Raw genomic sequence first — 56,681 nt, 5'->3', positions numbered from 1 at the left:
GTTCCTCCTCCCCTGACCAAAACGCTCCAGTCGCATACGACAGATACGGTGCTGCACTGCAAGCCGACTCAACCTCTTCGTTGTAATCAACTCGACGCACTAAGGTGGGAACATTCATCGCCCATGCCTCAGCTAGGGCAATCCCCTGACTCTCGCTTCCACCAACAACAATACACACCTTGGCTCGGTCTAGCGCAGACCTATACTGCTCCGCACTATACGCACCATAGCGAATTATTTCATAATCATTGCCAGAAGCCAGAATAACTTCTGCGATCCGAGCAGACAATTCTGGTTCACGCTTATCGTATATAAGAACTTTGCTCCGCAAGCTGCCGGACGGCGACCACTGCGATACGTCGACGCCAGCGGGCCAGACTTCGATTTTCCCGCGCAGTCGAGGCTCATCAGCCTCATACATACATTTGACCCACTCGCTAGGAACTAGGACAACATCGATTTCCGGGGAGGCAAGCAGGCTATCTTGCTCGAAAGCGCGCACCACTATGTTTGGTCCAACAATGAGCCTCTGACAGAGCCCTTGGCGCTTCGCTTGAATGCCAACGCGAACCGATACATGCCCGCTTACGGCATGGAAAATTTTGGCAGTCTGATTTCCGTAGTTCCGCGGATAAAGCCATTTGACCGAAGGCAGGCTGTTAAGACCATCCACCAAACTGCGAGTAACAGCGCTGTGCCCTCCATATTTTGGATGCTCAACACCCCTCAGCCACTCCTTAAGCAACAAAACCCAATGGTTTAGCGAAGGACGCTGCTTTTCGGCCGTAAATATAATAACGTCGTAATTTGCCATCGCGCCTGCTTTTCGGGACGTTATTTCAATAGAACCAATGGGGCGAAGGAGCAGCAAACCCTCTCATTTCCCAGCTTTCGAACTCGGCCCTTTTCCGCCTCTTTTCTCTAAATTTCCGAAGCACAGACAGCCCCCAAATTTTCAATGCGCGCAGTCATATCGACGTGTTCACCAGCTGTCAGCAAACGAACGAACAATAGCCGAAATGCAGACTATTTACGCCGCCATTCTTCCCAAACGAACTTGTAACACCACTGACACTCGTGAGTGGTCGAAAGCGCGCGGCGTATGGCATCACGTGCAACTTCATCTTTTCTACTATACCGATGGAACTGAACCTGAATAATATCGATTCCTGAAATAATTCCGGTCGAAATTAGATGAGGCAGTATTTCATACTCTCCGCCCTCGATATTAATCTTGAGAAGCGCAATATGCCTGACACCTATCTGATTCAGATATGCCACAGCCTCCACGCTTCGGCAGGTTACAATTGGGCCTGCTGTCGTGGTTGAACTGGATGCATCACCATCATCTGAAAGAGTAAAGCTTCCCTGATTGGACGCGAGAGCAACGGGATGAATGAACACATTGTCCCATCCTGCAAACCTGTCTTGTACAGCACGGGCAAACTTTGGGTGGGCCTCGAAAATGTGCATCTGCACATTATATTTTTCCAGGATGCCGGCAGCCCATTTCCCTTCGTAGCCCCCTAAATCGACTACGACATCACTTGCCGTAAACTCCGGGAAAAAATAGCGGCGTTCTTCGCCTCTGTCGTCAAGCCAACGCTGGTGTTCCGAGCTGTGAAGCTTCTGGTAGCTGTGGGCTCCAGAAAGACGCTTCGTTATTGACTTCCACAGTCCCATTTTGAACTTTCCGAATGAATCTGCACGCCTCTACATCAGTGTCGTATCACTTGATAAGATCAGCAGGGACAGGCTTCCGGGACCTGTCTGTCGCGATAACAACACCGCACAGCGTTGCCAGTTTTGACAAGGTTTTGAGTTCTTTGGCGATCCCGACAGGATTCGAACCTGTGACCATCGGCTTAGAAGGCCGGTGCTCTATCCAGCTGAGCTACGGGACCGCTGGCCAGCCCTTGTCGAGCCGGCATGATGTTGGTTCTGGACGTCAGTGAGTCCAAGGCGTCCGGCGGTCATACCGGAAATTGTCCGAGTAGGAAATCTGCCGGCGCTTGGCTTCCTTGGGCTCCTGCACGCGGAAGGCGATGCCTTCCTTTTCGGCATAGGCGACGGCTTCTTCGCGGGTCTCGAAGGTCAGCCTGATCTGGGTCTTCATGTCGCCGGAGCTGGTGTAGCCCATCAGCGGGTCGATCTTCTTCGGCTTCTCGGCGTCGAATTCGAGCACCCAGTGCCCCGTCTTGGCTTTGCCCGACTGCATTGCGGTCTTGGCAGGGCTGAAAATTCGCGCGGACATAACTACCTCACTCGTGAGTCCGCCGCTCGGGCAGACATCCAGATGGGCCGTCAATACTGCGCAATGCCCCCCTCTGCAAGGCTCGTGGCCACAAGCAAGCCGAGATAGGACAGGATGGATGTCAGATTCAGCTTTTTTGCCCTTGCCTTGTCGAACGGAAGCCACTAGGCACAGCCACACAAGGCGGTCCGGAGTGTAGCGCAGCCTGGTAGCGCACCTGATTTGGGATCAGGGGGTCGCAGGTTCGAATCCTGCCACTCCGACCAGCCTCGTCAAGATGACGACAGCGTCTCTTACCCCCCCACCGCGTCCGGTCGCTTCGCCCGCCTGGCAGCGGCGCCTTTCTCCCAAAGATATCCGGCAACGCCCAGCGTCGCAGCTGCGCGCGTCAAGATTACGCTTTTGCGCCGCGTGTCATGCTGCCTTATATGTCCTGCATGAGCTGGCGAAGCACTGCTTCGACTTTGCCAGTTCAAGTCCGGGATGGGAGGGACGAAGCATTGTCGGAGCTTTCTGAACAATTCATCGATCAACTCTATGAAGCCTCGTTCATACCGGAAAAGTGGCCGGCGTTGCTTGCCGACTTGTCCGAAGCCGTCGAAGCAATGGGCGGATGCCTTTTCACGCTGGCGCGCAGCAACAGTGCTTATCTCGGCTCAAAGTCGATCTCCGCCTATCTCGACGAGTTCATGCAGGATGGCTGGCTGGCCATCAACACGCGCACCACCCGCGCAGCCGCCCTGGCGCATCCGGGATTCCTGACGGATCACGACCTGTACAGTGACGAGGAACTCGAAAAAGAGCAGATCTATCGCGAGTTCCTCAGGCCGCGCGGCATGGGCTGGGTGGCGGGTACGCTTGTGCCGCTGCCGTCGGGCGACGTCCTGGCTTTCAGCCTGGAACGACAGACCTGGCGCGGACCGTTCGAACGGCACTATGTCGAGGCGCTCGACAGGCTGCGGCCGCACATCGCGCGCGCCGCCATGGTCAGCGCCCGCCTCGGACTGGAGAGGGCGCGCGCCGGCGCGGCGGCACTCGAGGCCTTGGGGCTTCCGGCGGCGGTGCTGAGCGGGCGTGGCCAATTGCTGGCCTGCAACGACCTGATGCACGGGCTGATCCCGACTGTCGTCCTCGACGGGGCGACACGCGTCCAGCTTGTCGAGCGGCGGGCCGACTGCATGCTGGAAAACGCCCTGGACGGCATGGCGGGCGGCGTAAGGCGCGGCATCGTGCAGTCGTTTCCGATCGCCGGCGCCGACGAAAAGACGCAAAGCGTCGCCCATCTCCTGCCGGTGCGCGGTTCGGTCAACGACCTGTTCAGCCGGATGCACAGCATCCTCGTCATCATGCCGATGCCCGGCGCCAGCGCACCGCCGACAAGCGTGCTGCAGTCGCTGTTCGACCTCACGCCGAGCGAAGCGCGCATCGCCGCCGCCCTGGTCGCGGGCCGTTCGATCGACGCCATAGGCAAGGATTTCGGCATCTCGCGCGAGACCGTGCGGACGCATCTGCGCGCGATCTTCGCCAAGTCGGGCGTGTCCAAGCAGTCGTCGCTGGTGCGTCTGCTGCTGGGGGTGACACTGCCGCGTGCGGCGCTGTGATGCTAGACCATCGGCCTACTCGACAGGCTGCCGCCGGGATGCGCATCTAGCGCCGGGAGGACGACACTTGCCATATCTCGACATCTATCTCGCGCAGCTCATCGACCCGTTCCGCATCGGCTTGCTGGTTGCGCTGGTGCTCACCGCCGCCAGTACGGCGCAGACGCTCAACCGCTGGATCCCGATCGCGCTCGGCGTCGTCTTCGTTGCAGTGCTGATACCGTTCAGCATCGGCGCAAGCTCGACCGTCGACACCACGACAGCCGTGCTTGTCGGCCTGGTTTCCAACGTGACGATTGCCGCCGTGCTCGTCGGTGCGAAAGCGGCCTATTCGCGGCTCACCTGAGACGCGCCATCAAAGGTCCAGTTCGCTCTGGCCCGCATCCAGCGCGTTGACCGTTTCGGCGGCCAGCGAGCGGGTGATGCGCACCTGCTGCTCAAGCGCCGCCCTGTCGAGACGCTCGACAACACGGATCGCAGTCGACAGCGAACGCTCGATGCGGCGCACCAGGAACTGCACGACATGCGGCTCGACCTCGACCTGGCGGTCGGCGAACAGCTTGGTGATGACGCCGGCCAGAAGCAGGTCGTCCGGCTCCTCGATCTCGACGGTCGCCGCGGCCTTGAGGCGTGAAGCGAGGTCGGCAAGCGTCACGCCCCAGGCGCTGGGAAAGCTTCGGGCGGTCAGCAACAGGGTGGATCCGGCCCCGCGAACCGTGTTGATCAGGTGAAACAGACCGTCCTGGTCGAGCCTGCCCTGATCGGCGTCGTCGATCAGCACGGGCGCGGCTCCGATCTCGCCCAGATGCGCGGAGATGTCGTTGGCGCGCAGTTGCAAGGCGCCCGAATGCTCACGCCAGATCGCGGCGAGATGCGACTTGCCCGAACCGGAAGGGCCGGCCAGCAACACCACCGGCGCCGGCCATTCCGGCCAGCGGTCGATCAGTGCGGCGGCTTGCGCGTTGGCCTCTGAGACCACGAGATGGTCACGCGAAAACCCTGGCGAGTGGCCAAGATCGAGCGGCAACTGGCGCGGGGTCTCAGGCTCGCGCATCGCTGTCACTTTTTTGGGCCGGCGTCGCCGGACGTCTCGGCCGGGGCATGCTTCGAGTGGCCGTTGTAGAGCGGCGACTCGAGATAACGCGAAATGGCGAAGCGCACGAGCACGGCCACCGCCGCCGCCGAGGGAACCGCGACCAGCAAGCCGACGAAGCCGAACATGGCGCCGAAGGCAACCAGCGCAAACATCAGCCAGACCGGGTGGAGACCGACGCTCTTGCCGACCAGACGCGGCTGCAGGATGTTGCCCTCGATGAACTGGCCGACGAAGAACACGCACGCGACTGCCACGACCATGGTCCAATCGGGCCAGAACTGCACGATGGCGACGCCGACCGAAAGCACCAGCCCGAGCAGCGAGCCGACATAGGGTATGAAGCTGACGAGCCCAGCAAAAAGCCCGATCAGCACGCCGAAATTCAGGCCGGTCAAGGTCAGGCCGGCGGCGTACATGATGCCGAGCACGATGCACAGCGTGCCCTGCCCGCGAACAAAACCGGCGACGGCCACGTTGATGTCGCGAGCGATCTGCCTGACCGTCTGGACGTGATCGCGCGGGACCCAGCTGTCCACCACCGACACCATGCGGTCCCAGTCGAGCAGCATGTAGAAAGCGACAACCGGCGTCACGATGAACAAGCTGGCCACGGAAAACAGTGCCACGCCCGAGCTCCAGATCGACTGGAAGATGGTCGAGAGAAAGCCGAAGCCCGCCGTTACGACCGAGTTGAGCGCCTGGCGCAGGCCACTTGCATCGACGCCGAAGCGCTGCTCGAGCCATTGCGGATTGAAGTCGGTGACCAGTTGCTGGAGCTTTTCGAGATAACCCGGAACCTTGGCTGCGAAATCGGCCATCTGCGAGGCGAGCACCGGAACGATGATGACCAGCGCGAGGACCAGGAAGATCAGGAAGCAGACAAGGATGACGACAGTGGCCATCAGGCGCGACAGCCCGAACCGCTGCAGGCGGTCAGCGACGGGATCAAGGAAATAGGCGAGCGTCATGCCCGCCACGAAAGGCAGCAGGATGTTGCTGAACAGGTAGAGAAAGCCGACGAACAAGACAGCCGAAATCAGCCAGAATCGGATCTGCTTGCGGAATGCCGCTGCCGCTGCAGCGTCAGCCGCTTCATCGTCCATGGGAGGGGTCGCTTTCGCCATAACCGTTCATATGCCTAAGCCAAGCCACGAGATAGGCCGCCGCCGAAGCGACGGTCAAGAGCCCGGAGACTGTTATCAACGCCGGACGAACAGGACCCATCTCGAAGCCAAAGGCAAGTTCGGCAAGCACAATTGCCGCCAGAACGATCTGCGCGGCCGTGTTGGCCTTCGAAACCAGAAGCGGTTTCACGGCCACCGGATTGCCCATCACCGACGACAGCAGAACGGCGCAGACAATCAACGCGTCGCGCGAAACGGCGAGCACCACAAGCCACAACGGCAAGTGACCGACCATGCCGAGCACCACAAACACGCTGACCAGCAGCAGCTTGTCGGCCATCGGGTCGAGATAGGCGCCGAGCTTGGTCTGCTGGTTGAAATGACGAGCGATGAAACCGTCGACGCCATCCGAAACGCCGGCAATGACAAAACCGGCGAAGGCCCAATCCCATTGGGCCGAAAGCATGGCGTAGATCACGCATGGCACGAGGACCAGCCTCATGACCGTGATCATGTTCGCAACAGTCACAACCACATCCCGTCTTGGTGTTTTCCGATACATGGGCGAGACTGACGGCAGCCGCAAGGGACAGCCTCGGCGGCCTGTCCACTGCTTTGGCTGCCCATCGGGTCGCAGGCGGCCTCATTCGCTTGCGGGAACCGGCTGTTCATGCGAATAGCGCGCAAAAGGCGCACGACATCAGGATGTGACGATGAGCGAAGGCAGCAAGGGTCTCACCTACGCGCAGGCGGGCGTCGATATCGACGCTGGAAACCTGATGGTTGAAAAGATCAAGCCGCTGGTGCGTTCGACGCGCCGGCCCGGCGCCGATGGCGAAATCGGTGGCTTCGGCGGCCTGTTCGACCTCAAGGCGGCCGGTTTCAGCGACCCGATCCTGGTCGCGGCGAATGACGGCGTCGGCACCAAGCTGAAGATCGCCATCGACGCAGGAAAGCATGACACGATCGGCATCGACCTCGTCGCCATGTGCGTCAACGACATCGTCGTCCAGGGCGCCGAGCCACTCCTGTTCCTCGACTATTTCGCCACCGGCAAGCTCGACCCCAACCAGGGCGCCGACATCGTCTCGGGCATCGCCGAAGGCTGCCGCCAGGCCGGCTGCGCGCTGATCGGCGGTGAAACAGCCGAGATGCCCGGCATGTATCACGGTAACGACTACGATCTCGCCGGCTTTGCGGTCGGAGCTGCCGAGCGCGGCCAGTTGCTGCCGACCGACGACGTGGTCGAAGGCGACGTGCTGCTCGCGCTTGCCTCGTCGGGCGTTCACTCCAACGGCTATTCGCTGGTTCGCCGCATCGTCGAGAAGTCCGGACTGAAATGGAGCGACCGCGCCCCGTTCGCCGATGGCCCGACCCTTGCCGAAGCGCTGCTCGAGCCAACCCGTATCTATGTGAAGTCCCTGCTCAAGGCGATCCGCGAGACGCACGGCATCAAGGCGCTGGCACACATCACCGGCGGCGGTTTCCCCGAAAACATCCCAAGGGTCCTGCCGAAGGAGTTTTCGGCCGAGCTCGACCTGTCGGCAATCGAAGCGCCTGCGGTATTCTCGTGGCTTTCGCGCACCGGCGGGGTCGCGCCCGAGGAAATGATGCGCACCTTCAACTGCGGCGTCGGCATGATCGCCGTCGTCGCGGCCGGCCAGGCAGCCCAGGTAGCGGCCGTGCTGCAGGAAGCAGGCGAAACCGTCACGCCGATCGGCCGCATCGTGCCGCGCCGCGACACCGGTGTCATCTACCGCGGGTCGCTCGCCCTATGAGCATTCAGCGCAAACGCACCGTCATCTTGATTTCGGGGCGCGGCTCCAACATGGCCGCGCTGATCGACGCCGCTGCCGTCCCGGACTTTCCGGCCGAAATCGTCGGCGTTATCGCCGACAAGGCCAACGCTCAGGGCCTTGGCATCGCCGCCAGCCGCGGCATTGCCACCAAGGTGGTGACGCGCGGCGAGCACCCGAGCAAGGACGCCCATGACGCGGCAATCGACGAGGCGCTGGCAACCTTCGGCGCCGAGATCGTGGCGCTTGCCGGCTACATGCGGCTTTTGACCGCCGGTTTCGTCGAAAAGTGGCAGGGGCGGATGATCAACATCCATCCGGCGCTGCTGCCCTCCTTCAAGGGCCTCGACACTCACCAGCGTGCGCTCGACGCCGGGATTCGCGTCCATGGCTGCACGGTGCATTTCGTGACGCCCGCGATGGACGATGGCCCGATCATCGCCCAGGCGGCGGTGCCGGTGCTGATCGACGACGACGAGCCAACGCTGTCGGCGCGCGTGCTCAAGGCCGAGCATCGCCTCTATCCGCTCGCCCTCAAGCTTTTCGCCGAGGGCAAGGTGCGCATGGACGGCAACCGCACGACCTTCTCCGGCTTCGCCGATACGGCCAGCCGTGACGCAATCGCGGCCCCCAATCCGGCCCGCGAAGAGATCGACCTCGAACAGCTGGCGCGCATCACGCCCTGACGGAGGCGGCCATGGCAAGGGCAAGGCATCTGCTGCTCCTGCGCCACGCCAAGTCGAGCTGGGCCGATCCGGCGCTCGCCGATTTCGACCGGCTGCTTGCCCCACGGGGCGAGAGGGGCGCATCGCGAATGGGCGCGGAAATCGCCCGCCGCGGCTGGCTGCCGGATCTGGTCCTGGTTTCGCCCGCTACCCGCACGCTCCAGACCTGGCGGCTTGCCTCTGCTGGCTGGCCGCAGCCCCTGCCCCCACTAGATTGCCCGCATGCCCTCTACGCGGCCGCAGCGCGCGCCATTCTGGCGGAAGCGCGGGCTGTGGAGGCAGGCGTGCGGTGCCTGCTGATCGTCGGCCACAATCCCGGCCTTGAAGACCTTTCCGCAGGACTTGCCGGTCCCGGTTCGGACGGCAGGGCCTTGCTGTCAATTGCGGAGAAGTTTCCGACGGCGGCGCTCGCCCGCTTCGAAATCGAATCCCCCTGGGACGCGCTGCAGTTCGGAACGGCGCGGCTGACCCATTTCATCCGTCCCAGGGACCTCGCCTGACGGCAGGCTCAGTGGATCGTTTCCACCGGCGCGCAGTTCTCGCGTTCCATCTGCAGCGTGGTGTGATGCAGGTCGAACTTCTGCTGCAGCTGCGCCTCGATGGCGCGACGCACCGCCTCCGCGTCGCCACCGGGCGCGAGCACGACATGGGCGCTCAGCGACGCCTTGCTCTGGGTGATCGCCCACAGATGCAGGTCATGCACGGACTCCACGCCAGGAACGGCCGTGAATGCGGCCTCGACGTCTGGCAGATGAATGCCGGGCGGTACGCCTTCGAGCAGAATGTTGATGCACTCCTTGAGCAGCGTCCAGGTGCGTGGAAAGACCATGAAGCCGATGCCGACGGCGACCAGGGAATCGATCCACTGCCAGCCGGTCAGCCAGATCAGGCCAGCGCCGACGATAACACCGATGGAGCCGAGCATGTCGGCCCAGACCTCGAGGTAGGCGCCCTTGACGTTGAGGCTCTTGTCCTTGTGCCCGGCAAGTACCCGCATCGACACGACATTGACCACAAGTCCCAGCGCCGCAACGGTCATCATGCCGAGCGAGGCGATCTGCTCGGGTTCGTAGAGGCGAACATAGGCCTCGTAGAGGATGTACAAGGCAACCGCGAGCAGCAGCAATGCATTGAAGGCCGCCGCCAATATCTCGAAGCGGGCATAGCCGTAGGTGCGCAACAGATCGGCCGGTCTGCGCCCGATATTGATCGCCAGCAGAGCGAGCGCCAGCGCCATCGTGTCGGTCAGCATGTGGGCGGCGTCGGAAATCAGCGCCAGGCTTCCGGTGAAGATGCCGCCAGCCACCTCGATCAGCATGTAGGCGGCGCTCAGGCCGAGCGCGATCCACAGCCGCGGCACGGGCGTATCACTGACGTCGGCGTGCTGGTGATCCCCGCTCATCGCATGCTCCCGGATCGCTCTGGATTATCGCGCGGCGCGCACCCACACCTTGTTGTCGTGGACGGCAGCGCCGCCATAGGGCGCCGGTGCATCGGCCCCGGTCAGCACATTGATGCCTTCGCCGCGCTCGTGGTCGGAATTTGGCCAGATGCCCTCGGCAATGACCACACCACGCTTGATCTTGTCGAACAGCCTGGCATGCAGCACGACTTCGCCGCGGGTGTTGCCGATCTCGACGCGATCGCCCGTGGCGATGCCAAGCGCGGTTGCATCTTCGGAATGGATCAGCAGTTCGGGCCGCCCTTCCTTCTCGCGCGACACCGGCGTTTCGGCGAAGGTGGAGTTGAGGAAGTTGCGCGCCGGCGAAGTCGCCAGGCGGAACGGATGCTCGGCGTCCGCCACCTCGATCAGATCGACATGGTCGGGAAAAACAGGCAGTTCGGCGACGGGGCCGAAAATGCCCATGCTCTTCGGCGGCTTGTTGGGGGCGATGCCGCCGTTCCACTGCGGCTTGAAGCGGAACTTGCCGTCGGGGTGGCCGAAACCGTTGAGGAAATGGGCATCCTCGAATTCCGGCTGCATGTCGGCCCAGCGCTGCTCCTTGAAGGAATCGAAATTGCCGAGCCCCTTCTTCTCGAGGATGACGTCGATATGCTGGCGTTCGGTCAGGCCGAAGCCCGGCATACCAGAGACTCCCAGCCGCTTGGCCAATTCCTCGATGACATAGTGGTTGGTGCGCGGCCCCTCCGGTGGGTCGATCAGCTTCGGCCCCAGCGTGATGTGCTGGTTGCCGCCACCCTTGTAGATATCGTCATGCTCGAGGAACATGGTCGCCGGCAGCACGACGTCGGCGAGCTTGGCGGTGTCGGTCATGAACTGCTCGTGCACGCAGCTAAACAGATCATCGCGCAGGAAGCCCTTGACCACCAGCCGCTGCTCGGGCGCGACATTTGCCGGGTTGGTGTTCTGGATCAGCATCGCGGTGACGGGCGGGCCGCCATAAAGCGCGTCCTGCGCATTGGTCAGCACAGGCCCGATGCGCGAATGGTCGAGATAGCGGATGCTGGGATCACGAAACTTCGTTCCCTCGAGCAACTCGCCGTTGAGCTTGAAGATGCCTGAATTGGAGTGGAAGGCGCCGCCGCCCTCATACTGCCACGCCCCCGTCACCGCCGGGATCGACAGCGCCGCATGCATGTTGACCGAGCCGTTGCGCTGGCGCGAGAAGCCGTAGCCGAGGCGGAAGAAGGATTTCTTGGTGGTGCCGACCAGCCGGGCAAAGGCCTCGATCTCCGCGACCGACAGTCCCGTGATGGCAGCCGCCCATTCAGGCGTCTTGTCGCCCAAATGTGCTTCGAGGCCTTTCGGATCGTCGGTGAATCGTTCGAGATAGGCGCGGTCGGCGAAACCTCGCTTGAACAGCACGTGCATGACAGCGCAAGCCAGCGCGCCGTCGGTGCCGGGCTTCAGCACCAGCGCCATGTCGGCCTGCTTCATGGTCGCCGTCTCGTAGATGTCGACGACGACGATCTTGGCACCGCGCTCCTTGCGCGCCTTGATGGCATGGGTCATCACGTTGACCTGGGTGACCACCGCATTGGTGCCCCATATGACGACACAGTCGGACTTGGCCATCTCGCGCGGGTCGGAACCGCGCAGCACGCCGGTGCCCATGACATAGCCGGTCCAGGCCAGATTGGTGCAGATCGAGCCGAAGAAGCCGGAATACTTCTTGGCGTGACGCAGCCGCTCGATGCCGTCGCGCTGCACCAGCCCCATCGTGCCGGCGTAGAAATAGGGCCAGACGGTCTCCGAGCCGTATTTTTCCTCCGCCGCGATGAATTTCTCCGCGACGAGGTCGAGGGCCGCTTCCCAGCTCGCCTCTTTCCAGACGCCTTCGCCTTTCGCGCCGGCGCGGACCAGCGGCTTCAGCAAGCGGTCGGGATGGTGAACGCGGTCGGCGTAGCGGGCGACCTTGGCGCAGATGACACCGGCCGTGTAGCTGTTGGTCTTGGCGCCATGGACGCGGCCGATGCGCTTGTCGTCGAGCAGCTCGACGTCGAGTGCGCATGTCGACGGGCAATCGTGCGGGCAGGCCGAGTGGCCGATCCTGATCTTGGCATGCTGGTTCATGGCGCCAAACTACAAGCTTTCGGTTGCAAGGTGTAGGGCCAGCGCGGACCGTTGACTTACCCTCCCCCTTGTGGGGAGGGTCGGCGAGCGAGCCTTGTGAAGCAAGGCGAGGTGGGGATGATCTCAATCACCGGTCGAATACCCCTACCCCGGACCTTTGGTCCGACCCTCCCCACAAGGGGGAGGGTGAAATACCCTACTCGGCGATGCCTTCTTCGTATTCGGCCGACATGGTCAGCCACTTTTCCTCATGGCCGCTGAGCTGAGCGGCGAGTTGCGAGCGTTCCTTGGCTAGCTGCGTCGCCGTGGTCGGGTCCTTCTCGTACAGCCGGGGATCGGCCAGCTGGTCCTCGATGCCGTCGATACGCTTGCGGATGCGGTCCATCAGCGCTTCGGTGGCTCGGATCTCCTTGGCCAGCGGCTCCATCGCCGCGCGCCGCGCCGCGGCCTCGCGGCGCTTGTCGGCCTTCGACGCCTTGTCGGCCTCGCGCTCCTTGCGCCGGTCGCCCGACACGCCCGTCACCAGCGTCTTGTAGTCCTCAAGGTCGCCGTCATACGGGTTGACCGAGCCGTCCTTGACCAGCCACAGCCGGTCCGCCGTCGCCTCGAGCAGATGGCGGTCGTGGGAGATCAGGATCACCGCGCCCGGGAAGTCGTTGAGCGCCATGATCAGCGCCTCGCGGCTGTCGATGTCGAGGTGGTTGGTCGGTTCGTCGAGGATGAACAGGTTCGGCCCGTCAAAGGCCGACAGGCCCATCAAAAGCCGCGCCTTCTCGCCACCGGAAAGATCCTTGGCGGCGGTGTTCATCTTCTCGGTTGGCAGGCCGAACTGGGCGACGCGGGCACGCACCTTCGATTCCGGCGCCTCCGGCATCAGCCGGCGCACATGCTCGTAAGCGTTTTCCTCGGGCCTGAGATCGTCAAGCTGATGCTGGGCGAAGATCGCCACCTTGAGCCCCGGCGCAATCGTCACCGAGCCGGTCTCGGCCTTCAGCCGGCCGGCAAGCAGCTTGGCGAAGGTCGACTTGCCGTTGCCATTGGCGCCGAGCAGCGCGATGCGGTCGTCGGCATCGATGCGCAGCGTCATCTTCTTGAGGATCGGCTTGTCGGCCTGATAGCCGACATTGACGCGATCGAGCGCGACGATCGGCGAGGCAACGGTCTTCACCGGCTCGGGGAAACTGAACGGGCGCACGTTGTCCTCGATCAGTGCCGCGATCGGCTTCATCTTTTCGAGCGCCTTGATGCGCGACTGGGCCTGGCGCGCCTTGGAGGCCTTGGCGCGGAAGCGGTCGACGAAGGACTGCAGGTGCTTGCGCGCCGCCTCCTGCTTGACGCGGCCCTTTTCCTGCAACTCGCGCTGCTCGGCGATCTGGCGCTCGAACTGGTCATAGCCGCCGCGCCAGAAGGTCATCTTCTTCTGGTCGAGATGGACGATCGAGTTGACCGCGCGGTTGAGCAGGTCGCGGTCGTGGCTGATCAGGAGAACCGTGTGCGGGTATTTCGACACGTAGTTCTCGAGCCACAATGTGCCTTCGAGATCGAGATAGTTGGTCGGCTCGTCGAGCAGCAGAAGATCGGGTTCCGAAAACAGCACAGCCGCAAGCGCCACGCGCATGCGCCAGCCGCCCGAGAAGGACGAAGCCGGACGCCGCTGCGCCTCGTCGTCGAAGCCGAGGCCGGCAAGGATCGTCGCTGCGCGCGACTCGGCCGAATGGGCGTCGATGTCGGCAAGGCGGATGTGGATCTCGGCGATGCGGTGCGGGTCGGTGGCCGTCTGCTCCTCGGCGAGAAGTGCGGTGCGCTCGACATCGGCCTTGAGCACGATGTCGATCAGCGGCTCCTCGGTGCCGGGCGCTTCCTGCGCGACCTGGCCGATGCGCGTGTTCCTGGGCAGGCTGATGCTGCCGGTTTCCGAACTGAAATCGCCGGTGATCGCCTTGAACAGCGTGGTCTTGCCCGTGCCGTTGCGGCCGACGAGGCCAGCCTTGGTGCCGGCAGGCAGGGTCAACGACGCGTGGTCGAGCAAAAGGCGGCCGGCAATGCGGAGGGAGAGGTCATTGATGATAAGCATGGCGTGGCGGTTTTGGAGGAGAGTTGCGGCATTGGCAAGGGCGCGCAGCCCCAATCAGCCACAACGCGTGATCGAAAGGCAAATGCCCCACCTCTTTCAGGCGAAAACCTTTCAGGCGAAAACCGGCCTGTGGCTACGGTGCAGGGCTTCCCCGGCAATCTCGCCGCCGACGCCCACCGCTTCACCGTCAACCGAAGCCGGCGGCGGCGACGCGTGACCGATGGCAAACAGGACAGCGCTGCCGGCGGCCAGTATTGCAAAGAGCATGAACATACCCTGCCCGCCAAACGCCCCGAGCGCCAATCCGCCGAGCAGAGGCCCAAAGAAATTGCCGACGGCACTCAGTGAATGGGCGCCGAAATAGGCGCCGCGGTTGCCGTCGTTGGAAATCCGGTCGACCAGAACATATTCTGCCGGCACGACCAGCACCTCGCCGATGGTGAACACCACCATGAAGCCGATCAGCATGGTCGCATCCATCGAGATGGCAAAGCCGAGTTCACCGGCGAGGAACAGCACGCACCCCAGGACCATCGCCTTCAGCGGCCCGACCCGTTCGATCAGCATGCGGGCGGGCGCAGTGGCAAGCACGACAACTGTCGCGTTGGTTGTCACCAGCAGGGCAAATACCTTCATGCCGTCGGCGAGATTTGTGGTCAGGTACTGCGACAATGTCACAGACCACTGGCCATAGACTGCCAGCAGCAGTATTCCGCCACCGACATAAAAGAGCAGCCGGCGATCGCGCAGCGCTGCACTCAGCCGGCGAAGGCCCGGCGAGGACGCGGCCTTCGCCTGCGAACTGCTGGCCAGAACGGCGGGCACGACGATGAAAATCGATGCGGCGAAGACGAAGTGGACCGCGCCCGCAATGACAAACGGAAGTGGCGAATTGGCGCCGATGGCCAGCCCGATCATCGGGCCGACGGCCCAACCGGCGTTGATGACCAGATAGCGCCAGGAAAACATCTTCAGCCTGAGGTTTTCGGGCGCGGCGTCGCTCATCAGCGCGCGCGACACCGGCTCATAGACCGCTGCTGCGACAGACGACACGACATGAGCAAGTGCAAAAGCCATCACCGACTGAGCCAGGCCGAGCCCGACCAGCCCCAGACCGGCAAACAGCAATGCAGCAGTCAATACAACCCTGCGGCCGATGCGGTCGGAGATGGTTCCGGCAAACGGGCTGACAGCCGCGCCAAGCAACGGCCCGATGCCGATCAGCACGCCGATCAGCGCAGGGCTCAGGCCGAAATCACCCTGCAGGCGGATCGCCAGAAAGGTCAGGCTCATGCCGCGGGCGATCGCCACCATGCCCGAACCGGCAATGAGCAGCAGCACGATGGCCTGCCCGGTCTTCGCACCCAATGCGCGCACTGAACGTTCTCCTGCGTAGCCACCGCCGGCGGCAGCCGAAGCGCCAGCATGTGTCGCAAGCGCTCACCAAAGACAAGCGGCCGCGGCGGTGAGTTCCAATGATCCAGACACACTCATGACATCTGGCCCGTGGACTGGAGACGCGAGCCAGAAACGCAAAACGGCCCGCCGAAGCGGGCCGTCCAACAATCTCATGTCACTGCGGAGCTCAGCGGCTGGCCATGCGCAGCAGCTTGCACAGTTCGCGGAGATCGCTCTCGAAGGCCATCGGGTTCGAAAGAACCATCTTGCAGCGCTTCACATAGGCAGCCACCTGAGCGGACGACATGCCGCCGATGACGCCTGGATTGATGCCAGGTCCGCCGGGGCCACCAGGACCGCCAGGCCCGCCAGGGCCTCCAGGTCCGCCGGGTCCACCAGTGCCAGGCCCACCAATATTGATGCCGATATCGGCGAGCGTGTTGCCACCAAGACCGACATTGGCCTTGACGTCAGCCAGCCCCTTGCTGCCGCCAACGTTGGCGCTGACATTGGTGGTGAGCCCTTTGTTGCCGCCGACTGAAGCCTTGGCGTTGGCGTCCACGAGGCCTTTGCTGCCTGCGACGCCGGCATCGACATTGGCGTTTATCCCCTTCGAACCGCCGACGCTGGCACTGACATTGGCACTCGCGAGACCTTTGCTGCCACCGGAGCCAAGCCCAACATCAGCATTGACGCCGCCCGAACCGCCCACTGTCGCGCCGATGCCTTTGGAATCGATCGAAACACCGAGACCTTTGCTGCGGTCACCGATCTCCAAGGCGCTGGCCGGTGCCATAAGTGCCCCAAATACGATTCCACCGGCCAGCGTCGCTGCTAATGACTTCGAAAAACCAGTCATGGATGTCTCCCTGTGGTTGCCAAACTCAACAACCAGTTACCTGAAACCGGCTGCGCACCTAGTAACGTATTCCATGCGAAATAAGTTTCAGCTCATATTCTATGATCAGAGCTCTTTTTACACATGGTCACTTTACGCTACTTGAACCAGCAAACACACGAATCCTTTCAATCATATTTTTCTAAAATATATCATTTTAATCGAATTCGACTTTATCAGGCGAATGCCCTGCCATCCTCGGTTCTTTGAAAATAAATCAGATCGAGCCCTACGGACGGGCGCCCGAGAACTGTCAGGATCATATGGGCCTGCCCTCGATGATGCGTCTGGTGGTTGAAGAAATGAACCAGCGCCGGCGCCAGCCGTTGCGAAATGGTACGCATGTCGGTGACGGTCATGTAGGTGAAGCGGCCGGCGAATGCCTTGTCGCTCAGTCCGTCGATCCATTCGACGATGCGGCGGTCTTCAGCTTGCCGCGTCGCCTTCAGCCTGGCGAGGTCAGCATGTATGACGGCGTCGAGGTTCGCCGGTGCTTCCCCCTGCCCGGTGAAGCGCTTGAGCCAGATGCGGTCGGCAGCCAGCAAATGGTTGAGCGTTCCGCGCATCGATTTGAAGAACGCCCCGGTGTCCCGACCGAATTCTTCCTCGCTCAGGTCTCCGGCGGCGGCGTATATCCTGTCGTTGGCCCATTGATTATAGGCCGCCATCATCATGAAATGCTGTTTCATCTGTTACCCTTGTGCTTCGAAGCTTTCCGCCATTCCTACGTGCAGCGGAAACCATCGCCAATGACCAATCTGCCCTTCCGGCAGCATTGCGCGGACGCCGAGCGCCGCAGTCAGCCCCTTGGCAATGCTGCGGGCGGCCTGTATAGAGCCCGCCACACCGCATTTCCCCTATCTCACAAGGAATTATCATGGCGATCGAACGCACATTCTCGATGATCAAGCCGGACGCAACCAAGCGCAACCTGACCGGCGCCATCACCAAGATGCTCGAGGATGCCGGCCTGCGCGTCGTGGCCTCCCGCCGCGTGTGGATGAGCCGCCGCGAAGCAGAAGGTTTCTACGCTGTCCACAAGGAACGCCCCTTCTTCGGCGAACTGGTTGACTCCATGTCGTCGGGCCCGACGGTCGTCCAGGTCCTCGAAGGCGAAGGCGCTATCGCCAAGAACCGCGAAGTGATGGGCGCCACCAACCCGGCAAACGCCGCCGAAGGCACCATCCGCAAGGTTCACGCCCTGTCGATCGGCGAAAACTCGGTTCACGGCTCGGACGCTCCGGAGACCGCCGCAGAAGAGATCGCCTACTGGTTCTCGGGCACCGAAGTCGTCGGCTGATCTAGCCGCGGCTCTCAAGCCACCGATCAAGAATCGAAAAGCCGGGGCTCAAACCCCGGCTTTTTGTTTGGCTATCGCGCTGCAGTCAGGTCGGCGAATCAAGCTTTCCAAGGACTTGATCCAATTTCCGGCAAAACTGATTCAATCAGCCGGCGGCTGCGAAGCGGAGGATGTCCTTGCCATCCTTGTCGGTCAGCACCAACTTGCCCTGCTCGATGCGGAAGCTTGCGGCGCCGTCCAGCGCCTGATGGAACTTGTGTTCCTGGTCCATGACTTGCTGCTCGCAAGCCATCTGTGTCGAGCCCATCTGGCCGAACTCGACCTTGCTGCCATCGACCTTGGCGCTGCCGAAGAAACCGTTGCAGCCGCCACGGCCCGAGACCTTGCCATCTACCGCAACGCGCAGGGTCGGCTTGGCCTTTTCGTTTACAGCCGCCCCATTGATGTCTTCGGCAACCCAGTCGCGGTCAAACAGCGAAACCTCTTCGGCGCCGCCCTGCTGGCGCACCATCTTGACCAGGATGGTCTGCGGCCCGGCAGTCAGCGGATCGAGCGCATGGCGCGTGTCATTGATGAACCAGAGCTTGTCGTCGACGCTGATGCGTGCCTGCAGGGCATAGCTCATGTTCGGCTTGACCGCCGCGGGATCGAACGGAATCGAGAATTTGATCGGCACCTGGCCGGCGGGGTCGATGGTCTGCTCGCCAAGCACCTTGGCGGGCGCATCGGCCAGCGAAACGTCGGCAAGCTGCACCGAAAGCACCGCGTTTGGCGGCAAGGCAATGCGCTCGCGGTAAAACACCTCGCCCGTCACCGCCGTCTCGTCCGCCGTCGCAATCGCAGGAATGGCGAGCATTCCGACCACCAGCGGCGCCAAGCCGAACACCAGAAATTCCGCAAGCTTGCCGATCAAAGCAGCCTCCCCATTTGTCGTTGCCAAAACCACATACGGCACCGCGCCGCGCATCGGACACCGAAGGTACAAACGAATAAGGTGGTTCCGTGGCCGCCTGAGCAGATCGCGACCGCCATGGTCAGGACTTCGCCCAGCGGGCAGCGGCGGCGTCGTCACTTTCCTTGGCGTCGACCCAGCTGCCTTCGCTGCCGTCGACAAGGTGCTCCTTCTTCCAGAAGGGTGCGCGCGACTTGAGATAGTCCATCAGGAAATTTGCGGCTTCGAAGGCAGCTTGCCTGTGCTTCGAGGCTGCGACCACCAAAACGATGTTTTCACCTGGCCTGATCTTACCGAAGCGATGGATAGCGGTGATGCCAGAGAGCGGCCAGCGCTCGCTGGCCTCTTGCGCGATGCGGGCAATCTCCGCCTCGGCCATGCCGGGATAGTGCTCGAGCTCGAGCGCCGACAGGCTGCCATTCTCGTCGCGGCACAGGCCGGTAAAGGTGACGACCGCCCCGACATCCGTCCTGCCTTGCGTCATCAGGGCAATTTCAGCGGCGACGTCGAAATCCGCCGCCTGGATGCGTACCATGGGTGCCGCCGCGGCGATCATGGCATCAACCGCCCGTCATCGGCGGGAACAGGGCAATCTCGCGGGCGCCAGCCACTGTCTCGCGATGCTCGACATGTTCCTGGTTGATGGCGACGCGGATCACTTCGGGATGTTGCAGGGCGCTTTCGAATTCCTCGCCGCGCGACTTGAGCCAAAGCAGGAGATCGGACACCGTCTTCACCTCGGCAGGCAGGTCGACGTCTTCTTCCGCCTTGCCGATGCGCTCGCGAACCCAGGCGAAGTAGATGAGCTTGGTCATGCCGCTCACTCGTCCATGATGTGCTTGAGGCCGGCGCGGAAATAATCATAGCCGGTGTAGAGCGTCACAATCGCTGCGATCCACAGCAGCACGAGGCCGATCTGGGTCGTCAGCGGGAAGATCTTGTCGCCTGCCGGGCCTGCCAGCAGGAAGGCGATCGCGACCATCTGGATCGCGGTCTTCCACTTGGCGAGCTGCGTCACCGGAACGCTTACCTTCAGCGCAGCGAGATATTCGCGCAGGCCCGAAACCAGGATTTCGCGGCAGAGAATGATGATCGCCGCCCACAGCGACCAGCCTGCGATGCCGCCGCGGTGATCGGTATCTGCGGCCAGCAGCAACAGGCAGGTGGCTACCAGAAGCTTGTCGGCGATCGGGTCGAGCATCTTGCCGATGTTCGAGGTCTGCTTCCAGGCGCGCGCCAGATAGCCGTCGAGATAGTCGGTGACGCTCGCGGCAATGAAGATTGCCAGAGCGCTCCAGCGGGCGAAATCGCTCGACTTCAGGCTGCCTTCGAGAAAGAAGCAGATGACCACCAGCGGCACGGCCACGATACGCGCGTAGGTCAGCATGTTGGGCAGGTTGAATGCGCGCTTGGCCATGGTCTCTAATGCTCTTTCCGTCTGCCGTAGTGAAATCAGAAGCGGGCGTAAGGGGTCAACTGCCTATCGATAGTCCAGGCGGCGCTAGAACGCCAATCCCTGTGATCACCCATTATCGTGAAAATGGTTGTAAACAAGGCGCGCGATCGACTCCGATATGCCTTCTACCGCCATCAGGTCTTCTACTGCCGCCCGGCTGACCGCCTTGGCCGTGCCAAAGGCGTGAAGCAGCGCTCGCTTGCGCGCCGGGCCAATGCCGCCGATTTCATCGAGCGGATTCTTGACCATTTCCTTCTTGCGGCGCGCCCTGTGCGAGCCGATGGCGAAGCGGTGCGCCTCGTCGCGCATGCGCTGCACGAAGTAGAGCACCGGGTCGCGCACCGGCAGGGAAAACGAATCCTTGCCCCTGACGAAGAAGCGCTCGCGCCCGGCCTCGCGGTCCTGCCCCTTGGCGACGCCGATGGCGACGACGCGGTCCTCGACACCCAATTCGGCAAGCATGGCACGTACGGCCGTCATCTGCCCCTGACCACCGTCTATCAGGATGACGTCGGGCCAGGCCGGGAACGCGCCATTGTCGTCCAGTGCTTGCTCGGCTTCCGGCTGTTCGCCGCCATGTTCCTTAAGCAACCGCGAGAAGCGGCGCGTCATCACCTCGCGCATCATGCCGAAGTCGTCGCCGGGGGTGATTTCGGTCGAGCGGATATTGAACTTGCGATACTGGTTCTTGACGAAGCCCTCGGGCCCGGCGACCACCATGCCGCCGACGGCATTGGTGCCCATGATGTGGGAGTTGTCGTAGATCTCGATGCGAACAGGCGGCTTCTCCAGCCCGAATGTCTGGGCAAAGCCCTCGAGAAGCCGCGCCTGCGTCGATGTCTCGGCAAGCCGGCGGCCAAGCGCTTCGCGGGCGTTCTGCGCGGCGTGGTCGACCATGTCCTTCTTCTCGCCGCGCTGGGGAACCGAAATCGCGACCTTGTGGCCCGCGCGGGTGGACAGCGCCTCGGCAAGCAGCGCCTGTTCCTCGACCGCATGCGACAGCAGGATCGCCCGTGGCGAGGGCTTGTCATCGTAGAACTGCGCCAGGAACGAGCCGAGCACCTCGGCCGCTTCCAGGGAGGGGTCGGCCTTCGGGAAGTAGGCTCGGTTGCCCCAGTTCTGGCCGGTGCGGAAGAAGAACACCTGGATGCAGGTCTGGCCGCCCTCCTGGTAGATCGCAAAGACATCGGCCTCCTCGATCCCTTGCGGGTTGATGCCCTGGTGGCTCTGCACGTGCGACAGCGCCGCCAGCCTGTCGCGGTAGACCGCGGCGCGTTCGAAATCGAGCTCCTCGGCGGCCTGCTGCATCTGGGCCGAAATCTCGGTCTTCACCTTCTGGCTACGGCCAGAAAGGAAATCCTTGGCCTCGCTCACCAATTCGGCATAGCCCTCGCGCGAGATCTCGCCGGTGCAGGGCCCGGCGCAGCGCTTGATCTGGAACAGCAGGCACGGGCGCGTGCGGTTGTCGAAGAAGCTGTCGGTGCAACTGCGCAGCAGGAAGGCACGCTGCAACGAATTGATGGTGCGGCCGACCGCCTGAGCCGACGCGAAGGGGCCGAAATAGTCGCCGCCCTTGCGCGAGCGCGCGCCGCGATGCTTGTAGATACCCGGTGCCGTGTGGTCACTGGTCAGCATGATGTAGGGGAACGACTTGTCGTCCCGCATCAGCACGTTGAAGCGCGGCCTGAGGCGCTTGATGAGGTTCGCCTCGAGCAGCAACGCCTCGATTTCGGTGCGGGTGACGACGAATTCCATCGTCGCCGTCTCGCGCACCATCTTGCCGATGCGGTTGGTGTGGAAGCGCCCCTGCGCGTAGTTGGTGACGCGCTTCTTCAGGCTGCGCGCCTTGCCGACATAGAGCACGTCGCCGGCACCATTCATCATGCGATAGACGCCCGGCGCATTGGGCAGGCGCTTGACGAGGGTCTGGATTACCTCGGCGCCGACCATGCCGTCGGCATCGCCGGCATGTGCGGTCCAGTCGATGGCGGTGAACGGCAGATCGGGGCCCGAAGGCGCAATTTCCTCGTCCGCCGCCTCGTCATCAAGGTCGATGTCGGGCATGTCTTCCGCCGGGCCTGCACCCTTGGCGCTGCCTGGCCTGCTATCGGATTCGCGTGAACTCATTCCACCATGCCTGTCACGTCCGGCGTCTCCCAGGCAAGATGCTGCCCTCCATCCAGGGCAATCATTTGGCCGGTGACCGAGCGGGCGTCCCACAGGTAGCGGATCGTCGCGCCGAATTCCGAAAGCGCCGGACCATGATTGAGGATCAGGCTGTCGACCTGGGCATTGAAGGCGGCATCGTCCTGGCGCGAACTCGGCAATGTCGGACCCGGACCGATGGCGTTGACGCGGATGCGCGGCGCCAGCGCCTGTGCCATCGTCTTGGTCGCCGCCCAGAGTGCCGCCTTCGACAGCGAATAGGAAAAATACAAGGGCGTCGGCTTCAGCACGCGCTGGTCGACCATGTTGACGATCAGCCCCTCGCCCTCCTTCGGCAGTGCCGCCTGGAAATTGCGGGCGAGAAGCGCCGGCGCCTTGACGTGCAGGGCAAAATGCCTGTCCCAGGCATCCCATTCGAAATCGGTCACCAGGTCCGCTTCGAAGATCGAGGCGTTGTTGACCAGGATCGAAAGCTTGCCAAGCGTCGCCTCGGCTTGCGCCACCAGGCCGTCGACGGCCACCATGTCGGCGAGGTCGGCTTGCACAACGGCTGCCCGGCCGCCACGATCGTTGATCCGCGCGGCCAGTTGATCGGCCTCGTCGCGCGCGCGATTGCAGTGGATGGCGACGCCGAACCCATGAGCAGCAAGATCCTCCACGATTGCGCGGCCGATCCGCTTGGCTCCCCCGGTTACCAGCACATTGCCTGCCACGCTTGCCATCCAGTGTCCTTTCGCTTTCACGTCCTTGCAGACAAGGTTCGGTTACCTTCCGGTAACTTCGGTAAAAAGCCGTTCAATCATGGGGCAGCAATGTGACCGCCGACAGAAGATGCTGTCCGGGTCGGCTGTGCAAATCAGTCCGGCTCCAGACATATAGAATGCTCAACCCCTTGCTCCAAGCGGCTCGCAGCGAATGCCGCGCAAAGCTGCTGACACCTCTGTTGCATTAGCGCAACGTCATGTTCCAGCCTCATTTGCGCCAGGGAATGACCCCACTTCAGGTTCGGTTCAGCCGCATTTCGACACGACATTCGGAACCGTTCGGCGCCCAGTCCGTTTCTCCCCCCGGACGGGCAAAAAGGGCGCCATTTGGAAAGAAAGCCAGTGTTTCGTTGGCTTAAGGAGTAAAACAATGACTGCCATTCTAAAGCACGCCCGTCCGCTCGCGGCAGCGTTCGGCCTGGTCGCTCTGGCGGCAATGCCTGCATTCGCGGCTGACGTCGTCATGGAAGAGCCGCCGGCACCTGTCGCGCCGATGGAGCAGCCCCCGCTCAACACCTGGTCCGGCCCCTACGCCGGTGTGACGATCGGCTACGGCTTCTCGGGTGAAGCGCATGACAAGACTGCCGGCAACGAGATCGGCACGAGCGGTTTCCTTGGTGGCGCCTTCGTCGGCTACAACTACCAGATGGAAAACTTCGTGGTCGGCGCTGAAGGCGATATCGGCTACAGCGGCATCGACGGCGACAACGCCGGCACCAACGTCAAGACCGGTGTCGACGGCTCGCTGCGCGCCCGTCTCGGCTATGTCGTGACGCCTGACATCCTCGTCTACGGTACGGCCGGTGGCGCTGGTTCGCGCGTCAAGGTTTCGGACGGCGTCAACAGCGATTCGAACACCGCTCTCGGCTGGACGGCCGGCGCTGGCGCCGACATCAAGCTGACCGAGTCGGTCTTCGGCCGCGTCGAGTACCGCTACACCGACCTCGGCACCGACAACTACGACCTCGGTGGCGTTGGCCATGACGTGTCGGTCAAGGATCATCGCATCCAGTTCGGCGTTGGTATGAAGTTCTGATCCCAGCGATCAGTTTCACGGAAAAGCCGGGCCTTGTGCCCGGCTTTTTTGTTGTTTGGCTGTTTGCTTTCTTGGGCGCGCGCTGGCACTACGCGCCTGAAGTATCGAGCATGCAGCAAGCAAAATGACCCGACAGATTGTCAGCCAGATCTACGGTGGCTTGGGCAACCAGCTATTCCAGTTCGCCATGGGACGAGCCATGGCGCTGCGCAGCCAAAGCACCTTGCTGCTCGACAAGCGCTATTTCGCGAACAACGTCACCTACCGGCTTGGACACTTCAATACGGAGCAAGCTCTGACCGCGGGTCGGCTGCCTCCCCTGCGCGAGCATGAAAGGCTGCGCTACCGACTGTGGCGGCGCTTGAAACTGAAGCCGCACCTTCTCAAGGAGAACGGTCTCGCCTTCCACCCGCACCTGCTCGAACCGACAACGAATGTCTGGCTCCACGGCTACTGGCAATCGGAGCGCTATTTCGCCGATGTCGCAGACACGATCCGCACCGATCTTCGCATAGTTACGCCGGCCTCCGACGAAAACCGGAGGCATCTGGCCATGATCGCCGAAACTCCGGCCATTTCCCTGCATGTCAGGCGAGGCGATTATCTGCTGCCGGAAAATCAGACGCTTTTTGCCGCTTGCACGGAGAGCTACTACGCCCGAGCCCTGGAGCTGATCGCTTCCGAGATGCGGGCCGAACCGCTCGTCTATGTCTTTTCAGACGATCCGGCATGGGCCCGCGACAACCTTTCGCTGCCTTTCGAGAAACGGGTCATGGGCCACAACGGCCGCGACGACGACTATGAAGACATGCGCCTGATGAGCGCATGCCAACACCACATCATCGCCAATTCCACCTTTTCGTGGTGGGGGGCCTGGCTCAATCCGGCGCCGGACAAGATTGTCGTCGCACCCGCGACCTGGTTCATCGACCCCAAGGCCGCCAACCCCGACATCATTCCGGAGCACTGGCGTCGAATCGCCAACCACGGCTGACGACGACAGTTGCGGGGTATCGCAATTCCGGACGCGTCCGGCCTATCCCTGAGGGATCACCGACTTCAATTCCGGGAACTTTTCATCGAACCGTGCAGCCCAGCGCTTGAGGCGCGGGCGGCCCTTCTCCCACTTGCCGGCAAAGCGCAGGTCGAGGTAGCCGATCGTCGCGCGGAGCGCGATCTGGCCGGCGGTGATCGTCTTCGGCAGCTTCGGCGGATTGGCGTTCAACACGTCGAGCGCCCTGACGACCTTCGACCATTGCTTGTCAATCCACGGCTGGTGGACGATTTCTTCGGGCCGCCCGCGACGTTCATAAACAATCGCCAACAGGCTGTCGCAAACGCCGTCGGCCAAAGCCTCGAGACGCTCCGCGTCGAGCCGCTTCTGGGCATTGCGCGGGAACAGCTTGTTGCCCGATTGCCGGTTCAGATACTGGGTGATGACGCGGCTGTCATAAATGCTGTCGCCGTCGTCAGCGATCCAGACCGGGATCTTGCCGAGCGGATTGGCGTCGGTCAGCATCGCCGGCTGCGGTCCGGTGTCGACGGTAACAGACTCCACCGGTATCCCGGCATAGGCCGCCGCCATGCGCACCTTGGCGCTGTAGGGCGAAGCGGGAGAGAAAAACAGCTTTGGCATTGCGAGATCCCCTTTTCGGGGTGGACCTTATTCAGCGAGGTCCTGTCGGGCAACGCGCAGATCGACGAAATCAGCGGTCACGCACAGGCGGCATCACGACCTTGTCGAGCCGGCAGGCACGACGGTCCACCTCGGGACAGGCGCGAAATTCGAGCCCCTTGGTCATGCAGATGCGTATCTCGCGGAGATAGCGCCGGTCGCATGTCACCGCGACCGAATCGGCCGTCATTGTCGGATTGGATTGCAGGAACGCCCGCTCGGCCTGCGCCGGTGCCAAAGTCTTGTAAGCCTCCAGCCGTCGGAATTCGGCCGGGACTTCGATCTTTTGCCGGGCCGCGCGCAGAACCTCGAAATAGTCCTGCTGGTTCAGGCCGGAACAGGCCCCGTGCTTTCGCCATTGATAGCGGATCAGCCCGGCCGAGGGCATCAGGTCGTAGAGGCCGCGGAGCGTATCGGACGAAACATCGCTGTTTCCGGTCGGACAATTCTCGGGATAGCCGCGTTCGAATTGCGGCCACAGCCCATGCACCACGAACGCATAGGGCCGCCCTGCCTTGCATTGCTGGCCGTTTGCCCGCTCGCCTTCCGCCTCGCAATAACTAGGCGACCAGGAAAGCGCCAACACGTAGAAATCGAAGCCCTGCCCCACAGGCACGCCCGCATGCCGCGTCTTGTCAGCACTGTCGCCGGGCTGTTCCTGTGAACAGGCCGCAAGCAAGACCATCGCGGCGATAGCCCAGGCCACCGCACGCACGCCCGCAAGATACCTCATGGCCTGGTTCGGCAAGCCTCAGCGCAGGACGCGGCAGTGACCGTTATAGACATACCAGCGGTCGAAGCCCGAAACGCAGAATTCGACATTGTTGCCGATCGAAGCGAAGCCCATGCCCTCCTCGACCAGATACCAGATGCTGCGATCGCTGCCGTCGGAGAGCAGGACGGTCGCGCCGCAATAGGTGCGGCCGATCGGACGGTCCTCGCTCGCCGGCAGATAGCGGTTTTCGTGGATGCCCTGGAAATCGCTGATCGCCACCTGCGGCAAGTTCGGCACGTGGCGGACCTGATAGGCGAAACGGCTGGTGATGCGGTTGAGCACCGAGGCATTGCTGCACATGCCGGAGTAGCCGGAATTGTCGGAGTACACGGCGAGGTCAGCAGCCTGCGTGGAGGCAGTTCCGAGCCCGGCCGCTCCAAGTCCGATCAGGGCGGCGAATAGGGTACTGGCGACGCGACTCATGGTTCCCTCTCCAAAGCTGGCACAACCCAGTTTGCGGTTTCGCCGGGCTGCGGTCAAGAAGCCTGCTACTCGTCCGCCAGCCACTCGACCGACCAGCGCGCGCCCGCGGTCTCAGCAAGGACTTTGTTCAGTGCCGGCAGCAGTATCTTGAGCTCGCTTTCCAGCGAATAGGGTGGATTGACCACCACCATGCCGGTTCCGTCGAGGCGCGGTTCCGACGACGGCGGACGGATGTAGAACTCGATATCCATGATCTTGGGAATGCCAGCGCCAGCCAGCGCTTCGCGGAACGCGCCGACTGCCTTGCGATCCTTGACCGGATACCACAGCGCAAAGATCCCGCCCGGCCAGCGCTTGTGCGCCCTTGCCAGGCCATCGACCAGACGATCGAATTCGCCGCCGACCTCGAAAGGTGGATCGACCAGCACAAGCCCGCGCTTTTCCTTGGGCGGCAGATGCGCGCCGAGCGCCAGCCAGCCGTCAAGCTGCGTCACCCTGGCCTGGAAATCGCCTTCGAACTGACTGGCCAGCGCCCTGGCGTCGTCGGGGTGCAATTCGATTGCGGACAGCCTGTCCTGCTTGCGCAGCAAGTGCCGGGCGATGAGCGGCGACCCGGGATAGTATCCGATCCCGCCTTGCGGGTTCACAGCGCGCACGGCTTCGAGGTAGGGCGCGAGCAATTCCTGCGCCTCGGCAGGCGGGCTGGCGTCAACAAGCCGGCCAATGCCGTCGTGCCACTCCCCGGTCTTCTGCGCCTCTTCCGACGACAGATCGTAAAGACCAATGCCGGCATGCGTGTCGACGACGCGAAAGGCCTTGTCCTTGCGCTTGAGATAGTCGATCAGCCGCGCCAGCACGGCATGCTTGACGACGTCGGCGAAATTCCCGGCATGGTAGGCGTGGCGATAGTTCATGACTGGTCCGCACCCCTGCCCCACCTTCGCGCGGGCGGTTGCGAGTTCGGGTTCTGCGGTCGGTTGCGGCCGCTCCTCAACGACAACACCAAACCGATGAAGCCGATGGCCATCAGTGAAAGACCGATCGGCTGGGCACGTCCGTCGGCCTCGATGCCACCGGCGCGCAAGATGAGATCGACGCTCTTGATCTGGACGTTGTCGGCATCACCCTTGTCGATGCTGAAGCGATAGGTTCCGGGCTGGACTTCACGAATCAGACCGGCATCGTCGCGAAAAATCGGGTCCGGCAGCTGCGGGCTGCGCTCGCGCGGCGTGGTGTCATAGAAATTCAGCGCCTCCGCCAGAACGGTCTGGCCACGCGTCGAGGCCGTGATCGTCAGAATCGCACGCGCCGGCTTGACCACCGGCGGCGCGTGCGTCGTCAGATCGACCAGCACGCGCACCGGGGCGTCGGCGCTGGCCAGGGCGACGTCGACGGGTCGAAAGGCGCCACCCCGGTCGTAGACGCGATACAGGCCGATCTCGCGGCCGGAGAAATTCGTCGCCGCCCAGGGGTAGACGATGCCGAGGCCGGTGCCGGCAAGCAGGATAAGAAGAAACAAAGACCGCATGGCGCTCGAGCTCTGGGGTCGGCGGCGAATGCCGGCCGAATGGATCGTTGCTCCCTACTAGGGCTTTTGCCGGTCAACGCAAAGTCCGGGCGCGAAACTGGACGTGGCCATCGAGCCGGAGACGAGTGCGGCAGATGGCGGAGCGCTTATGGCGAAAGGTTGCGGACCACCGTCTCCCCGAACTACCGGCAGATGACGAGCTGAACATTAGAAATATGCAATAAATGCCTTCCAACCCTGAAAACACGTTACTTTGCAATCTCGTCCCACCATGCAGGCATCATGCAAAGCAAAACCAAGACGTTGAATCTGGAGAATACAGTTTCTGATTTGCACCTTGACCGGGAAAGAGCAGATTTTTTGACGTTGACGCAGCGAAAACATTGCCTCATCTCTGCGCGACACTGCATCCGGGGTACGCCAGAACATGCACAGAAAATTGCGCCTTTTGAGCCGCATGGCGACGCTTTGCCTGTCGACATCGCTTCTCACCATCGGCGCAGCGTCGGCGTCCGGCGACCCCCGGGATCCCAATTTCTGGCGTACGCCGGAATTTTTGGCGCAGTACGGACTGGACTGGATAGGGGCGCAATATGCCTACGCCCGAGGGCTAGACGGCAGCGGAGTGACCATCGGGATCGTCGATTCCGGCATCGACATGGGCCATCCGGAATTTGCAGGCAGCAACTTCAACGGGCTCGGATGGGACGGCGTCAGCTGGGCGACGGACCTCATGGGGCACGGAACGCCAGTGGCCGCCGTGATCGCAGCCAAGCGCGACGGCAAGGGCATGCATGGCGTCGCCCCTGGTGCGACGGTCCTCGAGGCAATCTACACGGATCGCAACGGCGAAATCGATTCGGCCGCTGTGCCTGGAGCAATCGACTGGTTGCTAGGCAAGAAAGCGCCATTCATCCTGTTCGAACTGGGTTACACGTTTGCCGTTACCGAAACGAGTGCCGAAGAATACGAACTTTATGTAGGAGCGCGGTTGGCGGCCTTCCGCCGTGCTTTCGACGCGGGCACGCTGATGATCGTACCAACCCACAATCAGGGCTTGGACAATGCCAATCCGGAATCGGGGCTCCCCTATCTGTTTCCCGAACTGGAGGCGGGGTGGCTGGCCGTCACAGGCTACGCCTACGAAGATGCGAACAAGTGCGGCGTCGCCAAGAACTGGTGCCTCGCCGCCCCGGCAAGCCAGATCTACACGGCTGTTCCCGGCGGCGGCTATGACGAGGTCTGGGGCACTTCCTTTGCCGGCCCGCATGTCGCCGGCGCAGCCGCCTTGGTGCAGCAGCTCTTTCCCTACATGACACCATTCCAGATCAAGCAGGTGCTGCTTGGCACCGCCAACGACATCGGCGACCCCGGCGTCGACGACGTCTACGGCTATGGATTCCTGGACGTCAGCGTGGCCATACTTGGTCCGGGCAAGTTCGACTGGGGTGATTTCCGCGCAGTGCAGACGACGGCTGACAGCCGCTGGTTCAACGACATCACTGGCGCAGGCGGCCTGATCAAGGCGGGCGGCGGCGTGCTGTCGCTGTTTGGCAACAGCACCTATTCCGGCGCAACGCGGGTTGAAGACGGCACGCTGGCAATCGCCGGCAGCATCGCTTCGGACACCTATGTCGAGGCCGGCGGCCTTCTCAGCGGCGATGGAACGATCGTCGGCGACGTCGACAACCGGGGCGCCATCTACGCCGGATGGGGTGGCGACGGCGGCACGCTTGCGCTCGACGGCCACTATGCGCAATCCGATGGCGCGACGATGACCGTCATGCTCGGCGCGCGAGACGGCACCAGCCTGCTCGACGTGTCCGGAACAGCTTTGATCGATGGGCAGCTTGATGTGCGACTGGCGTCGGGCGGTTACACCGGCGACATGCGCCACACCATCCTGGCGGCCGGCGACGTTACAGGCATGTTCGATACGCTGTTGGCCTCTTTCGCGTTTCTCGACGTGGGCGTCGATTATGACCCCGGCCACGTCTATCTCGACGTCAACCGCAATTCGACGGCCTTCACCGCTCTCGCGGCAAGCGACAATGGTGCTGCCGCAGCGGCGGCCATCGAACAGCTGGGCATCGGAAACTCCGTGTTTGACGGCGTCATCGGTCTGAGCGCCAGCGGGGCGCCGGCCGCATTCAACCAATTGACCGGCGAAATGCATGCCGCGCTTGCCGGCTCACTCATCGAGACAGGCAGCTTCGTGCGCGACGCGGCCACCGCTCGCCTGCGCTCGGCCTTCGCCGATGTCAGCTCCCCTGCCTTGCCAATCATGGCCTACGGTCCCGGCGGGATGGAACTTGCCGCCGCCGACACCGACCGTTTCGCCGTCTGGTCGCAGGCGCTGGGCGGATGGGGCTGGAGCAACGGCAAGACGTCCGATATCGAGCGCTCGACCGGCGGCCTGCTGTTCGGCGGCGATGCGGAAGTGGGCGATGACTGGCGCCTCGGCCTGATCGGCGGCTACAGCAACAGCTCGTTCCACGCAGACGGCGCTTCCGGCTCGTCGCAGAACATCCATCTGGGTGCATATGGCGGCGCCGCCTTCGGCGCGCTCAACTTGCGCGCGGCGGTTGGCTATACCTGGCATGACATCGGCACCGCGCGCGACGTCAGCCTTCCAGCCCAGAGCGTCCTGCGTGCCGCCTACGATGCGGCAACCGCGCAGGCATCCGGCGAAATCGGCTATCGTATGGAGGCAGGCCGCTTCCGGCTCGAGCCGTTCGGCGGGCTGGGATATGCCAGCATCCGTACCGAAGGCTTCAGCGAACGAGGCGGGGCGGCGGCGCTGTCGAGTGCGGCCTCGACCTTCGACACCACCACCTCAACGCTTGGCCTTCACACCGCCACCGATGTCTCGTTCGGGTCGATCTCAGCCACGGCGCGCGGCACCTTGGGCTGGCGTCATGCCTTTGGCGACGTGACGCCGACCTCCAGCATGGCTTTTGCCGGCGGCGCGGCCTTCGACATTGAGGGACTGCCGATCGCCAGGGACGCACTCATCCTGGAAGCGGGAATCGATGCGACGCTCAGCGCTACGGCCCGGCTCGGCCTGTCTTATGCCGGGCAGCTAGCCGGCACAGCGCAGGACCATGCGTTCAGCGCCGATCTGAGCATCAGGTTCTGACGACAGGCCATGCGGCGCGGTCAGGCCTTGCGCTCCCAGCGTCGGTCCGCCGTCTGCTGCCAGTAGGTAACGGTGTGGCCTGCAGCCTTCATCGTTTTCCAATGTTCGCGCGCGCCCTCCAACTGAGCCGCATCATGACCGTCGAACAGGAACACCGCGCGCTGGTAGGGACCGATGTCAGGAGGCGAAGCGCCATCGACGAGAAAACGGATCTCGGCGGCGTTTGGATTGCCCTCGCCGGTCGTCAGCACAACCGGTTGGTCGGGCGCATGCGGCTCACGGTCGGAGCCATGCGCCAGAAACGATTCGTCACGGAACGTCCACAAATGCGCGTCCAGCGCATCGCGCCGTTCCTCTGAACCGGTCTGGACGACAGCCTTCCAGCCGCGCTGCAGGGAGCGTTCGAGCAGGCCCGGCAGAGCGTCTTCGAGGGTCGATTCCGTCAAATGGTAGAAAAGAACTTCGGCCATCGGGCAATGCTATGCCCCAATTCGTGGCGCCGGTGAAGCGCCGAGATGCCGCCGCGCCGAAAGGTTCGACGCGGCGGATTGGTCGATCAGCCTTCGTAGTGGTCGCGCACCAGCCTGTCGAGCAAGCGCACGCCGTAGCCCGAACCCCAGGACTGGTTGATCTCGTTGGTCGGCGAGCCCATCGCGGTGCCGGCGATGTCGAGATGCGCCCAGGGCGTATCCTTGACGAAGCGCTGCAGGAACTGCGCGGCGGTGATCGAACCGCCATAGCGGCCGCCGATGTTCTTCATGTCGGCGTTCTTGGAATCGATCAGCTTGTCGTAGTCCGAACCCAGCGGCATGCGCCACAGCTTCTCCTGCGTCGCCGTGCCCGATGCGGTCAGGCGTTCGGCAAGCTCGTCATTGTTGGAGAACAGGCCGGCATGCGTCTGACCGAGCGCGACCATGACCGCGCCGGTCAGCGTCGCCAGGTCGATCATGAATTTCGGCTCGAAACGCTGGTTGCAGTACCACAGCGCATCGGCCAGCACGAGGCGACCCTCGGCGTCGGTGTTCAGGACCTCGATGGTCTGGCCCGACATCGAGGTGACAATGTCGCCGGGACGCTGGGCGTTGCCATCGACCATGTTTTCAACCAGGCCGATGATGCCGACCACGTTTGCCTTGGCCTTGCGCGCAGCGAGCACATGCACCAGGCCGGTGACGGCGGCGGCTCCGCCCATGTCGCCTTTCATGTCTTCCATGCCTGCCGCCGGCTTGATCGAGACACCGCCCGAATCGAAGACGACGCCCTTGCCGACGAAGGCGATGGGCTTGTCCTTGGCCTTGCCGCCATTCCACTGCATCACCGCCAGGCGGGGCGGACGCACCGACCCTTGGGCAACGCCAAGAAGCGCGCCCATGCCGAGCTTCTTCATTTCCTTTTCGGTGAGAATCTCGACCTTGACACCGAGCTTCTCAAGTTCCTTGGCCTGCGCGGCGAACTCTACCGGGCCGAGCACGTTGGCCGGCTCGTTGACGAGGTCGCGGGCAAGCACGACGCCGCCAACGATGGCTTCGGCGTCGGCAAAGGCCTTCTTCGCCGCCGCCGGATCGGCGCAATGGATCGTGACCTTGGCTGCCTTCTTGTCGTCGGCCTTGTCGCCGTTGTCCTTCTTCGTCTTGTACTTGTCGAAGCCATACGACCTGAGAAGCACGCCCGCAGCGACGCCGGCCGCAGCCGCGCCATCAACGCTCGCGCCGGCGAGATCGAGTATGACGGCCACTTCGGCGGACTTGCGCAACTGGGAGGCAATGACGCCGCCAAGCTTCAGCCAGGCATAGTCGTCAAGCGCCGAAACCTTGCCGACTCCGACGGCAACCAGGCGATCGATGCCGGTGCCCTCAGGCGCGAGCACTTCGAGCGTGCTGCCGAACTTGCCCGTGAAATCCGCCACGGGAAACGCCCGATCCATCGTCTTGCCAGGGTCGTTGGCCCGCGCCGCATCGCTCAATGCGCCATCTTCGGCGCAAAACACGATGACGCTGCCTTTTTTCGGCGTGCCTGGCTTGGCGAAACTGATCGACGGTGTGGAAGTCATGATTTCCTGCTTTCGGGTCCCGTTCAGATGGTGCGCGACATTTCGTCGTTTTGGCCGTTTTGGCAAGTCTCCCGTCAATTACGGCAGCTATGCGTAAAAGTGAAATTTCCGTAGAAACCCTTGGTTAACCATCTCCCTTCGGCCTTTCTTAGCCATTGCCGCCGAGAGTCCGGACAGCAAGGAGATGGTGTTGGAATGACCCCGGCTTGAAAGGGCCAGTTGTGCCGGCTTGCCTTGGACTATAATTAGAAGCCCACCGGCCCTGCGGATCTCGCAAGGCAGCCATCTCGGAAACACGGAATCCTGGTCATCTATGAAGGTCGTCGAACGCTATATCTTGCGTCGTGCGTTCGCGGTTTTCATCGCGGCGCTGACCTGGACGTTGGCCATCGTCTGGACGACCCAGGTGCTAGGTCGAATCGACCTGGTCACGGATAGCGGGCAGTCGGCACTGACCTTCTTCGAGGTCGCGGCGCTGATCCTGCCGACGATCATCCCGATTGTCGTGCCCTTCGCGCTGGTCATCGCCGTAGCGCAGACGCTGAGCACGATGAACGCAGATTCCGAACTGGTGGTCGTAAATGCCGCCGGCGCCTCGCGCATGACGGTGATCCGGCCGATCATGATCCTGGCGATCGGCGCCAGCCTGTTTTCGTTCGTCATCGACAATGTCGCCGACCCGGTGGCGCGCCAGCGCAACCGCGAACTGATCGCCACATCGCGTGCCGATCTTCTGTCGCTGATCATCCAGGAAGGCACATTCCGCAAGATCGACGAAGGTCTGTTCGTGCAGGTCGGCGAACGGCTTCCCAATGGCGGGCTGGGCGGCATTTTCGTTGCGGATTCGCGCGAGCCGAACATCGACCTGGTCTACTACGCCAAGGATGGCTCGTTCATCGAGCACAACGACAAGCAGATGCTGGTGATGAACGACGGTGTCATCCACCGGAAGGCGCCCGGCGGCGAAGTCTCGGTCATCAGCTTCGATTCCTATGCATTCGACCTCAGCGAGTTCACCGCGGCGGCCAACGAAGTCACCATGCGTCCGAAGGACCGCTCGACCCCGTACCTGATGAACCCACCGGGGAACGACAAGCTGTTCCAGCGAAATCCGCTGCAATTCAAGGCCGAGCTAGACCGCCGCTTCACCGAATGGCTGTACCCGATCGCGTTCGCCCTGATCGCCCTCGCGGTCGCCGGAGACGCCCGTTCGCACCGCGAGGCGCGAGTCCATCCGCTCATAACGACGGTAGCGATCGCCCTGTTCTTCCGCTGGATCGGCTTCTTCGTCGACAGCAAGGCCGAGACGATCGCCTGGGCCGGCTACCTGGTCTACCTCGTGCCGATACTCACCTCGGCGCTGGCCATCTGGTTCATCGCGACACATCGCACGATGGAACTGCCGACCGTTTGGTCGGACCGGCTGGCCAACCAGTTCGTACGCCTCAACGACTGGCTCACCGCCTTGCGTATGCGCGTCAATGGTGGTCCCTCCGGACGGGGAGCCGCGTGATGGGCTGGACACTGGGCCGATATTTCTTCTTCCGCTACGCGACGATCACGGCGTGGTTTTTCGTTGGTATCTACGCGCTGATCTTCATCATCGACGTCACCGAATTCTCAAGCAATGTCGGCGACCTGCCGGGTTTCAAATTCAGCATCGCATTGACCGTTTCGGCGCTACGGGTGCCGATGATCATGCAGCAGACAGTGCCTTTCGTGGCGCTGTTCAGCGCCATGGCAACGCTCATCTCGCTCAACAGGCGCTACGAACTGGTCATCGCACGCGCCGCCGGCATCTCCGCCTGGCAGTTCCTGATGCCCTTCTGCGTCGGCGCGCTGCTGTTCGGCATGATCACCGTCGGCGTGCTCAACCCCATCGCGGCTTACGGATTTTCGCATTCCGAAACGCTCGAATCGGAACTGCGCTCGCGCCAGTCGAACTCGGTTTCGGCATTCTCGGCGCCCTGGCTGCGCCAGAAGGCCAACGGAACCGAGGTCATCATCGGTGCGCGCGCCGTCCTGAACCAGGGGCTTGAGCTGTCCGACGCCGTGTTCTTCATCTTCGATGGCGACGGCAACATGGTCGAGCGCAAGGATGCCGAACGCGCCTATCTGCGCGATGGCCACTGGGAACTGGTCAACGTGCGCAGCATGAAGGGAGGCGAGAACTTCACGGCCTCGCCAAAGGACCAGGTGGCGACGAACCTGAAGCCCGCGTTCGTGCAGGAGCGGCTGGCGCGACCCGAGACGATCCCCTTCTTCGAACTGCCGGCAAAGATCGAAGTGGCGCGTTCGTTCGGTCTGAGGGCCAATGCGTTCGCGATGCAGTTTCACTCGCTCGTCGCCCTGCCCTTTCTACTGGTTGCAATGACGCTCATTGCTGCAACAGTGTCGATGCGATTTGCGAGGATGGGCCAGTCAGCAACGATGATTCTGGGTGGCGTCCTGGCCGGCTTTCTGCTTTATGTCGTTTCGGTTCTGGTCAAGGCATTTGGTAATGCGGGATTCGTGCCGACTTATATTGCGGCGTGGCTCCCAGTTGTCGTAGCAATGTTTTTCGGGGTGACTTTCCTGCTTTACAGGGAGGACGGTTAGTGAGGGGCGTAATGGCCAGCCGCAAGACGGCCCAGTACAGGGCGCGCCTTTTTGCTGCGACTGCGCTCGCATGCCTTTTTGCGTTCGCGATTCCCCTGAGTACCCCGGCTGCCGCGCAGACGATCGCCGACCTCGCGCCTGACGTGCCGGAAGGCACGCAGATGCTGCTTGAGGCCGACACCCTCGTTTATGACAACGACGCCAGCACGGTGACCGCCGTCGGAGGCGTACAGATCGACTACGCAGGCAATCGCCTCGTTGCGCAGCGCGTCACCTATGATCGCAAGACCTCGCGCTTGGTGGCCAGCGGCAATGTCGAGATCGTCGATTCCAGCGGCACCAAGATCAATTCGCAGGAAATCGACATCACCGACGATTTCGCCGACGGTTTTGTCAACACGCTGCGTCTCGAGACGGTCGACAAGACCTATTTCGCCGCAGAGAGCGCCAAGCGCGAAGGCGGCATCCTGACCACCTTCAACAACGGCGTCTACACCGCCTGCGAACCGTGCGAACAGAAGCCTGACAAGGCGCCGATCTGGCGCGTCAAGGCGCAGAAGATCATCTGGAACGGCGAGAAGAAGACGATTCGATTCGAGAACTCCAATTTCGAGTTCTTCGGTTTCCCGATCGCCTTCCTGCCAGCCTTCGAAATCGCCGACCCGACTGTGAAGCGCAAGAGCGGCTTCCTGATGCCATCGGTGACCTACAAGAGCGAACTCGGCGTCGGCGTTGGGATTCCCTACTATTTCGCGCTGTCGCCAACCTATGACCTGACGATCAAGGGCACCGGCTTCACCAAGCAGGGCTTCCTTGGCGAAGCCGAATGGCGCCAGCGCTTCAACAACGGCGAATACAACCTCAAGATAGCGGGCATTCACCAGCAGAACCCCGACAAGTTCGACCTTAACACTGTCGACCGCGGACCAGCAGGCGACCCCAACAAGCTGCGCGGCATGGTCGGCACCAAGGGGCGCTTCGACCTTAATCCGCGCTGGGCTTTCGGCTGGGATGTCATGGTCCAGTCGGACAAGAACTTCTCCCGGACCTACAACATCGAGGGGTTCCAGGACTCGGTGCATCGCTCCGAAGTCTACCTGACGGGCCTCAACGATCGTAATTACTTCGACCTCCGTGCCATGCGCTTCCAGGTCCAGGAAGAGGCTCTCGACAGCGACCCGAATTCGCGTGCCGACAAGCAGCCTTGGGTACTGCCGTCGCTCGACTACGCCTACATTCCCGACATGCCCCTGGCCGGTGGGCAGCTTTCGTTCAACGTCAACACGCGCGTTATCCAGCGCGACGAGTTGGATGAGACTCTGACGAACCTGGCTGTTCCTTCATCCACCTACAGGGTCCCCGGTATTGCGGGTTCGTCCGGGCGCGTGACCGCCGAGGGCGAGTGGAAGCGTACGCTGATCACCGATGGCGGCCTGCTGGTCACGCCGTTGATGGCGTTCCGCGCCGACGGCAGCTATCTCAACGCCGACAATGAATCGCTCAACGCGATCAACAACATGGCGAACAACCTCGGCGTCCAGGACGACGTTCGCTCTTCGCTGTTCCGCTACATGGCGACGCTCGGGCTGGAGCTACGCTGGCCGGTTCTGTTCTCGTCGACGAGCGCGACCCATGTGCTTGAACCGGTAGCTCAGGTCTTTGCCCGTCCGAGCGAAGGTGATATCGGCGGGCTGGGCATTGCCAATGAGGATGCACAAAGCTTCGTCTTCGATGCGGCATCGCTGTTCGAGCGCGATAAGTTCTCCGGCTACGACCGGATGGAAGGTGGCACGCGCGCCAACCTCGGCCTGCGCTATTCCGGCAGCTACGGCAATGGCTGGACCACCAACGCGCTGGTCGGCCAGTCCTATCATCTCGCCGGCGACAACTCGTTCGCAGCACCGGACCTCGTCAATGCGGGCGCCTACTCGGGTCTCGAAACCGATACGTCCGACTATGTCGCCCTGGCCGGCATCGCCAGCCCGAATGGCTTCTCGGCCTCGGTCAGCGGTCGCTTCGATGAACGGACGTTCGACGTTCGACGCGCCGAGATGAAGGTCGGCCTGGACGCCCGCCCGATCGCGGTGTCGGCGCGCTACGCCTATATCGAAGCGCAGCCTCTCTACGGCTTCAGCTACGACCGCCACGAGGTTTCGCTCGGTGCCACTGCGCGTTTCAACGACGAATGGCGCGTCTTCGGTTCCGGCACCTACGACATCCAGAACGAAATTCTGGTCAACAACGGCGTTGGCTTTGCCTATGACGACGAATGCTTCACCTACATGATGACCTATTCGGAATCCCGCGAACTTGACAACCGGGACGACGTATCTCGCAAGGTGGGCTTCAACATCTCGTTCCGCACGCTTGGCGGTTTCGGCAACTCCAGCAGTACGTTCTGACATCTCTAGCTCAGCGTCGGGGGCCGCCTGACATCGTTTTGCCGCATAACGCGGCCATGGACGAGGCAACGTTTATCCGGGCCACGCTTGGATTTGGGGTTTGAACGGGACTTATTCGATGCGGAAGTACCTTTTCTCGGCTAGCTTCGCGCTGCTCGTTGCAGCGACGTCATTTTCGGTGACGTCCTACGCGCCACCTGCGCAGGCGAGCGAAATCAAGTACATCGTCAACGATGTGCCGATCACGAGCTACGACATCCAGCGCCGCGCGGCGTTCCTCAAGCTGCAGAAGCGCAAGGGCGACGCCAAGGAAGAGATGATCGAGCAAACGCTGCGCCAGGCGGAAATGAAGCGGCTCAACATCCGCGTTTCCGACAAACAGGTCGACGACGCCTATGCGCGCTTTGCCGGCTCGAACAAGCTGAAGCCCGAGCAGATGGACCAGATCCTGTCGCAGGCCGGCGTGACCGCCAGCCACTTCAAGGACTACATCCGCACCCAGATCGGCTGGAATCAGGCGCTTGGTTCTCGCTTCCGCGCCGAAACCGGCGGATCTGGCGGTACGAGCGAGCAGGATGCGGTTCGACGCATGTTGCAGCAGGGCGGCGCAAAGCCGTCTGCCACCGAGTACATGCTGCAGCAGGTCATCTTCGTCGTGCCTGCCTCCGAGCGCGGCTCGATCGGCAAGCGCAAACGCGAGGCGGATGCCATGCGTGGACGTTTCAACGGTTGCGAACAGACCCGCGAATTCGCCAGGGGCCTGCTCGACGTGACGGTTCGCGACCTCGGCCGTGTTCTGGCACCGCAGCTGCCGCCGGAATGGGCCGACCAGATCAAGAAGCTCAAGGCCGGCGGCGTAACGCCGGTTCGCGAAACCGAGCGTGGCGTCGAGTTCATCGGCGTTTGCAGCGCCCGCGAAGTCTCCGACGACAAGGTCGCCCAGATGGTCTTCCAGGCTGAAGGCGCCGGCAAGGGCGATAATGCCCAGGCGGACGAACTCAACAAGAAGTACCTGGCCGAACTGCGGGCCAAAGCTCGCATCGTCAACCGGTAAGCCGTGCGTGCCTCCGGCGCGCCGCTTGCGCTGACATCAGGCGATCCCTCCGGCATCGGCCCCGAAATCGCCGCCGCTGCATGGCGATTGCGCAAGGAATTCGACGTGCCGGCGTTCTACCTGCTCGGCGACGCCAGCCTTGTCGCGACGCGGGCCAGGCAGGCCGGCATAAACGTCGATATCGTTGAAACCGATCCGGCCGGTGCTTCCGCACTGTTTGCGTCTGCCTTGCCGGTCGTCCCGCTTGCGACGGCCTTTGTCGACGCGCCTGGCAAGCCACAGAGCGGCAACGCCGCCGGCATCATCGAGGCAATCGACCGTGCGGTCGCGGACACGATCGAAGGCCGCGCCGCAGCAGTCGTCACCTGCCCGATCGCCAAGAAGCCGCTCTACGATGCCGGCTTCCGCTTTCCGGGCCATACCGAGTATCTGGCGCATTTGGCATCTCAGTGGACCGGAGCGCCCGTCACGCCGGTGATGATGCTGGCTGGTCCGGAACTACGAGCGGTGCCCGTGACCATCCACATAGCGCTCGCCGAGGTTCCGCAGGCCCTCACCCTCGAGGCGATCGTCGAGACCGCCCGCATCACAGCAAGAGACCTGCGCAAGCGGTTTGGCATCGCCAGCCCACGCATCGCCGTTTCGGGCCTCAATCCGCACGCAGGAGAAGGCGGGGCGATGGGGCGCGAGGACGAAGACATCATCCGCCCCGCAATCGACCTGCTTCGGGCCGAGGGTATCGATGCGTTCGGCCCCCTGCCCGCCGACACGATGTTCCATGGGCGTGCGCGGGCCGGATACGACGCCGCAATCTGCATGTATCACGATCAGGCGCTGATCCCGGCCAAGGCGCTGGCCTTCGACGAAACCGTCAACGTCACGCTCGGGCTTCCCTTCGTCCGCACTTCGCCCGATCACGGCACCGCCTTCGACATCGCCGGCAAGGGCATTGCGCGCCCCGACAGCCTGATCGCAGCGCTGAAACTGGCGCGGCAACTGGCCGACGTCGAAGCAAAGGCATCATGAGCACGAACACCAGCATCGACGGCCTGCCGCCGCTCCGCGACGTTATCGAGCGCCATGGCCTGCAGGCCAAGAAGGCGCTGGGACAGAACTTCCTGCTCGACCTCAACCTGACCAGCAAGGTGGCGCGCGCCGCCGGCGATCTGTCTGGCGTGACGGTGGTCGAGGTTGGCCCGGGTCCGGGTGGCCTGACGCGCGCACTGTTGATGAACGGCGCCAAGCGAGTCGTCGCCATCGAGCGCGACGAACGCTGCCTGGCCGCGCTCGCCGAGGTTTCCGCGCACTATCCGGGGCGGCTGGAGATCATACCCGGCGACGCGCTGAAGACCGATTTCACCGAGCTTGCAGAAGGGCCGATCAAGATCGTCGCCAACCTGCCCTACAATATCGGCACCGAGCTCCTGGTGCGCTGGCTGACGGTGGCGGACTGGCCGCCATTCTATGAGTCGTTGACGTTGATGTTCCAGCGCGAGGTCGCCGAGCGCATCGTTGCTGACCCGGCAAGCTCGGCCTATGGCCGTCTCGGCGTCCTGGCAGGTTGGCGCACGCAAGCGAGGATCGCCTTCGACGTGCCGCCGCAGGCATTCACCCCGCCACCCAAGGTGACGTCGTCTGTCGTGCATCTCGAGCCGCGCAAGCAGCCCTTGCCGGCGGATGTGAAAATCCTTGGCCGCGTGACCGAGGCCGCCTTTGGACAGCGCCGCAAGATGCTGCGCCAGAGCCTGAAGAGCCTGGGCGGCGAAAAGCTGCTGGAAGCGGTGGGCATCGACCCGACGCGACGCGCCGAAACGCTCAGCATCGAGGAATTTGTCTCGCTGGCCATCGCCGTGTGAACGCGACGTTCCAACGAAAGAGCTCTCCCCTTCGGGGAAAGCTGCGCTTCAGATCTTCTCGTCGAGCAACCTCGAAACGAAATCGAACAGGCCGGGCCGGCGGTCGCGGCGCAGCCGCTCGGCGGTGACGATCGAACGGACCTCGGCGAAAGCGCGGTTGAGGTCGTCATTGACGACGACATAGTCGTACTCGCCCCAGTGCTCGATTTCGTCGCGGGCGTTCTTCAGCCGCGTTTCGATCACTGCGTCCTGGTCCTCGGCGCGGCGCTTGAGGCGCGCCTTCAGCTCGCCCATCGACGGCGGCAGGATGAAGATAGAGACGATATCGCCGCGCATCTTTTCCTTGAGCTGCTTGGCGCCCTGCCAGTCGATGTCGAACAGCATGTCGCGGCCCTGCGCCATCGCGAGCTCAACCGGCTCGCGCGGAGTCGCATAGAAGTTTCCGTGCACCTCGGCCCATTCGAGCAGCGCGTCATTGTCGCGCAGAAGCTCGAAGTCGCGCTTCGAGGTGAAGTGATAGTGCGCGCCGTCGATCTCGCTGCCGCGGCGGGGACGGGTCGTCACGCTGACCGACAGCTTCAGCTCCGGATCGGTCTCGATCAGGTTGCGCGAGATTGTCGACTTGCCCGCACCCGAGGGCGACGACAGCACCAGCATCAATCCACGCCGCTTGATTGCTTTGGACGGGTTTTCGGCGCTCATGCGCTACTCCAGATTCTGTACCTGTTCGCGAAACTGATCGACGACGGCCTTCAGCTCCAGCCCAATGGCGGTCACCGAGGCGGCGTTCGACTTCGAACATAGAGTATTCGATTCGCGATTGAATTCCTGCGCCAGAAAATCGAGCTTGCGGCCAATCGGACCGCCTCCCGAGATCAGGGCGCGCGCAGAGACGACATGCGTCTTCAGACGGTCGATCTCCTCGCGGATATCGGCCTTGGTGGCGAGAAACGCCGCTTCCATGTTGAGCCGCGCCTCATCGAGCGCAGGCGAGGCGTCGAGCAGCAGGCGGACCTGCTGGGCAAGACGCTCGCGTATCTGCGCCGGCTCGCGCGACGGATCGGCCTCGGCCCGCAGCGTCAGGTCCTCGATCGCGGCGACATGGCCCGACAGCAGGACGCGCAGCGCCTCGCCCTCCGACTTGCGCGCCTCGACGAGACCGGACAGGCCGGCTTCAAGGCAGGCCAGGATGACGGCGTCGACAGCCGTGCGCTGTTCTTCGGTCTCCACCGCTTCGGGCACGTCAAAGACGCCGCGCAGCGCCAGCAGACCATCGGCGCTCGCCGGGGCTGCGCCAAACTGCTCGACGAGACGGTTGGCGAGCCCCGCGACATCGCGCAGGAATGCCTCGTTGACGACAGGCTGGACCTGCGAACCGATGGAGCGGCTGACAGTCAATGTTGCCTGGACGTTGCCGCGTGAAAAGCTTTTCTGGATGGCCTGACGCGCCGAAAGCTCGAGCCGTTCAAACCCTTGAGGCAGGCGCAAGCGCACTTCGACGCTCTTGCCGTTGACCGACTTGACCTCCCAGGCGATGGCCGTGCCGTCATGCTCGGCCGCAGCGCGGGCAAAGCCGGTCATACTCTGCAAATTCATCTCGCCCGCCTGTCCCGCTCGATCGGTGCGCTATTTCTTCTTGACGGCATTGGTCGTGGTCGCGTCCTTCTTGGCCTCGTCTGCCGCCTTCTCGTCTTCGACAACCTTGCGCTGGAAGGCGCGCCAGCGCGCGACATTCTCATTGTGCTCGTCCAGCGTCTCGGCAAAGACGTGCCCGCCCGAACCGTCGGCGACGAAGTAGAGATCCTTGGTCTTCGACGGATTGGCCACCGCCTCGAGCGAAGCCTTGCCCGGATTGGCGATCGGCGTCGGCGGCAGGCCCTTGATGGTGTAGGTGTTGTAGGGTGTCGGCTTGTCGATGTCGGATCGATAGATCGGGCGGTCGGCCGGCTTACCCTTGCCGCCGAAGATGCCGTAGATGATCGTCGGGTCCGACTGCAGCCGCATGCCCTTGTTGAGGCGGTTGATGAACACGGCCGCCACGCGTGAACGCTCGTCGCCGCGGGCGGTTTCCTTCTCGACGATGGACGCCAGCGTGACGAACTCGTTGACGTCGGCAATCGGCAGGTCTGCAGTGCGCCGCGCCCAGATCGTCTCGACGAGTTCCTTCTGATCAGCCAGCATCTTGTTGATGATCTGCTGGCGCGTCAGGCCGCGCGTGAAGCGCTGGGTGTCGGCGGCCAGCGTGCCTTCCGCGGGCATGCCGCTGGGCATATCGCCCGTCAGCGCCTCATGCTCGGCAATGCGCTTCCAGGCTTGCTCGACGGTCAACCCTTCCGGGATGGTGATCGAATACTGCACGGACTTGCCGCTTTTCAGCAGTTCCATGATGTCGTGCATCGAGGCGCCAGCCTGGACCTCGTATTCGCCGGCCTTGAGCGAACCGTCATTGCCGTAGGCGCGCACGCCGATGCGGAAAATGCGGGCGTCGCTGATCAGGCCGCGGCGTTCGAGCTGGTCGGCGATGTCGGCGACCCCGGTGCTTGGCTTGACCAGGAAGGTGCTCGGCACGGTCGACGGACCTTCGCCGTTGAACTCCTGCTTGCCGAAATACAGCGCTGCGCCGCCGGCGAGGATCGCCAGAACCGCCGTCGACATCATGAAATTCATGAACACGACGATCTGGTTGCGCGAGGCGCGCGAACGCTTCGGCGGCGGCGTGCCTTTTTCAGGCCGCAGCGCTTCCTGCGCAGTCTTCGGTACGATCGGATTGGCCGGTGCGGATCGCGGTGCTCCGTCCCCCTGACCTGGCGTATTGATGCTCATGTTGCCTCGCCACTCCCTCTTGCGTCGAATCCCCGCCGGGAGACTAGGCCTGAATGTGGCAGAAATCACGGCAAAGGGCCCCGAACGGGGCCCCTGCCCACAGGCGATCAGCCGTCATAGCGCTGGAACACCAGCGATGCGTTGGTGCCGCCAAAGCCGAACGAATTCGACAAGGCGACGTCGATCTGCCGGGCGCGTGGCTTGTTCGGGACCAGATCGATCGCCGTCTCGCGCTCGGGGTTGTCGAGATTGATCGTTGCCGGCGCGATGTTGTCGCGAATGGCGAGGATCGAGAAGATGGCCTCGGCAGCGCCGGCGGCCCCGAGCAGGTGGCCGATCGACGACTTGGTCGAGGACATCGAAACCTTGGAGGCAGCCGAGCCGACCAGACGCTCGACAGCGCCGAGTTCGATGGTGTCAGCCATCGTCGAGGTGCCGTGGGCGTTGATGTAGTCGATGTCAGCCGGCGTCAGCTTGGCGCGCTTTAGGGCGGCCGTCATGCAGCGGAACGCGCCATCGCCATCCTCGGCCGGAGCCGTGATGTGGTGGGCGTCGCCGGTCAGGCCGTAGCCGACCACTTCGGCATAGATCTTTGCCCCGCGCGCCTTGGCATGCTCGAGTTCTTCGAGAACGACAACGCCGGCACCCTCGCCCATGACGAAACCGTCGCGGTCGCGGTCATAGGGCCGGGAAGCCTTTTCGGGCTCGTCGTTGCGGTCGGTGGACAGCGCCTTGCAGGCGGCGAAGCCGGCCAGCGACAGACGCGTCACTGGCGCTTCCGCACCACCCGCAACCATCACGTCGGCATCGCCGAACATGATCAACCTGGCCGCATCGCCAATGGCGTGCGCGCCGGTCGAGCAGGCGGTGACCACGGCATGGTTCGGCCCCTTGAGGCCGTGCCGGATCGAAACCTGACCGGAAACGAGATTGATGATCTGGCCGGGAATGAAGAAGGGGCTGATGCGGCGCGGGCCACGTTCCTTGAGGATCAGGGCATTCTCGGCAATGCCGTCGATGCCGCCGATGCCCGAGCCGATCATGACTCCGGTCGCAAACTGCTCTTCCGGCGTCTTGGGCGCCCAGCCCGCGTCCTTCAACGCCTCGTCGGCGGCCGCGATCCCGTACAGGATGAAGTCGCCGATCTTGCGCAGTTCCTTGGGTTCCAGGACTGCTTCGGGATTGAAGGTATTGTTCGTGCCATCACCCCTGGGGATGACATTGGCAATCTTGCAGGGGAGGTCTTCAACCTCAAACTCCGAGATGCGCCTTGCGGCGCTCCGGCCGGAAAGAAGCTCTTTCCAGCCGTGCTCGTAGCCCATGCCGAACGGTGAAAGCAGGCCTAGGCCCGTTACGACCACACGCCTCATCGCAGGCATCCCTGACAATCTGCGATCGCTCAGGCCGAAGCCTTGTCGATGTACTTCACGGCATCGCCAACCGTCAGGATGGTCTCGGCCGCGTCATCGGGGATCTCGACGCCGAATTCTTCTTCGAACGCCATAACGAGCTCGACCGTGTCGAGGCTGTCCGCGCCCAGGTCGTCGATGAAGCTTGCAGCTTCCGTCACCTTGTCGGCGTCGACGCCAAGATGTTCGACAACGATCTTCTTGACGCGCTCTGCGGTGTCACTCATGTGGGCATCCTCAGTCTGGTGTTTCTTAGGTCTTCGTTAGCGGGCGGAATGCCGCTAATCAAGCTCAATTCTACGCTTTCCCAAAGCGCTCGGGCAGCGGTCCGGTATCGGTCCAGCCACCTGATGGATCGCGGCATTACACGAATTCTTTACCGCGTCCAAGGGCCAAAAGGCCGGTTTTCCCGGCCTATCGGCGTCTCATTTGCCTATCCCGCCGAATAAATCGGACGGAAAGAGGCAAACGGAACTCAGATCATGGCCATGCCGCCGTTGACGTGGATGGTCTGGCCGGTGACGTAGGCGGCCTCATCCGAAGCGAGATAAGCGACGGCGGAAGCGACTTCCTTGCCCGTGCCCATGCGCTTGGCCGGGATGGCGGCCATGATCGCCTCTTTCTGCTTGTCGTTGAGCTTCTCGGTCATCGCCGATTCGATGAAGCCCGGAGCAACGCAGTTGACGGTGATGTTGCGGGTCGCGATCTCCTGCGCCAGCGACTTGGAAAAGCCGATCATGCCAGCCTTGGAGGCGCAGTAGTTGGTCTGGCCCGGATTGCCGGTGACGCCGACGACCGAGGTGATGTTGATGATGCGACCATGGCGGCGGCGCATCATCGGATGGGTCAGCTCGCGCGTCAGGCGGAACATCGCCGTCAGGTTGATCTCGATGACCTGGTCCCAGTCGGCATCCGACATGCGCACGAACAGGCCGTCCTTGGTGATGCCGGCATTGTTAACCAGGATATCAACGCCTTCGAGCTCGACCTCGGCCTTCTGGCCCAGCGCCTTGACCTCTTCACGGTCGGAAAGATTGGCCGGAAACAGTTTTACGCGGTCGCCCAACTCATTGGCGAGCGCCTCGAGCTTTTCGACGCGGGTGCCGTGCAGGCCGACGATGGCGCCCTGCTTGTGCAGGATGCGGGCGATTTCCTCGCCGATGCCGCCGGATGCGCCGGTGACGAGTGCCTTGCGGCCGGTCAGATCGAGCATTTTGCTACCTTCCTTGAAGAGCGCACCCTTCACAGGGTGGGTCGTTTGAATTGCTCAGGCGAGCGCGGCGAGTGCCGCATCGACGTCTGCCGGGCTGTTGATGGCAGTGGTCGCGATTTCTTTGTTGATGCGGCGGGCGAGGCCCGACAGCACCTTGCCGGCGCCCACTTCGTAAAGCGTTGTGACGCCGTTGTTGCCGAACCATTCGACCGTCTCGGCCCAGCGGACGCGGCCCGTCACCTGCTCGACGAGGCGGGCGGCGATCTCTTCGGGATCGGTGATCGGCTGAACCGAGACGTTCGCCACGACCGGCACCACCGGCACGTTCTTCTTCACCGCCGCCAGCGCCTCGCGCATCTTTTCGGCAGCAGGCGCCATCAGCGCCGAATGGAACGGGGCGGAGACCTGCAGCATCAGCGCGCGCTTGGCGCCCTTTGCGGTGCAAAGCGCGGCAGCGCGTTCGACAGCCGCCTTCTCGCCGGAGATGACCAGTTGGCCGCCGCCATTGTCATTGGCAATCTGGCAGACCGAACCCTGGGCCGCTTCGGCGCAGGCCGCGTCGACATCACCCTGATCGAGGCCGATGATTGCTGCCATGGCGCCCTGCCCGGCCGGAACGGCCGCCTGCATGGCGTCGCCACGAATGCGCAGCAGGCGGGCGGCGTCGCCAACAGTGACGAAACCGGCGGCGGCGAGTGCGGAGTATTCGCCGAGCGAATGACCGGCGACATAAGAAACCTTGTCCTTGAGCGAGAAGCCGCGCGATTCGAGCGCGCGCATCGCGGCAATCGAAACAGCCATCAGCGCCGGCTGGGCGTTGGCCGTCAGGGTCAGCTTGTCTTCCGGCCCTTCCCAGATCAGCTGCGAAAGCTTCTCGCCGAGCGCGTCATCGACTTCCTCGAAAACGTGGCGCGCTTCGGGAAATGCATCGGCCAATTCCTTGCCCATTCCGACAGCCTGGCTGCCCTGCCCTGGAAAAGTAAATGCGATGGCCATGTTGGTCTCCGGGTGCTTGATCGGTGTGCCTCTGACGCAATGCACGCAACCAAGTCAAGTCTTGAGCGTTTTTTGATCCACCGCGCGCAATTAATCACAACTGATTAAATCGAAACACGCTTTGTTGCCTGCCGCTTCTCAATTTTGCCATAAGCAGTGCGTTTTGGATGACGGTTTCGTGACAGCTGCGTGACGCGTCTGTCGAGCCATCGAGGAATTTGAGTTGGCAAACGTTGCTCCAGGCCGCCTGGCCGCGATCAAGGACGAGGAAAACGAGGCCGTAGCGGCGCTCGGACGGCGTGCCTATGCCCTTGGCGTGCTGCGCTCGGTCATGGTCACCCTCGCGGTTTCGGCAATCCTTGTCTTCGCCATCGAGTTCATCGCGCGCGGCTCTTTCGTCGACACGCTCAACTTCTTTCAGCAGCCGTTCAAGCCGAGCTGGACCACGGTGGCCTTGTTCGCACTGCTGCTGATTGGCCTCGATGCGCTGCTCGGCCGTCCCTACAACGGCCTGCTTGTCGTGGCCCCTATAGCGCTTGGCCTCGCATTCGTCGGCCATCAGAAGTCGATGTATCTCGGCGACCCGCTCTATCCGACCGATTTCCTTTACGCGCGCCAGATCGTCGAACTGATGCCGCTGCTGGTGCGCGAACGCCCACTGGCCGGCATCGGCATCGCTGCCGGGCTGATCGTCGGCGTCTCGCTGCTCGTTTTCGCCTGGCGCCACTGGCGTCGTCGCGTACCGGTGATGACGTTCTGGGCGCGCATCTCGCGCCTTGCCATCGCCCTTCCGGCCCTCGCCTTCTTCGTGTCGATCATGGACTACGCCACGTTCTCATGGACGCGCGACCGCCTGCAGATCATCCCGATGATGTGGGACCAGAAGGAAAATTATGCTTCCAACGGATTCGCCATCGCGTTTGCGCTGAACGTGCCGATGGCCAAGGTCAAGGCGCCGCACGGCTATTCCGAAAAGGCGATCGATGCGATCGCCAAGCCGGAAAAGGCTGCCGCCGTGCTGCCCGAGGAGAAGCCCGACGTCATCATCGTGATGAGCGAGTCCTTCTGGGATCCGAAGCGCCTTCCGGGCGTCAACATAACGCCCGACCCGATCCCGAGCGTGCGCGCTGCGCAATCGGGCCATGTCTTTTCGCCCGAGTTCGGCGGCATGACCGCCAATGTCGAGTTCGAGGCGCTGACCGGGTTCTCGAACGCGTTCCTGCCGGCCGGCTCGATCCCGTATCAGCAGTATGTCCGCGCACCGGTGCCGTCGCTCGCCACCTTCTTCAGGAGCGAGGGATATGAAACCAAGGCCATCCACCCGTTCGGCGGCTGGTTCTGGAACCGCGCGCCCGTCTACAAGGCGTTCGGCTTCGACCGCTTCATGTCGGAAGAAAACATGCCGGCGCTCGAAAAGCGCGGCCCCCTGGCGTCCGACGCGGCCCTTACCGAAGAGATCATCCGCGAAGCCGACGCGACCGACCACCCATTCTTCTTCTTCGCGGTGTCGCTGCAGAGCCACGGCCCGTACGAGCCGAACCGCTACACGGACACGACCCACAAGGTCGAAGCCCCCGGCATCTCGCAGTGGGCACGCGATTCCACGCTGACCTATGCCGAAGGCGCTTCCGACGCCGACCGCAGCCTGCAGCGCCTGATGGACTGGGCCAGCAAGCGCAAGCGCCCGACCGTCATCGCCTTCTTCGGCGATCACCTGCCGCCGCTCGGTCCCGTTTATGTCGAGACCGGGTTCATGAAAGAGCCCGTCGCCAAGCGCAAGGCGCCGATCGACGAGATGCTGGCGCAGCACGAGACGCCGCTGGTGGTGTGGTCCAACCGCACTGGAGCTGCGCGCGACATCGGCGCGATCAGCCCGGCGTTCCTGCCGCTGCACGTGCTGGAGACGGCCGGTATCAGCCACCCGTACTACACTGGCTTTCTCGGCGACGTACGCGACCGCTTCCGCGTCGTCGACCGCAACATGCTGATGCCGACCACCGGCGAGTCGGTGTTCGACTGGTCGCGCCAGAAGGAGATCGACCCCTCGATCCGAGATTTCCGCTGGCTGCAGTACGACATGATGTTCGGCAAGCGCCGGGGCGCCAAGCAATTCTTCCCGGAAACGATCGAAAAGGTCGTGGCCAACCGCAGCCGTTCGCCGCTCTACCTGCAGCCCGGCGTCCTGGGCTGAGGCAAAGCCAGCAAATCTGCCGGTTTTGCCGAGAAACTCGGGGCTGGCCCTTGCCTTTGAGGCACTTTGCCTGTAGACGCCCGCAATCTGCCGGTCCCAGCTGGGGGCTGAACGGAGGGCCGGAGGTTTTCTTGAAAGCCGCCGTGTGAAGCGAAAACGCTTCCGCCTCCCGTGTCTCCGCTCTCGACCGTCTCGTCGTGCTCCTTTCTTCCCCTGATGAGGCCGCAAGGCCCCGAAGGGTCAGGGAGGTCGCAGAGGCTCTAGCCGCCGGGACCGGAAGATGGAAACGAAGAAAGGCAAAGAACTATGGCTCTTTATGAACATGTGTTTCTTGCCCGCCAGGACCTTTCGCAGCAGCAGGTCGATGCACTTGTCGAACACTACAAGGGCATCATCACTGCAGCTGGCGGATCGGTTGGCCGGGTTGAGAACTGGGGACTGAAGTCCCTCACCTACCGCATCAACAAGAACCGCAAGGCGTACTACACGCTCATGGACATCACTGCTCCTTCGGCTGCCGTCAAGGAAGTCGAGCGCCAGCAGGGCCTGTCCGAAGACGTTCTGCGCTTCATGACCGTCAAGGTCGAGGCGCATGAAGAAGGCGTCTCCGCCATGATGCAGAAGCGCGAAGAGCGCTCCGAGCGTGGCGACCGTGGCTTCGGCGACCGTCCGTCGCGCGGCTTCGGCGATCGTGACCGTGGCGACCGTGGTCCGCGCAGCTTCGGCGACCGCGATGGCGGTGGTGACCGTGGTCCGCGCCGTCCGCGCGAAGGTGTTGAAGGGGGTGCAGAATAATGGTCGACATCAATCAGATCCCGACCCGTCGTCCTTTCCACCGTCGTCGCAAGACCTGCCCGTTCTCCGGCGCCAACGCCCCGAAGATCGACTACAAGGACGTGCGTCTGCTGCAGCGCTACATTTCCGAGCGCGGCAAGATCGTTCCTTCGCGCATCACCGCCGTCAGCCAGAAGAAGCAGCGTGAACTCGCCCAGGCGATCAAGCGCGCCCGCTTCCTCGGCCTGCTGCCCTACGTGGTGAAGTGATATCAGTTCCGGCCCGGCGGCACCTGCCCCGGGCCGGAATGTTCCTCTTCGCGACGGGCGCGGTAGGGTAGACCTCAAAATCCCGGGTTGGGTTTCTCAGGAACCCTAACTGCCGCGACAGGCAGGACAGCGAAACAGGCGCACCATGCGCTCCAGTTGCTTCCTTGCCCGTTGAATTTTTTTCGCTGCCTTTGCAGCCAACGAAAGGACAAGGACAATGGACGTCATTCTCCTCGAACGCATTTCCCGCCTCGGCCAGATGGGCGACACCGTCAAGGTCAAGGACGGCTTTGCCCGTAATTACCTGCTGCCGAAGGGCAAGGCGCTGCGCGCCAACGAAGCCAACAAGAAGAAGTTCGAAGGCCAGCGCGCTCAGCTCGAAGCCCGCAACCTCGAGCGCAAGTCAGAAGCACAGCAGGTCGCCGACCAGCTCGACGGCAAGGTTTTCGTGGTCGTCCGTTCGGCCGGCGAAACCGGCCAGCTCTACGGTTCGGTTTCGACCCGCGACATCGCCGACATCCTGATCGCCGAAGGCTTCACGGTTGCCCGCAACCAGGTCGAGCTCAACCAGCCGATCAAGACCATCGGCCTGACCAACGTGGCGATCGCGCTGCACGCCGAAGTCGAAGTCACCATCACGCTCAACATCGCACGTACGGCTGACGAAGCCGAGCGCCAGGCGAAGGGCGAGACGCTGACGACCGCTGAAGCCATCTACGGCGACGACATCAACGAAAACGCCCGTCCGGACAGCTTCTTTGATCCGAACGAAGACGGCGAAGGCGACGAGGGCTGATCTCAGCCGCAGCTGTCAGATCCAGTTTTCTGGACCAAGCCCGGGTGGAAACATCCGGGCTTTTTTTGTGCCAGGTGGAACTTGAACATGGGCGCGCCAGTTACCAGTTTCTGACAACAGGACTGACACATCGCGAGCATTGCCCATGAACGTGTTGCTGCAGCGCATTTTCGCAAAACTCGTCCGCATAGGTAACCTGACCGTCACCGGGCCTGATGGCCAACCGCATCGCTTTGGCGACGGCAGTGGTGAACCGGTCCACATGCTGATCCGCACGCGGCGAGCCGAACGAGCCATCACCTTCGACCCGACGCTGGCCGTCCCCGAAGCCTACATGGACGGGGAGATGGACATCGTAGAGGGCGACATATTCGGCTTCATGCGCATCGCCTTCCAGAATCTCGGCAACGGCACCGTCGACGCCGCCTGGTCGCGGGCCATCGAGGGCCTGCGCGTTGCCTTCCGCCGCTTCCAGCAGGTCAACACGGCAGCGCGGGCCAAGCGCAACGTCGAGCGTCACTACGATTTGTCTGGCGAGCTCTACCGGCTCTTCCTCGATGCCGACATGCAGTATTCCTGTGCCTATTTCGCTGATCCCGACATGACGCTCGAAGAGGCGCAGCAGGCCAAGAAGGCGCACATCGCCGCCAAGCTGCGGCTGAAGCCCGGCCAGTCGGTGCTCGACATCGGCTCGGGCTGGGGCGGCCTTGGGCTCTATCTTGCGCGCTCGTTCGAGGCGCAGGTTTTGGGCGTCACGCTTTCCGCCGAACAGCATGCAGTGGCGACCGAACGCGCCCAGGCCGAAGGGCTCGACAGTAACGTCCATTTCGAAATCCGCGATTATCGCGATCTCGTCGAGCGCTTCGACAGGATTGTGTCGGTCGGCATGTTCGAGCATGTCGGCGTCAACCACTACCGCACCTTCTTCGACACGATTGCCAAGCGCCTGAAACCCGACGGCGTGATGGTCTTGCATGCCATCGGGCGTTTCGGCCCGCCGACGGCGACCAGCGCCTTCATCCGCAAGTACATCTTCCCCGGCGGCTACATCCCTGCCCTGTCGGAGGTCCTGCCGGCGATCGAGAAATCAGGCCTGATGGTCACCGATGTCGAGATTCTCAGGCTTCACTACGCCGATACACTGAAGCACTGGCGCCTGCGCTTCGCAGCCAACCGTGACAAGGCCAAGGCAATCTACGACGAACGATTCTGCCGGATGTGGGAATTCTATCTCGCGGCCTCCGAAGCTGCGTTCCGCTGGCAGGACCTGATGGTGTTCCAGATCCAGCTGACCCAGCGCAACGACACACTGCCGATGACTCGCGACTACATTGCCAAATGCGAGAAGGCGCTGACCATGCACGAGATGGCGCATCGCCGCCCCCTGCCGGCAGCCAAGACCAGCCGCAGGCGCAAGGTCGGGGACAAGGAATAGCGCGACGCCTGCCCAACCGGGCCTTGCGCCACATGCGGCTCCTGTAGGAAATAAGCCCGTCTCCGTCTCGAGCTGGGCCTGTTTCATGATTTATGCCATCTACGCCGCCGCTGCCCTTGCCGAGATCGCCGGCTGCTTTTCCTTCTGGGCGTGGTGGCGGCTCGACAAGTCGGTGCTGTGGCTCGTCCCGGGAGTCGCCTCGCTCATCGCCTTCGCCTGGTTGCTGGCACTGGTCGACGCCGATGCAGCAGGACGCGCCTACGCCGCCTATGGCGGCATCTACATCGCCGCCTCGCTCGGCTGGCTGTGGCTTGCCGAAGGCGTGCGCCCCGATCGCTGGGATCTGGTGGGCGCCGCCATCTGCATATTCGGGGCGTCGGTCATCCTGCTTGCACCAAGGGGTGCATAAGCAAGTGACGGTTTGCCAGAGCCGAACTCCTTACCACTTGACGCTCAGACCGATGTTGCCCTCGAAGACGCGCTTCTTCTCGCCGCCGATGTTGGTGGTGTAGTCGGCCGTGGCAAACAGGCTGGTCTGTTCGGTCAGCTTTGCGATCACGCCACCGCCGAATTCGACTGATGTCCCGCCTGTCTCGACGGCAATCGGGTCGCCGCCGAGATCGAAGCTCTGCTCACCGTCGAATTCATGCCAGAGATTGGCCTTGAGATAGGGTTTCAGCGTAGCGGCTTCGGTCTGGAAGAGGCCTTGCAGGCGCACACCCAGCCGACCGGCCAGCACATCGTCGGAATTGAACGACACCGTCGAGAATCTGTCGGCCTGGTCGTCAAGCGACACGTGCTGCCAGACCAACTGGCCCTGCGGCTCCAATGTCCACTCCGGCGTCAGCGCGATGGGAGTGCCGCCCTCCAGAGATGCAGTGACGCCGGTTCCGCCAACATCCAGGCGTTCGCCGCCGCTGGAGGTGGCGTCGCCGCCGAACCGGGTGCCCATCAGGACACCGTCGAGATACCAGCCACTTGGACCCACATGGGTCCAGCTTGCGCCGAGGCTGGTGCTGTTTGCGTTGATGTCGCCGAAATCCGCTACCGGCCCCGCGACCGTCGGCGACTTCACATCGCCGCTGACGCGCGTGTGGCCGACAAACAGTCCGACGCGGTCATGATGGCCGCTGGCCGTCTCCCGGCCATAGATGTCGAGGCCTGCCTGCATGCCGAACAGCGTGCCGTCGAAGTTCGGCGTCAGGGTCCCGGTCCAGGACATATCGACACTCTGGCCGAAGACGCGCCCCCATGCAGCCGGCATCTGCCCGGCACCCTGCACCTCGGGCTGTTCACCGCGGCGCTCGTGGAATGTGCCCAGCGTCGACATGGCCAGATAGTTCGCGAGCGGCGAGATGACCGCGTAGGTCGGAACCTCGCCGCGGAAGAGCGGCATTGCGCCGCCTACGAGCCGGTCCGGATTGGGCAGCGGCATGACGGCGGCCGGGTTGACCACCAATTGCGGCGTCTCGGTCAGTGGCGGTGGTGTCGGCTCGCCAGTGGCGGGAGGTGCTGGCGGGGCCTCGGGCTCCTCATCCGTCGGCAGCACCGGCGGGGTCGGGTCAACGGGCGGGGTGACAGTGTCGCCCTCACCCGGAATCGCAACAGGCGGTATGCCTGACGTCGGCGGCGGTGGCGCTGTTTCGGGATCAACGGGCGCAGGTTGAGGATTTGGTTCGATCGGCGAAGGCCCCGGCGCTGGTTCGGGACTGGTCGAAGACATCGTCGAGCGCAGATACCAGTTCTCGCCTGCACCGGCAGCGTCGCCCTTGAACAGCAGATACTCGTAGGCGCCGGCGGCCACTCGACTGGCAAGGGCGAAGGCACCTCCGGTCGTCGCACCGCCGATCGCCTCGACCACCAGGATGCCATCCGCGACAGTCAAACCGCCGGCACCGCCGGCATTGACAACCTCTATGCCCGTCGAGCCGGTAGCGGCGCCGCCAGATATGACCAGCTTGTCCGAGGCCGAGCCGTCGCTGCCGAGCACGGTGTCGAGGAACAGCAATCCGCCATTGCCCTGGTAGTTGCCATTGATCGTGAACGTATCGCCAGTGCCACCACCGCCACTGGTCAGATCAATGCGGCCGGCATTGATGACATTTGCCAGCCCGCTGACGGCCAGCACGCTTGCATTGACCCCACCGCCGAACAGGGTGCTGGTGGCATCGACCGTCAGCGTGCCAGTTCCGGTGCCGGCGTCGCCGAGCACAAGATTGCCGTCGAAGGTCAGTTCGGTGTCATTGGTGGCGTCGATCGTTTCCCAATTCTGGAACCGCGCGATGCCGGCTGCCGAGACATTGTCGAAAGTCAGGCTGTCCGTGCCGTCGCCGCCATTGATCGCAACAGTCGCACCGATGTTGGCGTTGCTGAGATTGGAGAGCTTTGCCGTGTCACTGTCACCGCCAAGATCGACAGTGCCGTAGATGATGCCGCCACCGTCCCATGTGAAGGTATCCGTGCCGACACTCAACAGCACGCTGCCGCCGACGGAGCCGCCTGTCACCGTCACACTGTCGGTGCCGCCGCTGACACTGATGTTGCCGCCGATCGTGCCGCCCGAAAGGATGATGGTGTCATTGCCGAAGCCGGTGACCAGGTTCTTGTCGATGGTGCCGCCAGACATATCGAACAGATTGTCATCGAGCTTCATGTTGACGCGGCCGATGCGGCCGCCGGTCATATATGCCGTGTCGCCATCCTCGAAGAAATCGACGATACGACCGCCAGACATGAAAAACGTGTCGAGCCCGTCACCCTGGCTGAGCGACTGGATCTGGCCGCCGGTCATCACGAAATCGTCGGTTCCGCCGCCTTGCTGGACGTTGCCGGTTATGGTGCCGCTATGGATTTCAACGCGGTCGACACCTCCCCCGAAGGTGACGGTGCCATTGATCGTGCCGGTGCCACCACCCGGCATGGTCAGCGTGTTGCTGCCTGTAGTGTCGGTCAGCCCTGCACTCGCGCCGCTGTCGCAGACATAGATGCTGTTGCCGACGGTCGGCGTCAGGTCGCAAGCGGCAATGCCGGCTTGCGTCGACCCCAACAAAGCCATGGCAGTGGATGCCAGCCAGCCCACTCGAGCCGTCGCCGGGCGAAG

Annotated in this window: 54 protein-coding genes and 2 tRNA genes (2 of these 56 running past the window's edge); 22 read left to right on the top strand and 34 right to left on the bottom strand. The window is 62.9% G+C overall.

What is annotated here, in order from left to right:
• The 4 genes from PCJ21_RS11930 to PCJ21_RS11915 all read right to left on the bottom strand — a co-directional run.
• A protein-coding gene (locus PCJ21_RS11930; RefSeq protein WP_269931780.1) for a hypothetical protein crosses the window boundary here: on the bottom strand, positions 1-814 show its 5' portion. 131 nt of this gene lie to the left of the window's left edge; only the first 814 of its 945 coding nucleotides appear in the window; it begins with the start codon at positions 812-814; its stop codon lies beyond the left edge, outside the window.
• A 212-nt stretch (positions 815-1,026) separates the two neighbouring features.
• Positions 1,027-1,683: an FkbM family methyltransferase gene (locus PCJ21_RS11925; protein WP_269931626.1), complete on the bottom strand. Its 657-nt coding sequence runs from the start codon at positions 1,681-1,683 to the stop codon at positions 1,027-1,029.
• 144 nt (positions 1,684-1,827) lie between these two features.
• Positions 1,828-1,904: transfer RNA gene (locus PCJ21_RS11920), tRNA-Arg, on the bottom strand.
• A gap of 44 nt (positions 1,905-1,948) precedes the next feature.
• Entirely contained in the window at positions 1,949-2,254 is a 306-nt protein-coding gene (locus PCJ21_RS11915) for an ETC complex I subunit (RefSeq protein ID WP_269931625.1), read from the bottom strand.
• A 189-nt stretch (positions 2,255-2,443) separates the two neighbouring features.
• On the opposite strand from PCJ21_RS11915, the gene PCJ21_RS11910 reads away from it, so the two are divergent.
• The 3 genes from PCJ21_RS11910 to PCJ21_RS11900 all read left to right on the top strand — a co-directional run bounded on the left by PCJ21_RS11910 (position 2,444) and on the right by PCJ21_RS11900 (position 4,201).
• Positions 2,444-2,520: transfer RNA gene (locus PCJ21_RS11910), tRNA-Pro, on the top strand.
• Between the two features lie 234 nt (positions 2,521-2,754).
• The gene (locus tag PCJ21_RS11905) at positions 2,755-3,855 is read left to right on the top strand and encodes a helix-turn-helix transcriptional regulator (RefSeq protein ID WP_269931624.1); all 1,101 of its coding nucleotides are present in this window, start codon (positions 2,755-2,757) and stop codon (positions 3,853-3,855) included.
• 67 nt (positions 3,856-3,922) lie between these two features.
• Complete coding sequence (locus PCJ21_RS11900) at positions 3,923-4,201, top strand: hypothetical protein (protein ID WP_269931623.1); 279 nt, start codon at positions 3,923-3,925, stop codon at positions 4,199-4,201.
• 9 nt (positions 4,202-4,210) lie between these two features.
• Here the strand turns inward: PCJ21_RS11900 and hdaA are convergent, their stop codons facing one another.
• Genes hdaA through PCJ21_RS11885 form a run of 3 tightly spaced genes read right to left on the bottom strand, consistent with a single transcriptional unit; the run spans position 4,211 to position 6,604 of the window.
• Positions 4,211-4,909, bottom strand: a complete 699-nt coding sequence (gene hdaA / locus PCJ21_RS11895; protein WP_269931622.1) for a DnaA regulatory inactivator HdaA — start codon at positions 4,907-4,909, stop codon at positions 4,211-4,213.
• A 5-nt stretch (positions 4,910-4,914) separates the two neighbouring features.
• Complete coding sequence (locus tag PCJ21_RS11890) at positions 4,915-6,075, bottom strand: AI-2E family transporter (protein ID WP_269931621.1); 1,161 nt, start codon at positions 6,073-6,075, stop codon at positions 4,915-4,917.
• Positions 6,044-6,604, bottom strand: coding sequence for a CDP-alcohol phosphatidyltransferase family protein (locus tag PCJ21_RS11885; protein ID WP_269931620.1), 561 nt, complete (start codon positions 6,602-6,604; stop codon positions 6,044-6,046). Before PCJ21_RS11885 ends, PCJ21_RS11890 begins: the two co-directional genes overlap by 32 nt.
• Positions 6,605-6,788: 184 nt before the next feature.
• Here PCJ21_RS11885 and purM point away from each other — a divergent pair, with 184 nt between their 5' ends.
• The 3 genes from purM to PCJ21_RS11870 are packed head-to-tail and all read left to right on the top strand — an operon-like array spanning position 6,789 to position 9,096.
• Positions 6,789-7,853, top strand: coding sequence for a phosphoribosylformylglycinamidine cyclo-ligase (purM, locus tag PCJ21_RS11880; RefSeq protein ID WP_269931619.1), 1,065 nt, complete (start codon positions 6,789-6,791; stop codon positions 7,851-7,853).
• Positions 7,850-8,557 carry a phosphoribosylglycinamide formyltransferase gene (purN, locus tag PCJ21_RS11875; protein WP_269931618.1) on the top strand — a complete coding sequence of 236 codons (708 nt, stop codon included), beginning with the start codon at positions 7,850-7,852 and terminating at the stop codon, positions 8,555-8,557. Before purM ends, purN begins: the two co-directional genes overlap by 4 nt.
• Positions 8,558-8,568: 11 nt before the next feature.
• On the top strand, positions 8,569-9,096 hold the full coding sequence (locus PCJ21_RS11870; RefSeq protein ID WP_269931617.1) for a SixA phosphatase family protein: 528 nt from the start codon (positions 8,569-8,571) through the stop codon (positions 9,094-9,096).
• 8 nt (positions 9,097-9,104) lie between these two features.
• Here the strand turns inward: PCJ21_RS11870 and PCJ21_RS11865 are convergent, their stop codons facing one another.
• The 6 genes from PCJ21_RS11865 to PCJ21_RS11840 form a co-directional block, all read right to left on the bottom strand.
• A complete protein-coding gene (locus tag PCJ21_RS11865; RefSeq protein WP_269931616.1) occupies positions 9,105-9,998 on the bottom strand; it encodes a cation diffusion facilitator family transporter in 894 nt (297 codons plus the stop codon).
• 24 nt (positions 9,999-10,022) lie between these two features.
• On the bottom strand, positions 10,023-12,131 hold the full coding sequence (locus tag PCJ21_RS11860) for a molybdopterin-containing oxidoreductase family protein (protein ID WP_269931615.1): 2,109 nt from the start codon (positions 12,129-12,131) through the stop codon (positions 10,023-10,025).
• Positions 12,132-12,327: 196 nt separating this feature from the next.
• Positions 12,328-14,205, bottom strand: coding sequence for an ABC-F family ATP-binding cassette domain-containing protein (locus tag PCJ21_RS11855; protein ID WP_269931614.1), 1,878 nt, complete (start codon positions 14,203-14,205; stop codon positions 12,328-12,330).
• Positions 14,206-14,316: 111 nt separating this feature from the next.
• Positions 14,317-15,582: an MFS transporter gene (locus tag PCJ21_RS11850; protein WP_269931613.1), complete on the bottom strand. Its 1,266-nt coding sequence runs from the start codon at positions 15,580-15,582 to the stop codon at positions 14,317-14,319.
• 208 nt (positions 15,583-15,790) lie between these two features.
• A complete protein-coding gene (locus PCJ21_RS11845) occupies positions 15,791-16,462 on the bottom strand; it encodes a hypothetical protein (RefSeq protein WP_269931612.1) in 672 nt (223 codons plus the stop codon).
• A gap of 215 nt (positions 16,463-16,677) precedes the next feature.
• Complete coding sequence (locus PCJ21_RS11840) at positions 16,678-17,190, bottom strand: DinB family protein (protein WP_269931611.1); 513 nt, start codon at positions 17,188-17,190, stop codon at positions 16,678-16,680.
• Between the two features lie 188 nt (positions 17,191-17,378).
• Between PCJ21_RS11840 and ndk the strand changes: the two genes are divergently transcribed.
• Positions 17,379-17,801 carry a nucleoside-diphosphate kinase gene (ndk, locus tag PCJ21_RS11835; RefSeq protein WP_269931610.1) on the top strand — a complete coding sequence of 141 codons (423 nt, stop codon included), beginning with the start codon at positions 17,379-17,381 and terminating at the stop codon, positions 17,799-17,801.
• Between the two features lie 145 nt (positions 17,802-17,946).
• Here the strand turns inward: ndk and PCJ21_RS11830 are convergent, their stop codons facing one another.
• The 6 genes from PCJ21_RS11830 to PCJ21_RS11805 form a co-directional block, all read right to left on the bottom strand.
• Positions 17,947-18,714: a YbaY family lipoprotein gene (locus PCJ21_RS11830; protein ID WP_269931609.1), complete on the bottom strand. Its 768-nt coding sequence runs from the start codon at positions 18,712-18,714 to the stop codon at positions 17,947-17,949.
• A 121-nt stretch (positions 18,715-18,835) separates the two neighbouring features.
• Positions 18,836-19,309 (bottom strand): molybdenum cofactor biosynthesis protein MoaE, encoded by a 474-nt coding sequence (locus PCJ21_RS11825; RefSeq protein ID WP_269931608.1) that lies wholly within the window; start codon positions 19,307-19,309, stop codon positions 18,836-18,838.
• A 4-nt stretch (positions 19,310-19,313) separates the two neighbouring features.
• Positions 19,314-19,568: a molybdopterin converting factor subunit 1 gene (gene moaD, locus PCJ21_RS11820; protein ID WP_269931607.1), complete on the bottom strand. Its 255-nt coding sequence runs from the start codon at positions 19,566-19,568 to the stop codon at positions 19,314-19,316.
• Positions 19,569-19,573: 5 nt separating this feature from the next.
• Positions 19,574-20,170 carry a CDP-diacylglycerol--glycerol-3-phosphate 3-phosphatidyltransferase gene (gene pgsA, locus PCJ21_RS11815; RefSeq protein WP_269931606.1) on the bottom strand — a complete coding sequence of 199 codons (597 nt, stop codon included), beginning with the start codon at positions 20,168-20,170 and terminating at the stop codon, positions 19,574-19,576.
• Positions 20,171-20,275: 105 nt separating this feature from the next.
• On the bottom strand, positions 20,276-22,336 hold the full coding sequence (gene uvrC / locus PCJ21_RS11810) for an excinuclease ABC subunit UvrC (protein WP_269931605.1): 2,061 nt from the start codon (positions 22,334-22,336) through the stop codon (positions 20,276-20,278).
• A complete protein-coding gene (locus PCJ21_RS11805) occupies positions 22,333-23,097 on the bottom strand; it encodes an SDR family oxidoreductase (RefSeq protein WP_269931604.1) in 765 nt (254 codons plus the stop codon). The genes uvrC and PCJ21_RS11805 overlap by 4 nt, the downstream gene beginning before the upstream one ends.
• Before the next feature lie 412 nt (positions 23,098-23,509).
• Here PCJ21_RS11805 and PCJ21_RS11800 point away from each other — a divergent pair, with 412 nt between their 5' ends.
• Together PCJ21_RS11800 and PCJ21_RS11795 are read left to right on the top strand one after the other, a co-directional pair.
• Positions 23,510-24,175, top strand: coding sequence for an outer membrane protein (locus PCJ21_RS11800; protein ID WP_269931603.1), 666 nt, complete (start codon positions 23,510-23,512; stop codon positions 24,173-24,175).
• 124 nt (positions 24,176-24,299) lie between these two features.
• Positions 24,300-25,169, top strand: coding sequence for an alpha-1,2-fucosyltransferase (locus PCJ21_RS11795; RefSeq protein ID WP_269931602.1), 870 nt, complete (start codon positions 24,300-24,302; stop codon positions 25,167-25,169).
• 42 nt (positions 25,170-25,211) lie between these two features.
• On the opposite strand, the gene PCJ21_RS11790 is transcribed toward PCJ21_RS11795, so the two are convergent.
• From PCJ21_RS11790 to PCJ21_RS11770, 5 genes are all read right to left on the bottom strand, one after another.
• Positions 25,212-25,811 (bottom strand): glutathione S-transferase family protein, encoded by a 600-nt coding sequence (locus PCJ21_RS11790; RefSeq protein ID WP_269931601.1) that lies wholly within the window; start codon positions 25,809-25,811, stop codon positions 25,212-25,214.
• Between the two features lie 70 nt (positions 25,812-25,881).
• Positions 25,882-26,598: a ribonuclease T2 gene (locus PCJ21_RS11785; RefSeq protein WP_269931600.1), complete on the bottom strand. Its 717-nt coding sequence runs from the start codon at positions 26,596-26,598 to the stop codon at positions 25,882-25,884.
• Positions 26,599-26,601: 3 nt separating this feature from the next.
• On the bottom strand, positions 26,602-27,048 hold the full coding sequence (locus tag PCJ21_RS11780) for a hypothetical protein (RefSeq protein WP_269931599.1): 447 nt from the start codon (positions 27,046-27,048) through the stop codon (positions 26,602-26,604).
• Positions 27,049-27,113: 65 nt separating this feature from the next.
• On the bottom strand, positions 27,114-27,962 hold the full coding sequence (locus PCJ21_RS11775) for a 23S rRNA (adenine(2030)-N(6))-methyltransferase RlmJ (protein WP_269931598.1): 849 nt from the start codon (positions 27,960-27,962) through the stop codon (positions 27,114-27,116).
• The gene (locus PCJ21_RS11770; protein WP_269931597.1) at positions 27,959-28,576 is read right to left on the bottom strand and encodes a hypothetical protein; all 618 of its coding nucleotides are present in this window, start codon (positions 28,574-28,576) and stop codon (positions 27,959-27,961) included. Before PCJ21_RS11770 ends, PCJ21_RS11775 begins: the two co-directional genes overlap by 4 nt.
• Before the next feature lie 427 nt (positions 28,577-29,003).
• Between PCJ21_RS11770 and PCJ21_RS11765 the strand changes: the two genes are divergently transcribed.
• Entirely contained in the window at positions 29,004-31,715 is a 2,712-nt protein-coding gene (locus tag PCJ21_RS11765) for an autotransporter domain-containing protein (protein ID WP_269931596.1), read from the top strand.
• A gap of 20 nt (positions 31,716-31,735) precedes the next feature.
• On the opposite strand, the gene PCJ21_RS11760 is transcribed toward PCJ21_RS11765, so the two are convergent.
• A complete protein-coding gene (locus tag PCJ21_RS11760; RefSeq protein ID WP_269931595.1) occupies positions 31,736-32,185 on the bottom strand; it encodes a DNA polymerase III subunit chi in 450 nt (149 codons plus the stop codon).
• 86 nt (positions 32,186-32,271) lie between these two features.
• Positions 32,272-33,765, bottom strand: a complete 1,494-nt coding sequence (locus tag PCJ21_RS11755; RefSeq protein WP_269931594.1) for a leucyl aminopeptidase — start codon at positions 33,763-33,765, stop codon at positions 32,272-32,274.
• A gap of 313 nt (positions 33,766-34,078) precedes the next feature.
• Between PCJ21_RS11755 and lptF the strand changes: the two genes are divergently transcribed.
• The 6 genes from lptF to rsmA all read left to right on the top strand — a co-directional run bounded on the left by lptF (position 34,079) and on the right by rsmA (position 41,675).
• Positions 34,079-35,278, top strand: a complete 1,200-nt coding sequence (gene lptF / locus PCJ21_RS11750; protein ID WP_269931593.1) for an LPS export ABC transporter permease LptF — start codon at positions 34,079-34,081, stop codon at positions 35,276-35,278.
• Positions 35,275-36,363, top strand: coding sequence for an LPS export ABC transporter permease LptG (gene lptG, locus PCJ21_RS11745; protein WP_269931592.1), 1,089 nt, complete (start codon positions 35,275-35,277; stop codon positions 36,361-36,363). Before lptF ends, lptG begins: the two co-directional genes overlap by 4 nt.
• A gap of 11 nt (positions 36,364-36,374) precedes the next feature.
• Complete coding sequence (locus PCJ21_RS11740) at positions 36,375-38,765, top strand: LPS-assembly protein LptD (RefSeq protein ID WP_269931591.1); 2,391 nt, start codon at positions 36,375-36,377, stop codon at positions 38,763-38,765.
• A 118-nt stretch (positions 38,766-38,883) separates the two neighbouring features.
• Positions 38,884-39,819 (top strand): peptidylprolyl isomerase, encoded by a 936-nt coding sequence (locus tag PCJ21_RS11735; RefSeq protein WP_269931590.1) that lies wholly within the window; start codon positions 38,884-38,886, stop codon positions 39,817-39,819.
• A gap of 3 nt (positions 39,820-39,822) precedes the next feature.
• Positions 39,823-40,845 (top strand): 4-hydroxythreonine-4-phosphate dehydrogenase PdxA, encoded by a 1,023-nt coding sequence (pdxA, locus tag PCJ21_RS11730; protein WP_269931589.1) that lies wholly within the window; start codon positions 39,823-39,825, stop codon positions 40,843-40,845.
• Positions 40,842-41,675: a 16S rRNA (adenine(1518)-N(6)/adenine(1519)-N(6))-dimethyltransferase RsmA gene (rsmA, locus tag PCJ21_RS11725; protein ID WP_269931588.1), complete on the top strand. Its 834-nt coding sequence runs from the start codon at positions 40,842-40,844 to the stop codon at positions 41,673-41,675. The genes pdxA and rsmA overlap by 4 nt, the downstream gene beginning before the upstream one ends.
• A 48-nt stretch (positions 41,676-41,723) precedes the next feature.
• Here rsmA and gmk read toward each other — a convergent pair whose 3' ends face one another.
• The 7 genes from gmk to fabD all read right to left on the bottom strand — a co-directional run bounded on the left by gmk (position 41,724) and on the right by fabD (position 48,116).
• Positions 41,724-42,377: a guanylate kinase gene (gmk, locus tag PCJ21_RS11720; protein ID WP_269931587.1), complete on the bottom strand. Its 654-nt coding sequence runs from the start codon at positions 42,375-42,377 to the stop codon at positions 41,724-41,726.
• Positions 42,378-42,380: 3 nt separating this feature from the next.
• Complete coding sequence (locus PCJ21_RS11715) at positions 42,381-43,271, bottom strand: YicC/YloC family endoribonuclease (RefSeq protein WP_269931586.1); 891 nt, start codon at positions 43,269-43,271, stop codon at positions 42,381-42,383.
• 30 nt (positions 43,272-43,301) lie between these two features.
• The gene (gene mltG, locus PCJ21_RS11710; protein WP_269931585.1) at positions 43,302-44,498 is read right to left on the bottom strand and encodes an endolytic transglycosylase MltG; all 1,197 of its coding nucleotides are present in this window, start codon (positions 44,496-44,498) and stop codon (positions 43,302-43,304) included.
• Positions 44,499-44,605: 107 nt separating this feature from the next.
• Positions 44,606-45,868 carry a beta-ketoacyl-ACP synthase II gene (fabF, locus tag PCJ21_RS11705; protein ID WP_269931584.1) on the bottom strand — a complete coding sequence of 421 codons (1,263 nt, stop codon included), beginning with the start codon at positions 45,866-45,868 and terminating at the stop codon, positions 44,606-44,608.
• Between the two features lie 29 nt (positions 45,869-45,897).
• On the bottom strand, positions 45,898-46,134 hold the full coding sequence (locus tag PCJ21_RS11700) for an acyl carrier protein (RefSeq protein ID WP_018427111.1): 237 nt from the start codon (positions 46,132-46,134) through the stop codon (positions 45,898-45,900).
• 248 nt (positions 46,135-46,382) lie between these two features.
• Entirely contained in the window at positions 46,383-47,120 is a 738-nt protein-coding gene (gene fabG, locus PCJ21_RS11695; protein ID WP_269931583.1) for a 3-oxoacyl-[acyl-carrier-protein] reductase, read from the bottom strand.
• A gap of 54 nt (positions 47,121-47,174) precedes the next feature.
• Positions 47,175-48,116, bottom strand: a complete 942-nt coding sequence (fabD, locus tag PCJ21_RS11690) for an ACP S-malonyltransferase (protein ID WP_269931582.1) — start codon at positions 48,114-48,116, stop codon at positions 47,175-47,177.
• A 331-nt stretch (positions 48,117-48,447) separates the two neighbouring features.
• Between fabD and PCJ21_RS11685 the strand changes: the two genes are divergently transcribed.
• The 6 genes from PCJ21_RS11685 (at position 48,448) to PCJ21_RS11660 (ending at position 53,990) form a co-directional block, all read left to right on the top strand.
• Positions 48,448-50,307, top strand: coding sequence for an LTA synthase family protein (locus PCJ21_RS11685; RefSeq protein ID WP_269931766.1), 1,860 nt, complete (start codon positions 48,448-48,450; stop codon positions 50,305-50,307).
• A gap of 306 nt (positions 50,308-50,613) precedes the next feature.
• Positions 50,614-51,102 (top strand): 30S ribosomal protein S6, encoded by a 489-nt coding sequence (gene rpsF, locus PCJ21_RS11680; RefSeq protein WP_269931581.1) that lies wholly within the window; start codon positions 50,614-50,616, stop codon positions 51,100-51,102.
• The gene (rpsR, locus tag PCJ21_RS11675; RefSeq protein ID WP_018427106.1) at positions 51,102-51,350 is read left to right on the top strand and encodes a 30S ribosomal protein S18; all 249 of its coding nucleotides are present in this window, start codon (positions 51,102-51,104) and stop codon (positions 51,348-51,350) included. The genes rpsF and rpsR overlap by 1 nt, the downstream gene beginning before the upstream one ends.
• Positions 51,351-51,567: 217 nt before the next feature.
• Positions 51,568-52,146 (top strand): 50S ribosomal protein L9, encoded by a 579-nt coding sequence (gene rplI / locus PCJ21_RS11670; protein WP_269931580.1) that lies wholly within the window; start codon positions 51,568-51,570, stop codon positions 52,144-52,146.
• 145 nt (positions 52,147-52,291) lie between these two features.
• On the top strand, positions 52,292-53,581 hold the full coding sequence (locus PCJ21_RS11665; protein WP_269931579.1) for an SAM-dependent methyltransferase: 1,290 nt from the start codon (positions 52,292-52,294) through the stop codon (positions 53,579-53,581).
• 85 nt (positions 53,582-53,666) lie between these two features.
• Positions 53,667-53,990, top strand: a complete 324-nt coding sequence (locus PCJ21_RS11660; protein WP_269931578.1) for a YnfA family protein — start codon at positions 53,667-53,669, stop codon at positions 53,988-53,990.
• A 30-nt stretch (positions 53,991-54,020) separates the two neighbouring features.
• Here the strand turns inward: PCJ21_RS11660 and PCJ21_RS11655 are convergent, their stop codons facing one another.
• Positions 54,021-56,681, bottom strand: the 3' portion of a protein-coding gene (locus PCJ21_RS11655) for an autotransporter family protein (protein WP_269931577.1). The gene runs 9 nt beyond the window's last position; 2,661 of the gene's 2,670 nt are visible here — the last part of the coding sequence; its start codon lies off the right edge, out of view; the stop codon is at positions 54,021-54,023.

This window comes from Aminobacter sp. HY435 (genome assembly GCF_027568395.1).
GTDB lineage: Bacteria > Pseudomonadota > Alphaproteobacteria > Rhizobiales > Rhizobiaceae > Aminobacter.
Note: the sequence above shows the minus strand (reverse complement) of the source record. Positions and strands in the feature narration are given on the sequence as shown.

Bases quoted from the DNA above. Each gene is read 5' to 3' on its own strand.
- PCJ21_RS11925 (WP_269931626.1), bottom strand. From the start codon at position 1,683: ATGGGACTGTGGAAGTCAATAACGAAGCGTCTTTCTGGAGCCCACAGC.
- PCJ21_RS11915 (WP_269931625.1), bottom strand. From the start codon at position 2,254: ATGTCCGCGCGAATTTTCAGCCCTGCCAAGACCGCAATGCAGTCGGGC.
- hdaA (WP_269931622.1), bottom strand. From the start codon at position 4,909: ATGCGCGAGCCTGAGACCCCGCGCCAGTTGCCGCTCGATCTTGGCCAC.
- PCJ21_RS11890 (WP_269931621.1), bottom strand. From the start codon at position 6,075: ATGGCGAAAGCGACCCCTCCCATGGACGATGAAGCGGCTGACGCTGCA.
- purM (WP_269931619.1), top strand. From the start codon at position 6,789: ATGAGCGAAGGCAGCAAGGGTCTCACCTACGCGCAGGCGGGCGTCGAT.
- purN (WP_269931618.1), top strand. From the start codon at position 7,850: ATGAGCATTCAGCGCAAACGCACCGTCATCTTGATTTCGGGGCGCGGC.
- PCJ21_RS11870 (WP_269931617.1), top strand. From the start codon at position 8,569: ATGGCAAGGGCAAGGCATCTGCTGCTCCTGCGCCACGCCAAGTCGAGC.
- PCJ21_RS11865 (WP_269931616.1), bottom strand. From the start codon at position 9,998: ATGAGCGGGGATCACCAGCACGCCGACGTCAGTGATACGCCCGTGCCG.
- PCJ21_RS11860 (WP_269931615.1), bottom strand. From the start codon at position 12,131: ATGAACCAGCATGCCAAGATCAGGATCGGCCACTCGGCCTGCCCGCAC.
- PCJ21_RS11855 (WP_269931614.1), bottom strand. From the start codon at position 14,205: ATGCTTATCATCAATGACCTCTCCCTCCGCATTGCCGGCCGCCTTTTG.
- PCJ21_RS11845 (WP_269931612.1), bottom strand. From the start codon at position 16,462: ATGACTGGTTTTTCGAAGTCATTAGCAGCGACGCTGGCCGGTGGAATC.
- PCJ21_RS11840 (WP_269931611.1), bottom strand. From the start codon at position 17,190: ATGAAACAGCATTTCATGATGATGGCGGCCTATAATCAATGGGCCAAC.
- ndk (WP_269931610.1), top strand. From the start codon at position 17,379: ATGGCGATCGAACGCACATTCTCGATGATCAAGCCGGACGCAACCAAG.
- PCJ21_RS11825 (WP_269931608.1), bottom strand. From the start codon at position 19,309: ATGATCGCCGCGGCGGCACCCATGGTACGCATCCAGGCGGCGGATTTC.
- moaD (WP_269931607.1), bottom strand. From the start codon at position 19,568: ATGACCAAGCTCATCTACTTCGCCTGGGTTCGCGAGCGCATCGGCAAG.
- pgsA (WP_269931606.1), bottom strand. From the start codon at position 20,170: ATGGCCAAGCGCGCATTCAACCTGCCCAACATGCTGACCTACGCGCGT.
- uvrC (WP_269931605.1), bottom strand. From the start codon at position 22,336: ATGAGTTCACGCGAATCCGATAGCAGGCCAGGCAGCGCCAAGGGTGCA.
- PCJ21_RS11805 (WP_269931604.1), bottom strand. From the start codon at position 23,097: ATGGCAAGCGTGGCAGGCAATGTGCTGGTAACCGGGGGAGCCAAGCGG.
- PCJ21_RS11800 (WP_269931603.1), top strand. From the start codon at position 23,510: ATGACTGCCATTCTAAAGCACGCCCGTCCGCTCGCGGCAGCGTTCGGC.
- PCJ21_RS11795 (WP_269931602.1), top strand. From the start codon at position 24,300: ATGACCCGACAGATTGTCAGCCAGATCTACGGTGGCTTGGGCAACCAG.
- PCJ21_RS11790 (WP_269931601.1), bottom strand. From the start codon at position 25,811: ATGCCAAAGCTGTTTTTCTCTCCCGCTTCGCCCTACAGCGCCAAGGTG.
- PCJ21_RS11780 (WP_269931599.1), bottom strand. From the start codon at position 27,048: ATGAGTCGCGTCGCCAGTACCCTATTCGCCGCCCTGATCGGACTTGGA.
- PCJ21_RS11775 (WP_269931598.1), bottom strand. From the start codon at position 27,962: ATGAACTATCGCCACGCCTACCATGCCGGGAATTTCGCCGACGTCGTC.
- PCJ21_RS11770 (WP_269931597.1), bottom strand. From the start codon at position 28,576: ATGCGGTCTTTGTTTCTTCTTATCCTGCTTGCCGGCACCGGCCTCGGC.
- PCJ21_RS11765 (WP_269931596.1), top strand. From the start codon at position 29,004: ATGCACAGAAAATTGCGCCTTTTGAGCCGCATGGCGACGCTTTGCCTG.
- PCJ21_RS11760 (WP_269931595.1), bottom strand. From the start codon at position 32,185: ATGGCCGAAGTTCTTTTCTACCATTTGACGGAATCGACCCTCGAAGAC.
- PCJ21_RS11755 (WP_269931594.1), bottom strand. From the start codon at position 33,765: ATGACTTCCACACCGTCGATCAGTTTCGCCAAGCCAGGCACGCCGAAA.
- lptF (WP_269931593.1), top strand. From the start codon at position 34,079: ATGAAGGTCGTCGAACGCTATATCTTGCGTCGTGCGTTCGCGGTTTTC.
- PCJ21_RS11740 (WP_269931591.1), top strand. From the start codon at position 36,375: ATGGCCAGCCGCAAGACGGCCCAGTACAGGGCGCGCCTTTTTGCTGCG.
- PCJ21_RS11735 (WP_269931590.1), top strand. From the start codon at position 38,884: ATGCGGAAGTACCTTTTCTCGGCTAGCTTCGCGCTGCTCGTTGCAGCG.
- rsmA (WP_269931588.1), top strand. From the start codon at position 40,842: ATGAGCACGAACACCAGCATCGACGGCCTGCCGCCGCTCCGCGACGTT.
- gmk (WP_269931587.1), bottom strand. From the start codon at position 42,377: ATGAGCGCCGAAAACCCGTCCAAAGCAATCAAGCGGCGTGGATTGATG.
- PCJ21_RS11715 (WP_269931586.1), bottom strand. From the start codon at position 43,271: ATGAATTTGCAGAGTATGACCGGCTTTGCCCGCGCTGCGGCCGAGCAT.
- mltG (WP_269931585.1), bottom strand. From the start codon at position 44,498: ATGAGCATCAATACGCCAGGTCAGGGGGACGGAGCACCGCGATCCGCA.
- fabF (WP_269931584.1), bottom strand. From the start codon at position 45,868: ATGAGGCGTGTGGTCGTAACGGGCCTAGGCCTGCTTTCACCGTTCGGC.
- PCJ21_RS11700 (WP_018427111.1), bottom strand. From the start codon at position 46,134: ATGAGTGACACCGCAGAGCGCGTCAAGAAGATCGTTGTCGAACATCTT.
- fabG (WP_269931583.1), bottom strand. From the start codon at position 47,120: ATGCTCGATCTGACCGGCCGCAAGGCACTCGTCACCGGCGCATCCGGC.
- fabD (WP_269931582.1), bottom strand. From the start codon at position 48,116: ATGGCCATCGCATTTACTTTTCCAGGGCAGGGCAGCCAGGCTGTCGGA.
- PCJ21_RS11685 (WP_269931766.1), top strand. From the start codon at position 48,448: ATGGTCACCCTCGCGGTTTCGGCAATCCTTGTCTTCGCCATCGAGTTC.
- rpsF (WP_269931581.1), top strand. From the start codon at position 50,614: ATGGCTCTTTATGAACATGTGTTTCTTGCCCGCCAGGACCTTTCGCAG.
- rpsR (WP_018427106.1), top strand. From the start codon at position 51,102: ATGGTCGACATCAATCAGATCCCGACCCGTCGTCCTTTCCACCGTCGT.
- rplI (WP_269931580.1), top strand. From the start codon at position 51,568: ATGGACGTCATTCTCCTCGAACGCATTTCCCGCCTCGGCCAGATGGGC.
- PCJ21_RS11665 (WP_269931579.1), top strand. From the start codon at position 52,292: ATGAACGTGTTGCTGCAGCGCATTTTCGCAAAACTCGTCCGCATAGGT.
- PCJ21_RS11660 (WP_269931578.1), top strand. From the start codon at position 53,667: ATGATTTATGCCATCTACGCCGCCGCTGCCCTTGCCGAGATCGCCGGC.